Here is a 56,365-nt window from a genome sequence, read left to right as displayed (position 1 = left end):
ACGTGCGTTCCTTCCTGTATCGCGATGGGTCTCTCGACCCGGATAGCGCCCGTCGGCTCACCGCCGAGGCGCTGACCGGCTGCGAAGATGGCGAGCTTTACTTGCAATATGTCGCGACCGAGAGCTTCGGCTTCGATGATGGGCGGCTGAAGACAGCGGATTATTCCACCGATGCCGGATTTGGCCTGCGCGGCGTCTCCGGCGAGATGACCGGCTTCGCGCACGCCAATGACATCAGCGAGCGGGCGATCCGCAAGGCAGCGCAGACGCTCCAGCTGCTCGACCCGGCGCGTGAGCCGATGACAACGCCGCCTCAGCGCACCAACCGGCATCTTTATACCGACGCCAACCCGCTCGATCTCGTCCCCTTCGCGCAGAAAGTGGACCTGATGGCCAAGATTGACGCCGCGGCGCGGGCCCGCGATCCGCGCGTGGTGCAGGTCTCTGCGGTGCTGGCCGGTAGTTGGTCGGTCGTTGAGATCGTGCGGCCGGACGGCTTCGTGGCGACCGACGTGCGTCCCCTCGTCCGCCTCAGCGTCTCGATCATCATGGAAGAGAATGGGCGGCGCGAAACCGGCTATTTTGGCATTGGCGGGCGCTATCTCTACGATTCCCTGTTCGAGGAGGCGACCTGGCAGCGCGCGATCGACGAGGCGCTTAAACAGGCGCAGGTCAACCTCCGCTCAATGCCCGCGCCGGTGGGCGAGATGACCGTGCTGCTTGGTCCTGGCTGGCCGGGCGTGATGCTGCATGAGGCCGTCGGCCATGGCCTGGAGGGCGATTTCAACCGCAAGGGCACCAGCGCCTTCTCGGGCAAGATCGGCGAGCGCGTGGCGGCGCCGGGCGTGACGGTGGTCGACAATGGCGCGATGGACGCGCGACGCGGGTCGCTCAGCATCGATGATGAGGGCACCCCGACGCAGGAGAATGTGCTGATCGAAGACGGCATTCTGCGCGGCTACATGCAGGACCGGCTCAATGCGCGGCTGATGGGCGTGGCACCCACGGGCAACGGCAGGCGCGAAAGCTACGCCCATGCGCCGATGCCGCGCATGACCAACACTTATGCGCGCGCGGGCAACGACGATCCCGCCGAGCTGCTCAGCCGCGTGAAGACCGGCATCTTCGCGCGCAGCTTTGGCGGTGGGCAGGTGGACATCGTCTCGGGCAAGTTTGTCTTCTCCTGCACCGAGGCGTACAAGGTGGAGAATGGCAGGATCGGCGACCCCATCAAGGGTGCAACGCTGATCGGCGATGGCCCCGCCGCGCTGCACCGCATCGTCGGCATCGGCAACGACCTCGCACTTGATGAAGGCATCGGCATGTGCGGCAAGGCGGGTCAGGGCGTGCCCGCGGGCGTGGGCCAGCCGACGCTGCTGCTCGAAGGGCTGACGGTCGGCGGCACCGGGGGCTGAGGCGCCAGTCGGAACGACCAGACGGCGCCCTCACACCCCGGTCAACAGCATGTCGAGCGCGTTCTTGATCCGGTATTCCTACTGCGCGAGGGAGCCGGCGCGCTGTTGAAGGTCGGGAAGCGGCACGGCCGTCAGAAGATGTGTGGCAAGGACATAAGCCGTGCTGTCAAATTCCACGACGGGATGAAGCCGCGATGCCGGCGAGGGCGCGTCTGTGCTGCGCACGAGCGGAACAACGACCCGCGTGGCGAAGTGCGATAGTGAGTCGGTTTGACAGTCGACGACGAGCGCGCCGCCCGCGACGCGATAGACATCGAACTGCGCCATCAGAATTGGCGATATTTCGCCAGCGGCAGGCCGTGCTCCGCCACCCAGGCGTTCCACTCCTCAATGGCGCCGCGATTCTCCTCCTGCCAGCGCCGCTCGCGCTCTGCCTTCGCCGCCGCGCGCAGGGCTGCTTCGCAAGTCTGGGAGAGATTGATCCCGGCCTCCCGCGCGGCTTCCACCACGCCAGCATCGAGCGAGAGATTGACTGGCTTGCGCTTGCCGGAGGCGATAGGATCAAGCTTCATATGCGCAAGCTATGCGCATGATCCATGCGCGTCAATGTGCGCATCCGACCAGCAAGACCTGAGGCCCCATGTCTGAATTCTTCACTGCCATTTCCGACAAGCAACGCAGCTTCATCGAGAAACAGCCGGTCTTCTTTGTCGCCACCGCTGCAGACGGCGCGCGGATCAACCTCAGTCCCAAGGGCATGGACAGCTTCCGCGTGCTGGGGCCCAACCTGGTCGGCTATCTGGATGTCGGCGGATCGGGCAACGAGACGCAGGCCCATCTCGCATCGGACGGGCGCATCACCATCATGTTCTGTGCGTTCGACCAGCCCCCGCTGATCCTGCGACTCTATGGGCGCGGCAAGGCAGTGCTGCCTCAGGATGATGAATGGGATTTCGCCTCCCGCCCCTTCACAATTCTTCCCGGCACAAGGCAGATTTTCATGATCGCGGTGGAGAGCGTGCAGGAAAGCTGCGGCTGGGGCGTGCCCTTCATGCGGCACGAGAAGGATCGCGACACCCTCTCTCGCTATCATGAGCAGAACGAAACGCCGGAACGGCTGGCGCGCATCTCAACCCGGACGCAAAGTATCGATGGCCTGCCGGTGCGCGTGCAGGACCATTTCCCGGAGCGCAGACCAGTGCAGGTGCATGTCGACCCCGATTGGGTGCCCGCCGTGCTCAACCATTGGCTCAATGAGATCGGCCCGGATGGCTGGTTCGATTCAAGCGAGGAAGAGGATGTTCGACTGACGCATCTCTTCCGTTCGCTCTGGGAAGCGCAGCGCGACAAGCCTGCCGATATGTTCATGGCCGATGCCGACACGGCGCTGGCGGCGCTCATTCTGTTCGACCAGTTTCCGCGCAACATGTTCCGGGGCGAGGCTCGCGCCTTCGCGACCGATCCGCTCGCCCGCGAGATCGCCCGGACGGCATTGGAGCGTGGCTTCGACAAAGCATTCGTCGAGGGCGCCCGCGCCTTCTTCTACATGCCGTTCATGCACAGCGAGGATCTGGCCGATCAGGACTTGTGCGTCGCGTTGTTCAGCGAGCCGGGCTTCGAGCACAATCTGAAATTCGCCAAGGCCCACCGCGAGATCATCGCCCGCTTCGGCCGCTTCCCGCATCGCAATTCGGCGCTCGGACGGGAAACCCGGCCCGAGGAGCAAGAGGCGGTGGCGGAGGGCAGCGACTGGTAACCCACCGCCGCTCGCAGCGGATCGGCATCAATCCGGCAGGCGCCAGTTCAGGCGGACATCTGTATCGCCATTGGGCGCGATCAGCAGGCGCTGGTCCGGAATTTGTTGGGCGCGCAGGATCTCGCGCACCATCTCGGCGCGTGTGGCCTGCCCCGTAATGGTGATGCCCAATGGCACCCGCCGCGCCGCCCACACGGCCAGATCGAGATCGGCGGCGCCCTGCTGGGTCAATGCCTCGCCCGAAAAGCCGATGACCGGCAGCGGGGCGGGCGGTGGCGTCAGCACCAGCGTCCAGCCATCGAGGCCGGCGGATGCGCGCCGTTCCAGCTGGCGGTAGAGATCGAGCGACGCGCCGGTGAACGGCTCGGCTGCGACCGTGGCCTGGCGCCGGCCCCGGTCCACCAGCACCGCATCGCTGGACACGCCCGCGACGAGGGCCAGTCGGTCCACCGCCGTCGTCGCAAAGCGCTCAAGGCTCTGCGTGCGCTCGCGAGATTGGGCGGCGGCCACCTGAGCCGCCTCGCTATTGCCCGCCCCCACCTGGATCTGGTCGATGGTGACATCCAGATCCCGCTGCAGCGCGTCGCGCAGGCTGGTCGCGGTGTTCCGCTCGGCGTCTTTCGTATAAGTGGGCGTGAGCACGGTGGCGACGACACGCATGGGCTGGCGGTTGAAATCCGTTTCCAGATCGCTGATGCGTGCTGTCTGAGGGAACTGGCGCTGGATCACGTCCCGCACCTGGCGGGCGGCCAACGTCTCCCAGGCGATATGTCGCAAGGTGAGCGCCAGCGGCACCGAGAGCGCCGTCATGCAGACGACCATGACGATGCTTTGCAGCCGGGTATGGGCCGGCGTGAGGTGGGAGCCAAAGCCGTAGAGCCGGGCCATGAATGCGGCCGTGAGCGTGATCGTGACCGTGTTGGTCATGAATAGCAGGAAAGCACCACCCGCGATGGTCCAGTTCCATGTGGCGATGCCGAAGCCGACGGCGGCCAGCGGCGGCATGAGGGCGATGGCGATGGCGACGCCGACGACCGTCTCGCCCCGCCCGCGAATAAGCGCATAGCCGCCCGCGAGTGCCGAGAAGAACGCGACAAGAAGGTCGAAGAGATTGGGCCGCGTGCGGGCCGCGATTTCCGTCGTCACGGTCTGCACCGGTGAAACCAGGACGAACAGCGCGGTGAACGCGATCGCAATCACCGCGCCGACCGCCAGCGCGAAGCCGGACGCGCGCATTTCTGCAAAATCCAGCGTTGCAAGCGCAAAGCCCAGGCCGATGATCGGCATCATCAACGGAGACAGCAACATGGCGCCGATGAGGACCGCACTGGACGGCAGCAGCAGCCCGAGAATGGCGATGCCGGCGGATATGACCGTCATGAAGACATAACGCGGCGACCAGCCGGATTCCTCGACGATCCTCCGCAGGATCGCGTCGTGATCCACCGTCGCAATCGAGCGTTCCCGCCAGCTGACCCAGAGGGGGTTGCGCGAAACCGCGTAGGTCTTGTTGGTCAAGCGATCGGCTCCTCTGCCACGTGCGTCATTCCATTGACGCCCTAGCAGGGAAAATCGCTGTGTTTCCAGTCCGCTGCCCATGCGGGCGAGCCGGGACCTTACAATCGCCGAAGCTCGGTGCCGTCCAGAATCGCTTCGCAACCCAGCGCCAGCGGGTCGTCGGCCTCGTCCAGCGCGGCGATGGTCACCCAGCCTTCCGCCCGGAGCGCCGCAGCCCGGGCACCATCATGGCCGATCGGCAAGAACGCCCGCTGCGCGGCGGTGGTGCCGAACCCGGCATCGATGAGCGGATCAGGATAGAGCGAGAAGCCCATGGCCGGCTCAGCCTTGCCGTCCGCGCCCGCCACCGCATAGCTGCCGCCCCGGCCGATCTCGCCGATGAAGCCCTCGGCAAAGACAGAAAAGCCGAACCAGCTCTGATATTCAAAACCGTGGCGCTCGGTCGGATCCAGCGTCAGCGTGATGTCCCAGCCGATCGGCTTGGCAATCGCCCGCAGCGCCGCAATGAGGTTATCCAGCCTGCCTTTGGCTGGCCCCGCGTTGAAGGCCTGCAGCCGGTCCATGGCGGGGTGGAATGGCCCGGTCGCTTCAATGAGCGCCAGATAGGGCCGCGCCGCTTCGCCCAGCGCCGCCAGCGAACCTGCATCCTTCGCGTCGAGACTGTCGCGGACCGCCTCGACGTCGCCCTGGGGAAGCGGCATCGGGCCATCGGCAAGCATCGTCACGAGGTCGGGCAAGGTGAAGTCAATGGTGATGCCGCTGACACCCGCGCGCTGCAGCGCTTCGATGGCGACATTGACGATCTCGACTGCCGCCGCGACGCTGTCTGTGCCGATGATCTCGGCGCCGACCTGCATCCGCTCGCGCTCGGGCCGCAGCTGGTCGGCTCGCAGCTTCATCACCGGCCCGCCATAGCACAAGCGCAGCGGACGCGGGGTCGCAGCCATGCGGGTGGCGGCGATACGGCCGATCTGGGCGGTCATGTCCGGCCGGATCGCCAGGCTGCGCTGGGAGAGCGGATCGACGGCGCGGAGCAGATCTTCGGCGCGGGCCGACTGCAGGCGCGCGACCAGCGTTTCCTCAAACTCGGCCAGGGCCGGCATCACGCGCCGATAGCCATGCGATGCAACGGTATCGAGCACTTCGCGCACAAGGCGGGCGGAGGCCTCCGCCTTGGGCGGCAGACGATCGGCAAGCCCTTCGGGCAGCAATCCGGGAGCGATGGCTTCAGTCATGGCGCGGCATTTAGCCGATTCCGCTCGCCAAGCGAGGATAAATTACAAGCGTGACCGGCCCGACGTGATGACACGCCGGGCCGGGCCGTGATTTAGAACTTGAGCGGGCAGACCCGGTGCACGTTCGGCAGGGCGCAGATCTTGTCGACCAGCGTCTGCGGCACGGTCTCGTCGACCGAGAGCAGCAGGATCGCCTCGCCACCGGCCTCGCGACGGCCGAGGTGGAAGGTGCCGATGTTGATCTTGGCCTCGCCAAGAATGCCACCCACGCCACCGATGAAGCCCGGCGCATCGACATTGGCGATGTAGAGCATGGTGCCATCGAGATCGGCCTCGACCTTGATGCCGAACAGCTCGACCAGACGCGGCGCGCCGTTGCCGAACAGCGTGCCGGCCACCGACCGCTCGCCCTGCGAGGTCTTCACCGAGACGCGGATCAGGGTGCTGTAGTCGCCCTCGCGCTCGGTCTTGATCTCGCGCACCTCGATGCCGCGCTCGCGGGCGAGGAAGGGCGCGTTGACCATGTTCACCGTGTCCGTCTGCGTGCGCAGGAAACCGGCGAGAACGGCCGAGACGATCGGCTTCTGATTGAGCTCGGCCGCCGCACCCTCGCTGTGGATCGAGATCCGGGGGATGACGTCGCGCGAAAGCTGGCCGACCAGGCTGCCCAGCTTCTCGGCCAGCGCCATATAGGGCTTGAGCTTGGGCGCTTCCTCAGCCGACAGGCTCGGCATGTTGAGCGCGTTGGTGACGCCGCCGCTCAGCAGATAGTCGCTGAGCTGCTCGGCGACCTGCAGCGCCACGTTCACCTGCGCTTCGCTGGTGGACGCGCCGAGGTGCGGGGTCGAGATGAAGTTGGGCGTGCCGAACAGCGGGCTGTCCGTCGCCGGCTCGGTCTGGAACACGTCCAGCGCCGCGCCGCCGATGTGGCCGCTGTCGAGCCCCGCCTTCAGCGCCGCTTCGTCGATCAGGCCGCCGCGCGCACAGTTGATGATGCGGACGCCCTTCTTGGTCTTGGCCAGATTCTCAGCCGAGAGGATGTTGCGGGTCTGGTCGGTCAGCGGCGTGTGCAGCGTGATGAAATCCGCCTTGGCCAGCAGCGTGTCCAGATCTGCCTTTTCCACACCCATTTCGATGGCGCGCTCAGGAGTCAGGAACGGATCGAAGGCGACGACCTTCATCTTGAGGCCCAGCGCGCGGCTGGCGACGATGGAGCCGATATTGCCGGCACCGATCAGGCCAAGCGTCTTGCCCGTGACCTCGACACCCATGAAGCGGTTCTTCTCCCACTTGCCGGCCTGCGTGGAGGCATCGGCCTCCGGCAGCTGGCGCGCGAGGGCGAACATGAGGGCGATGGCGTGTTCGGCGGTGGTGATCGAGTTGCCGAAGGGCGTGTTCATCACCACGATGCCCTTGGCCGAGGCATAGGGAATATCGACATTGTCAACGCCGATGCCGGCGCGGCCAATGACCTTGAGATTGGTCGCGGCGTCGATGATCTCCTTGGTCACCTTGGTGGCCGAGCGGATCGCCAGACCATCATATTTGCCAATGATTTCCTTGAGCTCGTCGGGCTTCAGTCCGGTGATCTCGTCCACCTCGCACCCGCGCTCGCGGAAAATCTGCGCGGCCTGCGGGTCCATCTTGTCGGAAATGAGAACTTTGGGCTTGGTCATTTTACTGTCCTTCAAAGAGAGACAGTGCCCCTGCGAAAGCAGGGGCCCAGGGCGGGATGGCAGTGCTGCTGAGCCCTGGGCTCCTGTTTTCACAGGAGCACCGGAAAGTGGGGTCAGGCGGCAGTCGCGCTCAGCGCGGCCTTGGTCTCGGCATAGGCCCAGTCGAGCCAGGGGCCGAGCGCCTCGATGTCCGCGGTGTCGACCGTGGCACCGCACCAGATGCGCAGGCCAGCCGGGGCGTCGCGATAACCTGCGACGTCATAAGCGGCATCCGCCTTCTCGAGCAGCGAGGCCATCTTCTTGATGAAGTCGGCATCGGCGCCCTCGACGGTGAGGCATACGCTGGTGATCGAGCGGGTCGCCGGATCGGCGGCAAGGTGCCCGAGCCAGTCGCGCGATTCCACAATGGCATTGAGCGCATCGGCATTGGCCTGCGCGCGGGCGATGAGGCCCTTGGCGCCACCGATGGTCTTGGACCATTCGAGCGCGAAGATCGCATCTTCGACCGCCAGCATGGACGGCGTGTTGATCGTCTCGCCCTTGAACACGCCCTCGGCCAGCTTGCCCTTGGACATCAGGCGGAACACCTTAGGCAGCGGCCAGCTCGGCGTGTACTGCTCAAGCCGTTCGACGGCACGCGGGCCGAGGATCAGCACGCCATGGCCGCCCTCACCGCCCAGCACCTTCTGCCAGGAGAAGGTCGCCACGTCGATCTTGTCCCACGGCAGGTCGTAGGCGAACACTGCGCTGGTGGCGTCTGCGAAGGAGAGGCCCTCGCGGTCGTCGGCGATCCAGTCGCCATTGGGAACGCGCACGCCCGAGGTGGTGCCATTCCAGGTGAAGAGCACGTCATTCGACCAGTCGACCGCATTCAGATCGGGGATCTGGCCATAATCGGCGCGCAGCACCGTCGGATCGAGCTTGAGCTGCTTGGCGGCATCGGTGACCCAACCTTCACCGAAGCTCTCCCAAGCGAGCGTTGTAACGGGGCGAGCGCCCAGCATCGTCCACATTGCCATCTCGAAGGCGCCGGTATCGGAGCCGGGCACGATGCCGATGCGGTGCGTGTCGGGCAGGTTCAGCAGCTCGCGCATCAGGGCGATGCAATAAGCGAGGCGATCCTTGCCGAGCTTTGAGCGGTGGGAGCGTCCGAGCACTTCGGTGGCCAGCTTCGCCGGATCATAGCCGGGCGGCTTGGCGCAGGGGCCGGACGAGAAATGGGGGCGGGCCGGCGTGGTCGCCGGCTTCGTAACGTCAGTCATGGTATGCGTCTCCTTGCAGAGAGCACGCGCGGCGTTGGGACCGCGTGGCCCGCCGGCGGCCATAGAGATTTGCAGACAGGTGTCAATGTAAGATCGGGACCGGCGTGCCGTGCCCGGGGTGAACGGAGCCTCGGCGGACAGGCGCCAGACCGCGCGCGGCGGTCGAGGCATCCCCTTGCACTGTCTAGGTTTTGTTCAGCTGCGATGCGTGATAAACGGCGCTATGGTCCATTGGGCGTCATCGGTCGGATTGAGGGCGGGGATGCGCAGGCTGGTCGGCCTGCTGCTGGTCACCAGTCTTGCCGCCTGCGCCGACCGCCCCAGCCCGCGCCCGGGTATAAGGGCGCCGGTGGCCGCAGCGCCCGCACAACGCACAATGCCGAACAGCGAGAGCTATCGCATGTGCGCCGCGCGCCTCTCGACCGCGAAGGTCCGCTTCGAGCCGCTGCCCAATCAGGATCGCGGCGGCGGCTGCACGACAATCGATACCATCCGCCTGCTGGAAATCGGCACGCCGGTGGCCAATCTGGGGCCGATGACCTGCCCCCTTGCCGCCAATTTCGCGGCCTGGGTGCAATATGCGGTGCGCCCCGCCGCGCGACTCTATCTGCGCAGCGAAGTGGTGCGCGTCGAGACCTTCGGCACTTATGCCTGCCGCGATGTCCGTGGCACTGGCGGGACTATCGCCGGCAAGCGCAGCGAACATGCGCACGCCAATGCCGTGGACATTTCCGCCTTCGTGCTGGCCGACGGGCGCCGAATCAGCCTAGTGAACGATTGGCAGGGCGAGAGCGCCCACGCCCAGTTCCTGCGGGTCCTCCACCAGAGCGCATGCAAGCGATTCCGCACCGTGCTCGGCCCGGACTATAACAGCGCCCACCGCGACCATTTCCATTTCGACATGGGCGGGCGGGGCAGTTTTTGCCGCTGAACCCGCCGGTTTTCTTCTCCGCCGAAATCGTCTAGCGCCACTGGATGACAGACCAGCCTACAGTGCGCGAAAGCAAGTTTCGCCGTGCCCGCGAAGAAGCCGTCGATGCCAAGCGGATCATCCCCACCCCGCAGACGGAAAGCAAATCCTACAAGCTGGCCTTCCAGGACAACGAGTTTCTGCTGCGGGAAGACCTGCGGCCGGTCCGCTTCCAGCTTGAATTGATGAAGCCGGAGCTGCTGCTCGATGAAGCAAAGATCGCCTCGACCTTCGTCTTCTATGGCTCGGCACGCATTCCCGAGCCGGAGGCCGCGCAGGCGCTGATCGATGCCGCGCCCGACGAGCGCGCCCGGAAAGTCGCCGAGCGTCTCGCCGAAAAGGCGCGTTATTATGAGGAAGCCCGCAAGCTGGCGCGAATCGCGGCGCAATGTCCGCCGAACGAAGCTGGCTGCCATCACTTCGTCGTATGTTCGGGCGGCGGCCCCTCTATCATGGAGGCGGCCAATCGGGGCGCGGCGGACGTCCGCGCGCAAACCATCGGGCTCAACATCGTGCTGCCCCACGAGCAGGCGCCCAACCGCTATGTGACGCCGGATCTATCCTTCCAGTTCCACTATTTCGCGCTGCGGAAGATGCACTTCACCCTGCGCGCCCGCGCGCTGGCAGTGTTTCCCGGCGGTTTCGGCACGTTCGACGAATTTTTCGAGCTGCTCACCCTCGTGCAGACCGGCAAGATGAAGCGCATCCCCATCCTGCTGTTCGGCAAGGACTTCTGGACGCGCGTCGTGAATTTCGAGGCGTTGGCCGAGGAAGGCGTGATCAGCCCGCGCGATCTCGATCTGATCAGCTGGGTCGAAACCGCAGAAGAAGGCTGGGCCGTGGTCGAGAGCTTTTATGCGGATAGCCAGCCGGGCTGCTGAGGCGCGCGTCCGTTCGGCCCCCCTGATAATAGCGGGCCAGATAACAGCGGGCCGGATAACAAAAGCAGGCGCGGGTTGCCCCGCGCCTGCTTGAATATTTGACCCGAACCCAAGCCGGGCTCTGGCTAACGGGATTATTCGTGCGGCGTCGCAGCGTTGGCGGCAGCGCCCTCAGCGCCCGCTTCCGCCGCATTGCCTGCATTGTCGGCACCGCCCTCTGCCGCAGGAGCCTCGGCAGGTGCATCGGCAGCCGGGAGAGGCAGGTTCGAGCCCTGCGTGTTGAGATAGGCGATCAGATTGGCCCGATCTTCAGGCTTGCTGAGACCGGCGAAACTCATCTTTGTGCCGTTGGCGAACGAACGCGGCGAGGTCAGCCAGTGATCCAGCTGCTCGAAGGTCCAGTTGCCGCCCACCTTCTTGAGCGCATCCGAGAAAGCGAAGCCGCCACGGCCATGGCCGATCGGGTCGCCAACGATGGCCCAGAGGTTGGGGCCGATGCCATTGGCGCCCCCCTGATTGACCGTGTGGCAGGCCACGCACTTGGCGAAGACCTTCTCACCAGCCGCCACGTCCGCCGAGGCGAGCAGCGTGTTCAGCGAAGGACCGGACGCACCGCCCTCGCCTTCCGCCTCAACGCCCTCGATCGCGTAGCCCATCGGCTCGGGACGCTCGGCGTGAAACAGCTTGCTGCTCACAATGCCGCTGCCAAGCGCAATGATGCCGCCAAACAGTGCCCAGCCTGCAATGGTATTGAAACGATCGCTCATGCGCCCTCAATCTCCAGAAATCTACCCGACGCGCGACCTCCTCAATCGCGGCGCTGCCGGTGCCCGTCGGCGCTCCCCTTAATGACTGCATTGCGCGGGTGCAAGCCTGTCGGAAGGCCTGTGTCGCGACACATGCGCCGGTGCCTTGCGCGGCAGGGCCCAAAGCCCTAAGCGCAGCGGCCATCATGGACACCTATCCGCTCCCCGCGCAGCGCCTTGTCGCCGAGATGACGGACGCCGCCGCGCGCGCGCCTGAGCGTGCGATCAGCTTTCAGGGCGCGCCGGGCGCCAATTCGCATCTGGCTGTGATGGATTTTGCGCTGGACGGCCTGCCCCTGCCCTGCTTCAGCTTCGAAGACGCGCTGGATGCCGTGCGCGATGGCCGCGCCGACCGCGCGATGATTCCCATCGAGAATTCGCTGCACGGGAGGGTTGCGGACATGCACTTCCTGCTGCCCGAGTCCGGCCTGTCGATCATCGACGAATATTTCCTCCCCATCCACCACAGCCTGATGAGCGCCGACGATACGCCGCCGGTCAGCGCGCTCAGCCATGTGCAGGCGCTGGGGCAGTGCCGGAAATATCTGCGCAGCCGTGGCATCCGCCCGATCGTCTATGCCGACACCGCCGGCGCGGCCGCGCTGGTCGCCGAGGTCCGCGAGCCCGGCGCAGCGGCAATTGCGCCCTCGCTCGCCGCGCGACTCTATGGCCTCACGATCCATGATGAGAAGATTGAGGACAGCAGCGACAACATGACGCGCTTCGTCGTGCTGGGCCGCGATGCGATCATGCCTTCGCGTGACGGGCCGGTGATGACGAGCTTCCTCTTCGAGGTGAAAAACATCCCCGCCGCGCTCTACAAGGCAATGGGCGGGTTTGCGACCAACGGGGTCAATATGACCAAGCTGGAGAGCTATCAGCGCGGCGCCAGCTTCTCGGCGACGGAATTCTACGCCGATATCGAGGGGATGCCGGGCGACCCCGCCGTCGATCGCGCGCTGGAAGAACTGGCGTTCCACAGCAAATGGGTCCGTCTGCTGGGCAGTTATCCGCAGGGCCGCTCCCGCTCGATCTGACGTCGCGGGGCGTCGGGGCCCTATCTAGCTTTTAATCGCGAACGCTCTGTGCGTACTTTTTAAGCAGTGGCCACGCATGCCGCCTCAATTTGAGGCAATCGCCTCAACGAGGCCCGACTGCCGACCGCTTTAACGCCTCGTTTATGATTTGGCACAGATCTTGCTTAGCATTCCCCTGCAACCAATGGGGGCGCAAGAGATGAAACTCATTATGGCAATCATCAAGCCGTTCAAGCTGGACGAGGTGCGTGAAGCTCTCTCTGCGCTGGGCGTGGCTGGCATGACAGTAAGTGAAGTGAAGGGTTTTGGCCGCCAGAAGGGCCAGACCGAAATCTACCGCGGTGCGGAATATTCCACCAACATGGTCCCGAAGATCAAGGTCGAGGTCGTCTGTGACGATGCCCTCGCGCCGCGTGTTGTGGAAGCCGTGCAGCAGGCCGCCAACAGCGGCGCCATCGGCGATGGCAAGATCTTCGTCCTCGACGTGGGGCAAGCCATCCGCATCCGCACCGGCGAAACCGGCGAAACCGCGCTGTAAGTTAAAGGGGGTAACGCATGACACCTTTCAAGACATTCTGCGGCGCGGCGGGGGCTCTGGGCCTTTCGCTCTTCGCCGCCTTGCCCGCATGGGCGCAGGAGGCCGCAGCGGAAGCCGCGCCTGCCGTTCCCAATCCGGGTAACAACGCATGGATGATGACGTCCACCGTCCTCGTTCTCCTCATGATCCTGCCCGGCCTCGCCCTGTTCTACGGCGGCCTGACGCGTTCCAAGAACATGATCGCCACCATGACGCAGATCGGGGCCGTAGCGGCGCTCGCGATGCTCATCTGGGTGATGTACGGCTACGGCCTCGCCTTCGGTCCTGAAGGCAATCAGTTCATCAGCTGGGGCAAGTTCTTCCTTGCTGGCATCACGCCGGATTCGACCGCCGCGACCTTCACGTCTGAAGTGATCTCGGAATATGTGTTCGTCAGCTTCCAGATGACCTTCGCCGCGATCACCATCGCCCTCGTGCTTGGCGGCATCGTCGAGCGCATGAAGTTCTCGGCCATCATGGTCTTTGCCATCGTCTGGCTGACCATCGTCTACTTCCCGGTCGCCCACATGGTCTGGGAAGCGCGCGGCGTGTTCTTCGCCATGGGTGCTCTGGACTTCGCCGGCGGTACGGTGGTGCACATCAATGCGGGCGTTTCCGCACTGGTCGCCGCCCTCATCCTCGGCAAGCGTAAGGGCTTCCCCAGCGAGCCGATGCCCCCGCACAGCCTGACGCTGACCATGGTCGGCACCGGCCTGCTGTGGGTCGGCTGGTTCGGCTTCAACGCCGGTTCCGCGCTTGAGGCCAATGGCTCTGCGGCTCTCGCCATGATCAACACCTTCGTCGCCACCGCCTCGGCCGGTCTCTTCTGGATGCTCACCGAGCGCGTGATGGGCCACAAGGGTTCGGCTCTCGGCTTCTGCTCGGGCATCATCGCCGGCCTCGTCGCCGTGACACCCGCTGCGGGCAACTCCGGTCCGTTCGGTGCCATCGTTCTCGGCGCCGTTGCCTCCATCGTCTGCTACTTCTTCGTCGCGAAGGTGAAGCCGGCGCTGGGTTATGACGACTCGCTCGACGCCTTCGGCATCCACGGCGTGGGCGGCATCATCGGCGCCATCGGCACCGCAGTGGTCTATTCGCCCTCCCTCGGCGGCCCTGGTGGCGCCGACTATGCGATGGGCGGCCAGCTGGTCACGCAGATCACGGCCGTGCTTGCCACGATCGTCATCGCCACCGTGGGCACCGTCATCGCCATGTTCATCGCCAAGGCCCTCACCGGCCTGCGGGTGAGCACCGAAGTCGAGCAGGAAGGCCTCGACCTCGGCGAGCACGGCGAGCGCGCTTACAACTGATCCGAATTCGGCGGGGGCGAAAGGTCCCCGCCGTCCGTTGTTCCTCCTGCGAACATCCCTGGGCCGGCGTGAAAGCGCCGGCCTTTTTTTTTCGGGCTCCCGCAAGCTGACGATTGCCTTCCCGGACACGGCAATTTCATTTCGCGCCTGACCGTCCTATTCCTCGTCCGGCGAAAGACGCCCGATGAGGAGACTGAACGATGCCGATTGAACTGATCATTCTGGCCTGGGGCTGCCTGCTGGCCCTCGTTCACATCTTCGCCGCCGTGCGGGCCAAGACCGCGCAATATGGCACCGCCTGGAATGTCGGCGCGCGCGATCAGTCGCTGCCCGAGCCCAAGCCCCTCGTCGGGCGGCTGGCGCGAGCGCAGGCAAATTATTTCGAGACCTTTCCGATCGTCGCCATCGCCATCCTCATCGATGCGCAGCTCGACCTGTTCGATCGGTGGACGGCCATTGGCGCCGCGCTCTGGCTCGGCGCGCGCATCGTGTATCTGCCGCTTTATGCTGCAGGGGTTCCCGTGGTGCGGACGATGGTATTCGGCATCAGCATGATCGGCGTGCTGATGCTGCTCTGGCCGGCGCTACGCCTCGCGTTCTGAACAGGAGTGCTGGCGGGGGCCGTCAGCCCCTCTGGTTGGCCAGTGCGTGCATCATCTCGCGAATAGGCGAGAGATCATAGCCCGCCGCGGCCGCCTGCTCGGCCAGGACATCGGGCGAATCGCCCGCCCGCGCCCGCGCCAAGGCCCAAAGCAGCGTGCTGCGGGTGCCGGAGCGGCAATAACAGAGCGCCTTGCCCTCGCCATTCTTCGCGAGTGCCTCATCCAGCGCATCGAGCTGCCAGGGCGCAAAGCCGCTATGCGAGACGGGAATGGCGACATAATCGAGCCCCGCCGCCCGCGCCGCCGCCTCGATCGTGTCGCCGGAGGTTTGGTCTGCGGACTCACCCTCGGGTCGGTTGTTCACGATGAGCGAGATGCCCATCGCCGCAGCCTGCGCCACGACATCCGCATCGATCTGCGGGGCGACGAATAGGGATGGGGTCAGTTGCCGCAACATGGCGTGTCTCCGATAAGGGCCTTGCCCGTCCCTAGGCCCGGCAGTCCCCTGCGCGCAAGAGAGGGGTTGCCGGTACGGATTTGCGAAGCGGTCAAAGCGCCTTCTGGTAGATCACATAGCTGCGGTTAATGCGGCTCTCGATCGCCTCGGCAATGGCTTTCATGCCCTGATTATCATCGAGGATCCAGCCGATCTCCCCACGCGTCGCGCCATAATGGGTGATGGCATCGCGGCGGATATATTCGATCATCATGAAGGCCAGCTGGCTCGCCATGCGCGAGGATTGGAGCCGCTGGACCACGCCCATCAGCGGCACGCGCATGGTGCGGACCTTGGGCTTGCGCAGCCACCAGAGCAGCTTTGCCCAGCCGAAGGGGAAGAGCGTGCCGTTAAGGCGGGCGAGCGCTTCGTTCATGTCCGGCAGCGTCATCATGAAGGCCACCGGCTCGCCATCCAGCTCAGCGATGCGAATCAGATCCTCGAACACCAGCGGCTTGAGCGCCTTGCCGAAATGCGCAACCTCATGGTCGGTAATCGGCACAAAGCCCCAGTTGCGGCCCCAGGCATCGTTGAGAATGTGCAGGATGATTGCCGCATCCCGGTCGAACTCGCTCTTGTCGACATGGCGAATGCGAATGCGCTCGTTACGCTCGCCGGATTGGACGATCCGCTGGATCAGCGGCGGAAATTCCTGCGTGATGTCGAGCTCATAAGTATCGAGCTGCTTGGCATGGGCATAGCCAGCCGATTCGATCCAGGCGCGATATTCCGGCCTGTTGTGGCCCATCATCACCGTCGGGGAATGGTCGAAGCCCTTCACGAGAAGGCCTGGCTCCTCCCAGATGGAGAGCGAGATCGGGCCGAGCACCCGGGTCATCCCCCGCTCGCGCAGCCAGCCTTCCGCCGTCGCGATCAGCGCGTGCGCGGTTGCTTCATCCATGGCTTCGAACATGCCGAAATTGCCTGTCCCCGGCCCCATGCCCTGCTCGGCAGGCATGGAAATGGCGAGATGATCGATATGCGCGCTGATGCGCCCGACGACCTTGCCACCGCGCCGCGCGAGGAAATATTGATGCTCGGCATGTTCGTGAAACGGGTTCTTGCCCGGTGTCAGCAGGCCGCGCACTTCGCTCTTCAGCGGCGGCACCCAATGGGGATCATCGGCATAGATGGTCCATGCCAAATCGATGAACGCCGCCATGTCGGCCTTGCCGGAGACGGGAGTGATCACTAAATCGGCTGACGTCACGGCGATACCCCTGTCCCGCGCTTCGACGATGAAGCGCTGCTGAGAGGGCACAGCACTGCGGAACTGGCGGCGGATTTGTCAAGCCGCGCGCCGTGGCGGCAGAACAAAATCACATTGCTGCCATGATCTGTGCTCATTCGACCGATAGGACCCCTTTGCATGACCGCAATCGACCAGAGACTGGACGCCGCGCCGTCCGCGCCAGCCGGCAAGGCCCCCGCCGCAGCGGGCCCTGCGTTGGCAACCACGCCCGATGATATGGCGATGCTCCGCGCCGCCGTGGATTTGACGCGCGATCTGGCAACCGCGCGGCCCGGCATCTACTGGCCCGATTTCCTGGCCTCCGCGCTGATCGGCTACGCGGCTATGGCGCTCGCCATGCTGGCCTCGCAAGGTTGGGTGGTGGCCCTCGCTGGCTTGATTTCCGCTCTCGCACTGTATCGGGCGACGAGTTTCATCCACGAACTGACGCACATCCGGGCGGGTGCGCTGCCGGGCTTTCGTTTCACGTGGAACCTGCTGATCGGCATTCCCTTGCTGTTCCCCTCCTTTCTCTATGAGGGCGTGCACACCCAGCATCATGCCAAGACGCGCTATGGCACCATCGATGACCCGGAATATCTGCCGCTTGCGCTGATGAAGCCGTGGAGCCTGCCGCTGTTCATCCTCGTGGCTGCTCTGGCCCCGGTGGCGTTCATCGTGCGCTTCGGCGTGCTGGCACCGCTCAGCCTCGTCATTCCCCCGCTGCGCCGGTTCATCGTGGAGCGCTACTCGGCCTTGTCCATCAATCCAGATTATCGGCGCCGGGCACCGGAGGGTGACTTTGCGCGGATGTGGGCCTGGCAGGAAGCCGGGACCAGCCTGTGGTCGATGGCGCTCATCGCCAGCGTGCCGCTGCTCGGCTGGCGTCCGCTGCTCACCTACATCGCGATTCTCTCGGTTGCGATGGTCGCCAATCAGCTCCGCACGCTGGTCGCCCATCTCTGGGAGAATGAAGGCGAGACGATGACGGTGACCGGCCAGTTCCTCGATTCCGTCAATGTGCCGCCACCCGCGCCACTGGCCGCGCTCTGGGCACCGGTCGGTCTGCGCTATCACGCGCTTCACCATTTGCTGCCGAGCATGCCCTATCATGCGCTGGGCGAGGCCCATCGCCGGATCGCGCAGCATCTGGGCGCGGGGTCGACCTATGATCGGGCCAACTATCCCGGCATGGTCCCACTGGTCGTTCGGATCGCGCGGAGCACGATGGTCGCGCGATAGTCACCACCGGGGAAAATCACGCTCCCGAGCGGCGTATTTTCCCCATCGCCTTCCCACGGCGAACCTGCCATTTGGGCTTCATGCCCACGATCGCGCTGCTGCTCGCCTCCAACATCCTGATGACCACGGCCTGGTACTGGCATCTCAAGGGCGGCATGAGCAAACCGCTCGCCTTGGTCATCCTGATCAGCTGGGGCATCGCCTTTTTTGAATATTGCTTTGCGGTGCCGGCCAATCGCATCGGCTATGCCAGCGGCTGGAGCGCCGGCCAGCTCAAGATCACGCAGGAAGTCATCGCGCTGACCGTTTTCGGCGTCTTCATGGTCACCTTTCTGGGTGAACCGCTCCACTGGCGCCATTTCGGTGCGCTGGCCTGCCTCATCGGCGCGGTGGCGTTCCTCTTCTGGGGCAAGGCCTGACGCTGGCAGCAGCGAGGCGCGCGTCAGAAATCGTAGACCAGCGTCGCGCGCGTAATCGTATCCGTCATCTCCGAGCCTGCGGGCGGCGACGTCTCATGGCGCACCGCATAGGAGAGCCGCGCGGAGAGCGAACCGTTGAGCTTGCCGGTGAGGCCAGTGGTGTTCGCATAGCTGCTATTGCCGGAGCTCCACACCGCCTGGGCATTGTTCTTGAGCTCGAAGGCGCGTGAAATCTGCCAGCGCAGATCGGCGGCGGCGAGCGTGTTCAGTTCAGTCGTATCGGGCTCGTCGATCCCGACGGTGTGCCGCCAAGCCGGTCCGCCCTTGATGTCCAGACTGAAATCGGCCTGCCGCACCAGCCGCACACCGACGCCGCCCGAGGCCGTGGTGCGGTCCGAAAAACCCTGGAACCGGTCTTTCTCGTATGTCGCGAGCCCATAAGCGTAGATCGCGTCGTTCAGGGTGAAGTTGGGCTCATAACTTGCCAGCCACTGGTTGCGCGTCGTGACGCCATCGCTGCGCTGATAGTCGACATTGGCGCGGAACTTGTGCAACCAGTCGATCCCACGCCGTTCAAGCGAGAGACCTGCGCTGATGCCGGAGCTTTCGGTATTGCCGGTGGTGATAAAGCCACCCAGTTCGCCACTGCCTGACCAGGCGTGAAAGAAGCTCGCCTGCCTCAGCCGGGCTTCCCGCTCGGCATCAATGGCGGCCTTGTGCGCCTGAATCTTCTCGTCGATCTCCGCGGCATTGTCGGGATGCGTCTGCTTGGCAAAGCGCGCGACGGTGGCGAGCGCCCCGGCATCCCCGCTTGCGATGGCGGCATCCAGCATGGCCTTGACCGATGGCGGCAGTTCGGCCGCTGCGGGTCCAGCCGCGATGCTGCTTGCGATGATTGCCAGCACACCAACCCTTCGGGCCGACCTCATGCCCAACTCCTTCTACAACGATGGCACGCCCGTCCCGCACGGGGACGGCTTCCAGACCTCACTCGCCCCGTTCGAGCCGCCGACTGGCGCGAAGATGCGCGTGGGTGATGGCGACGGCAAGTGCATCTGCTGCATCAGGACCGACCACACTCGTTCCCGGCAGCAACCGCATCACCATGGCGTGGATCTGATCCTTGCTCGCATTGCCCACGCCCACAATGGCTTTTTTGACGAGCCGGGCCGCATATTCGCCGACCGGTATGCCGGTGCGCGCGGCGCCGAGCAAAATAACACCCCGCGCCTGCCCCAGCTTGAGGGTCGATTGCGGGTTGGTGTTGATGAACACCTCTTCGACCGCCGCTTCCGCCGGCCGATGTTCCGCGATGAGGGCCGCCAGCGCCGCATCGAGCGCGACCAGCCGGGCGGGCAAGGCATCGCTCGCTGCGGTGCGGATCTGGCCATTGGCAATATGAGACAGGCGATTGCCCTGCGCACGGATCAGGCCCCAGCCCGTGGTGCCAAGGCCGGGGTCGAGACCCAGAATGATCATGACCGCAAGATGCGGGCGATCACCCCAGCTTTTCCATCACGTCGTCGGGAACTTCGTAATTGCCCCAGACGGTCTGAACGTCATCGTCATCATCCAGCGCGTCGACGAGCTTGAGCAGCGTGCCGGCATTGCTCTCGTCCAGTTCCACAGTGGTCTGCGGCTTCCACGCGAGGTTGGCGCTCGCTGCGGCGCCGAGCTTGTCCTCCAGCGCCTTGGCGACCTCGTGCAGGGCATCCATGGCCGTCCAGATCTCGTGTTCATCGTCGTTCGACGATACATCGTCCGCGCCCGCTTCAAGCGCAGCTTCGAAGATGGCGTCCGGATCGCCGACGGAGGCCGGATAGGTGATCAGGCCCATGCGATCGAACCCATGGCTCACCGCGCCGGACGCACCCAGATTGCCGCCATTCTTGGAGAAGGCCGTGCGGACGTTCGTCGCAGTACGATTGCGGTTGTCGGTCAGCGCCTCGACGATGATCGCCACGCCACCCGGGCCGTAACCCTCATAGCGCACTTCCTCGTAATTCTCCGCGTCACCCTTGCTCGCCTTGTCGATCGCGCGCTGGATGTTGTCCTTGGGCATGGACTGCGCCTTGGCCGCGTTGATGGCCAGACGCAGACGCGGATTCATGTCCGGGTCCGGCGCGCCCATCTTGGCCGCGACGGTGATCTCGCGCGAGAGCTTGGAGAACATAGCCGAGCGCTTCTTGTCCTGCGCGCCCTTGCGGTGCATGATGTTCTTGAATTTGCTATGGCCTGCCACGGCCGGCTCCTTCGATTATGTGATCCGGATTTTTCTTGGGGGCCTCCTATCGCGGCAAGTCCAATCAGGCAACGGGCGCGAGGGCAGGAGGCAAAATGAGCGCCATCGTCCTGTCACGAAGATGCGCCAGCACGACGCATAGGCTCGTGCCCGTCCTGACTCTCGCGATGGAGGTGGAATGTTGACCCGAAGGGATGCCATCGGTCTGGGCGTCGCGGCCTTGGCGACCCCTGCTCTCGGCGGAGAGACGGGGCGCGCTCAGACGCTCGACGGCAACCAGCCTCTCGTATTCGCTCACCGCGGCGCGAGCGCCCTGCGGCCCGAGCATACGCTGGAATCTTATGGCCGGGCCATTGCGGACGGCGCGGATCTCATCGAGCCGGACCTGGTGATGACGCGCGACGGCGTGCTCGTTGCGCGACATGAAAACGAGATCGGCGGCACCACCGATGTGGCAAAGCGCCCAGAATTTGCAGACCGCCGGACCACAAAGCAGATCGATGGCGAGGCGGTCACCGGCTGGTTCACCGAGGATTTTTCGCTCGCGGAACTCAAGACCCTGCGTGCCGTGGAGCGATTGGGTGCCATCCGCCCGGAAAGCCAAAGCTACGACGGCCAGTTCCCCATCCCGACGCTGGACGAGATCATCGCCTTCGTCGCGGCGCAGGCGGGCACGCAAGGCAGGACGATCGGCCTGATTCCGGAAATCAAGCACTCCACATACTTGGCCAGCATCGGCCTGCCGCCTGAAGACGTCCTGCTCAGGGCGCTGGCCGGCCACGATTATACGCGCCGCTGCCCGATCGTGATTCAGTCGTTCGAAACCACCAATCTGCGCGCCATTCGGCAGAAAATCGGTCGGCCGACGAACATCCAGCTGCTCCAGTTGTTCGAGACATTCGATCGCCAGCCCGCCGATGCCGCCCTCGCCGGGCTGAAGACAACTTATGGCGATATGGCATCGCCAGCCGGGCTCGCCGCCATTGCCGGCTATGCCGATGCCGTCGGCCCCTCCTCGCGCTCGGTCATGCCGCTGGACGCCGAAGGCCGCCTCGCCCAGCCGACCCGCCTTGTGGCCGATGCCCATGCCGCCGGGCTGCGCGTCTATCTGTACACCTTCCGGCCCGAGAACCGCTTCTTGCCCAGCGATCTGCGCGGTCCCGGTGGCGAGAATGCCCGACATGAGGGCGGCTCGGTGGCAGAGATCCGGCGCTACCTGTCGCTTGGGGTGGATGGCTTCTTCACCGATGACCCGGCTCTGGGGCGCCTCGCCGTGGATGGAGCCTGATCGGCGCTGGCCTCCCGCCCGTGGCCGCGCTATCCCGCTCCGCATGGCTTCCCGCAATCATCTCTATCTCGTCGATGGCTCGAGTTACATCTTTCGCGCCTATCACCAGCTTCCACCGCTCACCAACCGCCATGGCACACCCGCCGGCGCGGTATATGGTTATACGGCGATGCTATGGAAGCTCGCCGACGCGCTGGACAAGGAGGAGGGGCCGACCCATCTCGCAGTGATTTTGGACAAGGGCTCGCACACCTTCCGCAACGATCTTTACGATCAGTACAAGGCCCACCGGCCGCCGCCGCCGGAAGACCTGATCCCGCAGTTTCCGCTGATCCGCGAGGCGACCCGCGCCTTTTCGCTGCCCTGCATCGAGGAAGCCGGATTCGAAGCCGACGATATCATCGCCACCTACACCTGCCAGGCGGTGGCGCAGGGCTGGGACGTGACGATCGTCTCCTCCGACAAGGATCTGGCCCAGCTCATCCAGCCCGGCGTGGACATGCTCGACACCATGAAGAACGAGCGGCGCGGCCCCGATTATGTGCAGGATAAGTTCGGCGTCGCACCCGAGCAGCTGCGCGATGTGCTGGCCCTGATGGGCGACAGCGTCGACAATGTCCCCGGCGTGCCCGGCGTCGGCGCGAAGACCGCTGCGAAGCTCATCGGGGAATATGGCGACCTGGATGCGGTGCTCGCCGCAGCGCCGGACATGAAGCCATCCAAGCTCAAGGAGCGGCTGATCGAGCATGCCGAGCTCGCCCGCCTCTCGCGCGAACTGGTTACGCTCCACTGCGAAGTGCCGCTGCCGCACGCGCTCGATGATCTCAAGCTGGATGGCATCCCCGCCGAGCCGCTGCGCGCCTTTCTTGAGGATCAGGGCTTCAAGGCGCTGCTGGCCCGCATGGCCAGCCATGCGCCGGGCCGGCAGACGGCGGATCCCGTCGCCGAGGCGGTCGTGGACGCCGCGCTCGACCCGACGACGCCGGATTTCATCCCCCTGCCCCCGATCAACTGCGAGAGCTACGAGACGGTGACGACGCTGGAGCGGCTGGATGCTTGGATCGCGCAGTCCTACGCCAGCGGCATCATCGCCATCGATACGGAGACGGATTCCCTCGACAGCATGGCTGCCAATCTGGTCGGCATCTGCCTCGCCACGGCCCCCGGCACGGCCTGCTATATCCCACTCGGCCACCGCAGCGGCGACGACATGTTCGCCGAAGCGCCGCCGCAGATTCCCATGGCGGACGCCATCGCCCGCCTTCGCCCGTTGTTTGCCGATGCGAGCGTGCTGAAGATCGGCCACAACATCAAATATGATCTCAACGTGCTGGCCCGGCATGGGCTGTCCGTCGCGCCCTTTGACGACACGCTGGTGATGAGCTTCGATCTCGATGCCGGGCAGTCCCTTGCCGGCCACGGCATGGATGAGGTTGCGCACGCGGTGCTTGAGCATACGTGCATCAGCTTCAAGGACGTCACCGGCACCGGCAAGAAGGCGATCAGCTTTGCGCAGGTGCCGCTCGATGCCGCCACACGCTATGGCGGCGAGGATGCGGACGTGACCTGGCGGCTGTGGACGCGGTTCAAGCCCCGCCTCGCCCAGGAAGGCGCGACCCGGGTCTATGAGCTGGTGGACCGCCCACTCATTCCGGTGGTCGCCGGCATGGAGCGCAGCGGCATCAAGGTGGACCGGGATCATCTCTCCCGGCTCTCCGGCCGGTTCGCGCAGGAAATGGCGCGGCTGGAAGAAGAGATTCACGCTGAGGCCGGCCAGCCCTTTGCCATCGGATCGACCCAACAGCTGGGCGCGATTCTGTTCGAGAAAATGGGTCTTAAGGGCGGCAAGAAGGGCAAGTCCGGCGCTTATTCCACGGACGTGACCGTACTCGAGCGGATGAAGGCGGATGGCGTCAAGATCGCCGGCCTGGTGCTGGACTGGCGCCAGCTTTCGAAGCTCAAATCGACGTATACCGACGCCCTGCAGGCCCAGATCAACCGCGATACCGGTCGCGTCCACACCAGCTACTCGCTGACCGGCGCGCAGACCGGCCGCCTCTCCTCGACCGACCCGAACCTGCAGAACATCCCGATCCGCACCGAAACCGGTCGCCAGATTCGCGATGCCTTCATTGCCGAACAGGGCAATGTGATCCTGGCTGCGGACTACAGCCAGATCGAACTCCGCCTCGCGGCCCACATGGCCGATGTGCCGCAGTTGCGGGACGCCTTCCTGCGCGGCGAGGATATTCACGCGGCGACTGCCCAGGAGCTGTTCGGCGAGATGAACCGCGAGACGCGTGCGCGGGCCAAGACCATCAACTTCGCCATTCTCTATGGCATCTCTCGCTGGGGGCTGGCGGCCCGTCTGGAGATCGACGCGGACGAAGCACAGGCCATGATCAGCCGCTATTTCGACCGCTTCCCCGGCATCTCGGCCTATATCAATGAGACGTTGGAGAAGGTGCGTTCTACGGGGCACACGACCACGCTGTTCGGCCGCAAGACCTGGTTCAACCAGATCAAATCGCCGGTGCAGCACGTCCGCCAGGGTGCGGAGCGCGCCGCGATCAACGCCCCTATTCAGGGGACCAGCGCAGACATCATCAAGCGCGCGATGGTGCGCATGGGTCCGGCTCTTCGCGATGCCGGACTGGACCGGGTGAAGATGCTGCTGCAGGTCCATGACGAGCTGGTGTTTGAGCTGCCGGAGGACGATGTGGCGGCCGCCACACCGATCATCCGGTCTGTCATGGCCAGCGCCGCAGAGCCACTCGTTAAGCTCACCGTGCCGCTTGGCGTGGAAATCGGGACCGGATCGAGCTGGGGCGCTGCCCATTAGGCGCAGCCATATGCGGATATCGACCTGATGCCCCACATGCTGATCTTTGGACTGGGTTACACCGCTACACGGCTCGCCGAGGCGCTCCGATCGCGCGGTTGGACGGTCGAGGCGACCGGGCGTGCCGGCACGATCGCATTCGATGACGACTCGGCGGTCACGAACGCCATGCGCCGGGCGACCCACATCCTGTCCTCTGTTCCTCCAACGGACGAAGGCGATCCCGTGCTGCAGCGCTACGGTGCCTTGCTGGAAGAAGCACCTGCCGGTTGGATCGGCTATCTGTCCTCGACCGGGGTCTACGGGGATACCGGCGGCGCATGGGTGGATGAAAGCGCACCCGTCGGCCAAGGCCGGCGCAATGCACGCGCCGCTGCTGATCTGGCGTGGCAGGAGCTTGGCGCGCGCATTCGGGTGTTTCGGTTACCCGGGATTTACGGCCCGGGGCGCAGTGCCTTGGATCGGATTCGCGAAGGCCGGGCCCGCAGAATAGACCTCCCGGATCAGATATTCAGCCGAGTCCACGTGGAAGATATTGTCTTTGGCGTACTGGCAGGCATGGCTGGGCCTTCCGGCATCTATAATCTCGCCGACGACATGCCCTGTTCTCAGAATGACGTCATCGCGTTCGGCTGTGCCCTCCTCGGCCTTCCTGTCCCGCCCATGCAATCTTTGGAAGATGCGGGCCTGTCTCCGGCCGCACGGGCTTTCTATAGCGAGAACCGGCGTGTCGCGAATGGCAAGGCGAAACGCCTGCTCGGCTGGGAGCCGCGGTTTCCAGATTATCGCAGGGGTCTCGCCGCCTGTCTGGGAGCAGAAGGGATAAACGGCCAGCCTCCCCTGTGATGCGTGGGCGCTGCGCAGGCTTTGCGGGATCGCGCAGTCCAGCTATGCGGAATGCATGACACAGACAGCACCGGGCAGCATCACCATAGGGCAGATGCGCATCGCAAATGACCGCCCTCTCGCCTTGATCGCCGGGCCATGCGCGATGGAATCGCGGGCGCATGCGCTGGAGACGGCGCAGGCCCTTCTCGAGATGACCAGCGCGCTTGGAATGCCGCTCATCTACAAGAGCAGCTTCGACAAGGCGAACCGCACCTCCGTGGATGCGCCGCGCGGCATCGGCCTAGCCCAAGCGCTGGATGTGTTTGCAGAGGTGAAAGCGCAGTTCGGCTGCCCGGTGATCACTGATGTGCATGATGCGGCGCAATGCGCGCCAGTCGCTGAGGTGGTGGATGTCCTCCAGATTCCGGCCTTCCTCTGCCGGCAGACCGATCTCTTGCTGGCTGCTGCCGCGACAGGCCGCGTCGTAAACGTCAAGAAGGGCCAATTTCTGGCTCCTTGGGACATGGCGAATGTCGTGCGCAAGCTGCGCAAGGCCGGAAACGATCAGGTCATGGTGACCGAACGGGGCGCAAGCTTTGGCTACAACACATTGGTCAGCGACATGCGGGCGCTCCCGATTCTGGCAGAGACGGGTTGCCCGGTCGTGTTCGATGCCACCCACAGTGTCCAGCAGCCGGGCGGACGCGGAGAAAGCTCAGGCGGTGAACGGCGGTTTGTGCCCGTGCTGGCGCGCGCTGCGGTTGCGATCGGCGTCGCGGCCATATTCATCGAAACGCATGAAGACCCTGACTGCGCGCCGAGCGACGGACCGAACATGGTGCCGTTGCGCGACCTGCCAACGCTTCTCCGCGACCTTCAGGCTTTTGACGCGCTGGCCAAGCGACGCTGACGCCCGAAGGAGGCGATTAGAAGCCGCCGCCGGTCAGCTTCTGGCAGATCATGTCCAGCTGTTCGAGGCTGGAATATTGCAGGGTCAAAGTCCCCTTACCGCCCTCATGATTAATGCCGACGCGCAGGCCGAGCAGATCAGACAGATGCTGTTCCATGGCGATCAGATCGGGATCACGGCCCAATGCGGGCCGCCCCTCAGCACGTGGCGCAGTTTTTCCTTCACGTGCCAAGCGAACCAAGCGCTCGGTTTCGCGAACAGACAGGCCCTTGGAGGCGACATCTTTTGCTAGTTCCGCGCAATCGGCGGAGCCGATAAGGGCGCGCCCGTGACCCATGGACAGGGCCCCAGTCATCACGAGCTCCTGAACAGGCTCCGGGAGATCCAGCAACCTGATCAGGTTCGCAATATGACTGCGTGATTTGCCGACGATCCGGGCCAGCGCGTCCTGCGTGTGGTGAAACTGATTGATCAGGCGCTGATAGGCTTGCGCCTCCTCGATCGGGTTCAGCTCCTCTCGCTGGATGTTCTCAACCAGCGCAATCTCGAGCGTTTCTGCCTCGGTGAAATCGCGGATGATTGCCGGAATCTGGTGAAGCTGCGCCTTCTGCGCAGCGCGCCAGCGACGCTCACCCGCGACGATCTGATAGCGATCATTCCCAAGCGGTCGCACAACGATGGGCTGGATGATTCCTCGCTCGCGGATGCTGTCTGCGAGTTCAGAGAGGGCACCTTCGTCGAAATGTCGCCGCGGCTGATCGGGATGCGGCGACACACGCACGATTTCAAGAAAGCGGACGGCCTTGGGCCGGTCCGCATCGCCTGCCCCGCTATCCGCCCCGGCCCGGCCCTCTTCGGACACCGATACGTCGCGTTCGACTTCACCGAGCAAGGCGGAAAGACCCCGCCCCAAACGGCGCGGCTTGCCGGATACATCTGCGTCGCTCATGCCGCTACGGTCTCCTTGGGAAGCTTCTCGATCAGTTCGCGCGCGAGCGCCATATAGGCTTCCGATCCAGCGCAGCGCATGTCGTAGATAAGGGCAGGCAGCCCGTGGCTGGGGGCCTCCGAGAGGCGGACGTTGCGCGGGATGACCGTCTTGAACACGAGGTCGCCGAGACAGGCCCGCACATCGTCCGCGACCTGATCGGTCAGCCGATTCCGGCGATCGTACATCGTCAGCGCGACGCCGAGGATCGAGAGGTCCGGATTGAACCGTGCACGAATGCGCTCGAAAGTCTGGAGCAGCTGCGACAGGCCCTCAAGGGCAAAGAACTCGCATTGCAGCGGCACAAGGATCGATTGCACCGCGACCATGGCATTGACCGTTAGCAACCCGAGCGACGGCGGGCAGTCGATCAGGCAGACTTCCCAACGACCGGCTTCCGCATTGTTCAGAGCGTTGGCGAGACGGTGAGTTCGTTGCTCGACATCGATTAGTTCGATCTCCGCCCCTGAGAGATCCTGCGTGGCGGGAATGAGATCCAGGCCCGGCACCACTGTGCGAATAACAGCGTCATCGAGATCACAATCGCCCATCAGCAAATCGTAGCTCGACCGCGCGCGATCCTTCGTCGTGACCCCCATCCCCGTGGAAGCATTGCCCTGCGGATCGAGATCGATCAGCAGGGTGCGGTGACCAGTGGCAGCCAAGCCAGTAGCGAGATTGATCGCCGTGGTGGTTTTGCCAACGCCGCCTTTCTGGTTCGCGATTGCAATGCTGATCATGACTGTCCTTTCGGCCCCGCAGACGTCGCCGCTTTGCGCCTATTGCCATTCCGTCTCGAACTGCTCGGCTTTTTATCGGTCGCTCTGATCGTGACACGTTTTTTCAGCTGGCGGACTGTTAGAATGGCGCTTTCGGCGTCCGTGACGCTTTGTTCCACGTGAAACACAGCTTGCCAGTGCGGCCGGACAATTTCCAGTTCCTTCTCACTGCTCCGGCCCTTGGGGAGCAGCCAGATGGTGTTTTCGTCCGCCAAATGATGCGCTGTGGTGAGCAGTCGATCCAAAGGCGCATAAGCACGGGCAGTAATCACGGCGGCGGGCCGATCAAATCCGGCCGATTCCACCTTCGATTGAACCACATCCACGTGATCAAGACCGAGAGATTCCGTACAGCGTTTAAGGAAAGCGACTCGCAAGGGACGAACCTCTACCAAGCGAATTGGCGCGTCGCGCAAACACCCGACGACCAGCCCCGGAAACCCTGCACCGGTCCCGAGGTCTAGCCATATTCCATCTGTGGGCGCTTCCGTCGACGCCGCCTGGCTCAACAATTGCGCAGAGTCCACGATATGCCGCGCCCAAATGGATGCCCTAGTCGCAGCGGAGATGAGGTTCTGCCGGTCGGCTTCTTCCAGCACGAGGCCCACGAACGTCCGCAGCCGGTCTCCCGCTATACCATCCCACCAGCCACGATCAGCGAGCCAGGCTTGCGCCTCTTCCTCTGTCATGCAGCCCGACCAGTCCGCGCAGCGACGAGGAGCGCCGCCAAAGCTGCCGGCGTAATTCCCCTGACCCGGGCGGCACCACCAAGCGTCTCGGGGCGCGCGAGGGTCAACCGTTCGACCATCTCTGTGCTCAAACCGCCAACCGTAGAAAAATCGAGGTCGGCGGGCAGCGCAATGGCGTCATTGGCGCGGAGGGCCCTCACTTCCGCGTCCTGCCTTTCGACGTAAGGCGCATAGATCGCGTCCTGCAAAAGCTCTTCGACAAGGCCGTCTTCTCCCATTTCCAGGGCCGGCGCATATTTGGCAAGATGCCCGCGCGCCACTGCCGGGAAACGAGCCCACTCGGCAAGGGATCTGCGGACACCATCGTCGCGAACATCTGCCCCTGCTGTGCGTAAATCAGTGCCGGACACTTGCTTCTCCAACACGCCAGCGAGCGCCGCGCGTGCTTCTTCCCGCTCGTGCCACCAGGTCGTTCGGGCTGCGCTTGCCAAGCCAAGCCGAACAGCCGTCGGCGTCAGTCGCGTTGCAGCGTTGTCCGCACGCAGTCGCAGCCGGAATTCGGCGCGCGCGGTCAGCATTCGATAGGGTTCGGTGATCCCCTGCAGGCAGAGATCGTCGATAAGAACGCCAATATAGCTTTCTGCCCGGTCAAGCAGCAAAGGATCAAGACCCAAGGCATGAGCGGCCGCGTTCGCGCCCGCCACAAGCCCCTGTGCCGCAGCCTCCTCATAGCCGGTGGTGCCATTGATCTGACCGGCCAGAAAGAGCGAAGGCATGGCGCGGAGCGAAAGGGTCCGATCCAGAGCGCGCGGGTCGATATGGTCATACTCGACCGCGTAACCGGGAACGGCGACCTCGACTTGTTCCATCCCTTCCATGGATCGGAGGAATGCAATCTGCACGTCCGTCGGCAGGGACGAACTTAGGCCATTGGGATAGACAAGATGATCATCCAGACCCTCGGGCTCAAGGAAGACCTGATGGCCCTCCCGGTCTCGAAAGCGGACAATCTTGTCCTCGATTGAGGGACAATAGCGTGGTCCGCGCCCCTCGATATCACCCGAAAACAGGGGTGAAAGACCGAGGTTATCGCGGATGATGCGATGGGTCTCGGCGTTGGTCCGGGTGATGGCGCAGCGAAGTTGCGGCAGCTGTTCGCTATCACAGAAGCCTAGATAGGACATCGACCAGGCGTCGAGATCTGACGGTTGCTCTTCCAGTCGGGCCCAATCGATCGTGCGTCCATTCAGACGGGCCGGTGTGCCCGTCTTGAGGCGGCCCATTGGGAGATCGAGGTCTCGCAACTGCTGAGCCAAGGCGCTCGCGGCATGCTCACCGATCCGCCCACCGACAACTCGCTCCGCGCCCCTGAACATCAGCCCGCCCAGAAATGTTCCGGTCGTGAGGACAACGGCCTGTCCGCCCAGCTTCTGTCCATCCGCGAGCACAACCCCGCTCAAAGCCCCGGCAGGGCCGACATCCAATGCCGCCACTTCACCGCCAATGATCGAGAGGCCCGGTTGCGCCGCGATCATACTCTGAATGGCTGCGCGGTACTTCCGGCGGTCGGCCTGAACACGCGGGCCGCGAACAGCGGCGCCCTTGCTGGCATTGAGCATTCGGCGATGGATCGCTGCGCTGTCTGCGGCGCGCGCCATTAACCCATCCAGGGCATCCACTTCGCGTACGAGGTGGCCCTTGCCCAACCCCCCGATTGAAGGATTGCACGACATTTCCCCGATGCGGCGCGGATCGGCCGTTACCAAAGCGACACGCGCGCCGCGGCGCGCGGCAGCGGCCGCAGCTTCCGTGCCGGCATGGCCACCGCCGACAACGATGACATCGAACATGGCTTGCGCATGCTTGCTCATGTCCCAGCCCCTAGCGGCCACATCAAAGAGCGTCAAAGCATTGCGGACAGGCCGACGTTCCACGTGGAACAACTATTTGCCGATGCAGAAGCCGCGAAACACCTCGTCCAGCACAAGCTCAGTCGTGGTGCGCCCGGTCAATTCATCCAGAGCGGCCAGCCCCTGCCGAAGATTCTCTGCAACTAGGATTTCGTCTGACTCACCAGTGCAGGCATTCAAAGCGTCAACTGCTCGTTTTATGACTGCTCGTTGGCGCTGTGACAGCGCGTAGTCGCCGGGGAGCGGCAGCATGCTGCCGGCCAATGTACACAGTTTTTCAATGAGAGAATCAATCCCTTCACCTGTCACATTCGATACGTGGAGGCGCGACGCCGCGCGATCTGCTAGAGCAAGATCGGCTTTCGCAGCGACCTGCACCAATGCCCCCCGACCTAATGGCGCCTCTTCAGGCCGCCCTAGCCACAGCACGATGTCAGCCTCGGCCAAAAGGGCTTCCGCGCGGCCGATGCCGATCTGCTCGATCTCGTCACCGGCTTCGCGCAGTCCCGCCGAGTCAGATAATACGAATGCGATGCCATTGAGGGCGACTGACGCCTCGATCACATCGCGGGTCGTTCCCGCATGAGGGGAGACAATCGCAGCATCGCGTCCGACCAGCTGGTTGAACAGGGACGACTTGCCAGCATTGGGCGGACCGCCAATGGCGACGCGAATACCATCTCGTAATCGGTCCGCGGAGGGACGCTGCAGTTCCTTACGCATGTCTGCGCTGATCTCAATCGCTGCGGCTGTGATGCGCGCGAGGTCCGCGCCCGATACGTCCCCTTCATCGGAAAAATCGAGCTGAGCCTCGATCTGTGCGGCGAGCAGTCGAAGGTCTGTCGTCCAGGATTCAATCTTGCGGGAGAACGCTCCACCCATCATCGCCATGGCAGCACGCCGTTGCAGCGCAGTCTCTGCCGCGATCAAATCGCCCAAGCCTTCGATCCCGGCGAGATCCATTTTGCCGCTCAGAAAGGCGCGCCGGGTAAACTCGCCGGCCTCTGCCCGCCGAAAGCCCGGCATGGCAGCCAGAGCCGCTTCCAACGCCCGCACCACCGCATGGGAGCCATGGCATTGGAATTCGGCCATGTCTTCGCCGGTCTCTGTATTGGGCCCGGGAAAGCAAATCAGCAAACCTTCATCGAGCAAGTCGCCATTCGCCGGATCGAAAAATCGCCGCAACGCCGCTTGCCGAGCCGCTGGTGCGTCTCGGCCTGTTATGATCCGAGCAGCCTTAAGCGCGAGAGGTCCAGATACCCGGAGGATCGCAATGGCGGCGGGCAGTTGCCCGCTGGAGAGCGCAAAAATCGTATCCCGATCCGTCATCGACCGTCAAACCACGTGAAAACTCAGCCGTCATTCTTGGATTTTGCAGGAGAGCCAGCGCCCGCCGCGCCCATGCCAATATCCATGAGGCTGGAAAACAATTTCATGCCCGCATCACCCAGCGGCGACATGCTGCGGAACATCCGCTCCATCTGCTCAAGGTTGGTCTGGCCGCTCATCGTATCGAGCACCGCCTGAATATAAAGATCATGGATCGGCTTCAGATCAGGCAGACCGAGAAACGACCGTGCCTCTTCCGGGGTGCACTCAACATCGACCTTGAACTTCATGATGGCAGGGCTCCGCGCGAGATAGGGTGGGTCTGACATGCCGCATCGGAGCTCATTTCGCTAGCAAATTGCCCTCGGCCGGCGATATCTCCCGGCAACGGTCAGCCAGAAACAAGGAAACCGGCAGCGCTCCTTTCCTGAGCGCTGCCGGTTCCTGCTTAGCGATTTGCCTCTCGGCTCAGGCGAAGAGCTGGAGCAGCCCGATATCCTTGTCTGTGATGCCGGTGTAGATCATCGTTGCGGCCACATAGAGAATGACCAGCAAGCCGATCCAGGCAATCCAACGATAGCGCTCAATATACTTCGCGATTATATTCGCAGCGATTCCCATCAGAGCGACTGCAAAGACCAGGCCGATCATCAGAATGCCGGGGTGCTCGCGGGCTGCACCGGCCACCGCCAGCACATTGTCGAGGCTCATGGAGACGTCTGCCACCGCCACAGCCCAAGCCGCGCCGATGAAGCTCTTCGCGGGACGAAGCCCGGAATGCTCGTCACCCTCGACCTCAGGCGAGCCGGCATTGTGCCCCGCCCCCTGCACGATCTCGCGGTACATCTTCCAGGATACCCACAGGAGCAGGATGCCGCCGGCAAAAATCAGCCCGATGATCTGCATGAGCTGCGTGACCACGAGCGCAAAGGCGATGCGCAGCACCAGCGCGGCAATGATACCGATGAAGATGACCATCCGGCGCTGATGCGCCGGCAATCCCGCCGCGAGCGCGCCGATGACGATGGCATTGTCCCCGGCCAGGACGACGTCGATCAACAGAACTTTGACGAACGCGGACCAGGCGCTGATATCGCCCGAGAACAGCGTGGAGACGTCCGAGACGATATGGGACCAGATTTCAGCCATGGCAGCGCGTAACCCCTGTTGAAATGCGTTACTGGTTCATCGTGGCGAAGAAATCTTCGTTGGTCTTGGAATCCTTCATCTTGTCGAGCAGGAATTCCATCGCGTCGATCGTGCCCATCTGCATGAGAATACGACGCAGCACCCACATCTTGGAGAGCTTGTCCTTCTCGACCAGCAGTTCTTCTTTGCGAGTGCCGGACTTGCCGACATCCAGCGCCGGGAAGATGCGCTTGTCCGAGACCTTGCGATCCAGGACGATTTCCGAGTTACCGGTACCCTTGAACTCCTCGAAGATCACTTCGTCCATGCGGCTACCCGTATCGATGAGTGCCGTGGCGATGATCGACAACGAGCCACCCTCCTCGATGTTCCGCGCTGCGCCGAAAAAGCGCTTCGGGCGCTGCAGGGCGTTGGCATCGACACCGCCGGTCAGCACCTTGCCGGAGCTGGGAACGACGGTGTTGTAGGCGCGGCCCAAGCGCGTGATGGAATCGAGCAGGATGACGACATCCTTCTTGTGCTCGACAAGGCGCTTGGCCTTCTCGATCACCATTTCGGCGACCTGGACGTGGCGCGTCGCGGGCTCGTCGAAGGTGGAGGAAACCACCTCGCCCTTCACGCTGCGCTGCATGTCCGTGACTTCCTCCGGCCGCTCGTCGATGAGCAGCACCAGCAGGAAGACCTCGGGATGATTGTCGGTGATCGCCTTGGCGATGTTCTGCAGCAGTACGGTCTTGCCGGTCCGCGGCGGCGCCACAATGAGCGCGCGCTGGCCCTTGCCCTGCGGCGCAATAATGTCGATGACGCGGGCCGACTTGTCCTTGATCGTAGGATCAAGCGTGTCGAGCCGCAGCTTCTCGTCGGGATAAAGCGGCGTCAGATTGTCGAAATTGACGCGGTGACGGACCACATCGGGATCGTCGAAATTGACCGAGACGAGCTTGGTCAGCGCGAAATAGCGCTCGCCATCCTTGGGTGCGCGGATCTCGCCTTCGACCGTATCACCGGTGCGCAGGCCGAATTTGCGGACCTGATTGGGCGAGACATAGATGTCGTCCGGGCCGGCCAGATAATTCGCCTCAGGGCTGCGCAGGAAGCCGAAGCCATCGGCCAGCACCTCGATAGTGCCCAGACCCATGATCTGCTCGCCATTTTCCGCCTGCTCCTTGAGGATGGCGAACATAAGGTCCTGCTTGCGCAGCGTCGAGGCACCCTCGACGCCGAGTTCCTCGGCCATGGCGACCAGCTCGGCCGGGGCTTTGCGCTTCAAATCTTTAAGATGCATGGATTGGGTCCGACGGCGGGAGTGAAAATAAAGGGAATATGACTGTGCCGGAATGCCTGGAGAGGGCAATCAGGCGCATAGGTCAGCGCCTGTAAAGGGAACGCCCCGAATTACGCACTGGCCGATTCCAAGTCAAGCGCAGAGCGATGGCGCTCTCACCGCTCGCAACGGGCCGTTCAGAACGGGCGGACGATCACCAGAATGACGATCAGGGTGACGAGCAGCGCCGGCACCTCGTTGATCATGCGCAGGCGCTTTTCCGGCCAGGGGCGCAGGCCGCGCGCGAGCTTCTTGGAATAGCCCACGATCCAGCCGTGAAAGCCCGACAGGATGATCACCAGCAGCAGCTTGGCGTGGAACCAGCCCTCGCTCCAGGCCCCGGTCTGAAAGGCCAGCAGCAGGCCCAGCACCCAGACCAGCACGATCGAGGGGTTCATGATGATGCGCTTCATCCGCGTCTCACGCTCGATCCACGCCTGATCCTCGGCCGAGCCGGGCTCGGTCTGATGATGGTAGATGAAGTAGCGCGGAATCATGAACAGGCTGGCCATCAGGAAGATGACGAAGATCACATGTGCGGCAAGAACCCACGGATAAGCAGCGCCGAGAAAGCCGATGCCGGGCAGGATGGACATGGAGACTGAACCTCTTCGTCGTGCTTCAACAACCGCGCGCGATCGCCAAGCCTTCTAGGCCAGCCGACCAGGAATTGAAACGGGGTGCGAGGCGCTGGCTTGCGTTTTCCAAGAGCCGCCGATCACCCGCGAACGCGCGCCACCAGTTGCTCGACATGGGCAATCGGCGTGTCTGGCAAGATGCCATGACCCAGGTTGAAGATGTGCGGCCGGCCGCACAGAGCCTCGAGAATGGCGTCCACCGCCCGATCCAGCGTCTCCCCGCCCGCGATCAGCGCCAGCGGATCGAGATTGCCTTGCAGCGGCAGATGGGCGGGCAATTCACGCGCCGCCCAGGCCGGATCGAGCGTCTCATCGAGACCCAGCGCATCGACGCCGGTTTCCTGGGCATAGGCGACGAGTTTGGCCCCTGCCCCCTTTGGAAAGCCGATGATCGGCGTATCGGGATGGCGCAGCTTCAAGGCTTTGACGATGCGCGCGTTGGGCGCGATCACCCATTGGCGGAACTGTGCCGGGCTAAGCGAACCGGCCCAGCTATCGAAAAGCTGCACGGCATCCACGCCGGCCGCGATCTGGGCCGAGAGATAATCGACCGTCGTTTCGATAATGGCATCGATGATCGCGCCGAACTTCGCCGGCTGCTGATAGGCCATGCGACGGGCGGCCGCGTGATCCTTGCTGCCCTGCCCGGCGACCATATAGGTCGCCACCGTCCAGGGACTGCCGGCAAAGCCCAGAAACGTCGTTTGCGGGGCCAGCGCGGCCCTCACGCGCCGGACCGTGTCGATCACCGGCGCCAGCCGCTGTGGCGCTGGCACGAGGCTTGTCAGCTCGCCCTCGACCAGCGGCGGGGCAAGGCGCGGTCCTTCGCCGGCCTCAAACCAGAGATCCTGACCCAGAGCATGGGGGACCACCAGAATATCGGAAAACAGGATCGCGCCATCGAACCCGAAGCGCCGAATGGGCTGCAAGGTGACTTCGGCCGCGGACTCACTGTCATAGCAAAGATCGAGGAAACCGCCCTTCTCGGCACGCAAAGCCCGATATTCCGGCAGATATCGCCCGGCCTGACGCATCAGCCACAGGGGCGGACGCGCCGGAACAGCGCCGCGCAGGACGCTCAGCAGCGGTGCCGTCACACCGGTATCGATCACGGACGAGTCATGCACAGACCAATATCCTATTTATATAAAAGAGAAGGTTGTTGGATTCTGTTGGGGAGTGGACAACGGGCATTATTCGCTCATCACCCTTTTGCCAACAGCTTGACCTGAAGGGATCCATGAAGGTGCGACGAGTCACCAGGCTCATCCCCATGATTCACAGCCTGTGGGCAAGCCGGTGGGCCTGTGGATAGATGATCGGGTTCCGACAGGGTGAGTGCGCATGAAATGAGGAGGGGCGGTTATCCACAGTTCTGTCCCTTGTGTTATCCCGCAATGTTCCACATGAACGGTGGATATGGACCGCCTGAACCTGCATCTGCTTTCGGATTCCACCGGCGAAACGCTCGAGCATATCGGCAAGGCGGCACTCGCCCAGTTCGAGAATGTCGAGACGATCCGCCATTTCTGGCCGATGGTGCGCTCCGAGCAGCATCTTGAGCGCATCTTGGAAGAAGTGGCGCGCAATCCGGGCATGGTGCTGTTCACCCTGGCCAACCCCACCTTGCGTCGCCGACTGGAAAATGGCTGCCGGGCCATCGGCATTCCCTATGTCGCGCCGCTCGATCCGGTGACCGATGCCATGTCCAATCTGCTGGGCCAAGAAATGCGCAATCGTCCCGGTCGCAAGCATGTGCTGGACGAAGCCTATTTCGCGCGAATTGACGCCATCCAGTTCACCATCGCCCATGATGATGGGGTCGGCTGGGAGAATTGGGAAGAGGCGGATATCGTCCTTGCCGGCGTCTCCCGCACGTCGAAGACGCCGACCAGCATTTATCTCGCCAATCGCGGCTACAAGACGGCCAATATCCCGCTGGTGCTGGAATCCCCGCCTCCCCCAAGCCTGTTCAAATTGCGGCATCCGATGGTCGTCGGCCTGACCGCCGGCGCCGAGCGGTTGGTGCAGGTGCGGCGCAATCGGCTGCTCTCGCTCAATCAGGCGCCGGAAACCGCCTATGTGGATCTCGAACGCGTGAATGGCGAGGTGGCGCACGCCCGCCGCATGTTTGCCGATCAGGGTTGGCCGGTCATCGATGTCACGCGCCGTTCCATCGAAGAAACCGCCGCAGCCATCGTCAACCTGTATCAGGAACGGCTGAAAAGCAGCAGCGGCCTGCCGGGGCTTGGGCCGGTATGACCACGCCCCCGCTCCTGCTCGCCTCGCAAAGCGAGAGTCGCCGGCGGCTGCTCGCCGACGCTGCCGTGCCATTTGAGACGGTTCCAGCCGGTGTCGACGAGGATGCGATCAAGGCCAGTCTGGTCGGCGAAGGCCTGAACGCCCGCGATCTGGCAGACGCACTGGCGGAATGGAAATGCCGTCGCCCGTCGATGCGACATCCGGACGCGTTCGTGCTGGGCTGCGACCAGACGCTGGAGCTGGATGATGGCAGCCTGATCGACAAGGTTGAGACACGGGAAGCCGCGGCCGATCTGCTCGCGCGGATGAGCGGCCGGGCGCACAAGCTCCATAGCGCGGCCGTGATCGCGCAGGCCGGCCAGGCGCAATGGCGTCAGATCGAGAGCGTCGCGCTCCAGATGCGCCCGCTCAGCGCGGCGTTCATCGACCATTATCTGGACCTCGACTGGGAGCAGTGCCGCTGGTGCGTCGGCTGCTATCGGATCGAGGGGCCGGGCGCGCAGCTTTTCTCGCGCATTTCCGGCAGCCTCTTTGCCGTGCAGGGCCTGCCCCTGCTTCCTTTGCTCGACTATTTGCGCGTGCGCTCTATCTTGCCGGCATGAGTCAGGGAAAACCATATGCCGAAGTGATCGGCGACCCCATCGCGCACAGCAAGTCGCCGGTCATCCACAATTTCTGGCTGGAAGAGCTGGGCATCGACGCGGAGTATCGCAAGACCCGGGTCGCGCCGGAGGACCTGGCCGGCTATTTCCTCAGGCGCCGGGCCGATCCGGACTGGCTGGGCTGCAACATCACTATTCCGCACAAGATCGCGGCGCTGGATTATGTCGATGATCCCGGCGGGGTGCGTGATCGCATCGGCGCCATCAACACGGTCGCCTGCGAAACCGGCGGGCCGCTGATCGGCACCAACACCGACGCAGGCGGTTTTCTGCAGCCCTTACTGGCACGCGGCTGGAGCGGCACCAGCGCGATTCTCGCCGGCACCGGCGGTGCGGCGCAGGCAATCGGGTTCGCCTTGAGATCCGTGGGTGTGACCGACCTGACGATCGTCGCGCGTGATGCCGCCAAGGGGCAGGCTTTGCTGGACCGGCTGGGTCTGGCCGGCCGGGTGCAGGGCTTCGATGCGGCACTGCCGGCAGCTGATCTGCTGGCCAATTCCACCTCGCTCGGCATGGTCGGGCAGCCGGCATGGACGCCCGATCTGTCACCGTTGCCGGACAAGGCTATGGTCTACGACATCGTCTATGCCCCGTTGGAAACACCGCTGCTGGCGGCGGCGCGCAAGCGCGACCTCATGTGCATTGACGGGCTGGAGATGCTGATCGGCCAGGCCGCGCTCGCCTTTGACATCTTCTTCGATGCCCAGCCGCCGCGCGAGCTGGATGCGCAGTTGCGCGAACGCCTGCTCGTGCCTGCCTGACCGCCGCTTGTCGGGTCTGCGCGTGAGACATCGTCCATTCCGCATCGGACTGACCGGATCGATCGGCATGGGCAAATCGACCGCAGCCGCCATGTTTCGCGCAGCGGGCGTGCCGGTGTTCGATGCCGATGCCGCAGTCCATCATTTGCAGGGGCCCGGCGGCGCCTTGCTCGGCGCGATTGAAGCGCGCTTTCCCGGCACCACCAGCGCTGCCGGCGTCGATCGCCGGATGCTTGGTGCCCGGGTGATCGGCCAGCCAGAGGAAATGCGGGCGTTGGAGCGGATCGTGCATCCCGCCGTTGCCGGGTCGCGCGCAGCGTTTCTGCGTCGTCACCGCAGCCGGCCGATGGTCGTTCTCGATATCCCGCTGCTGTTCGAAACGCGGGGCGAGCGGCACATGGACTTGGTCGTCGTCGTTTCCGCTGCGCCGTCTCTCCAGCGGCGGCGCGTGCTTCGCCGGCCCGGCATGACCGCAAAGCGGTTTGAAGCCATCAAGGCCAGTCAGCTTCCCGATCACCTCAAGGGACGCCATGCCGACCTGGTGCTGGATACGGCACAGCCAAAATGGCGGATGAGAGCGCGGATTTTTCGTCTCGTTGCTTGCCTTCGCACGGCGCTGGTCCGATAATGCCTCCCCAACGAGTGAAATGCCACGATGCGTGAAATCGTCTTCGATACTGAAACCACCGGCTTTGATCCGCTCAGCGGTGACCGTCTTGTCGAAATCGGCTGTGTCGAGCTGATCAATCGCATCCCGACCGGCGAAACCTACCACGCCTATTTCAATCCCCAGCGCGATATGCCCGCCTCGGCCGAGGCGGTTCACGGGCTGTCCGCGCGCTTTCTCTCCGACAAGCCTTTGTTCGGCAGCAAGGCCGCAGAGTTGCTCGAGTTTCTCGGCGATTCAATGCTGGTCGCGCACAATGCGCGGTTCGATTTCGGCTTTCTCAACGCCGAGCTGGAGCGGTGCGGCCATCCCACCGTCGACATGGGGCGGATGATCGACAGCCTGACGATTGCGCGGACCCTTCACCCCGGTGCCAAGCACAGTCTTGATGCCCTGTGCAGTCGCTACGGGATCGACCGCAGCCACCGCATCAAGCATGGCGCGTTGCTGGACGCGGAATTGCTCGCGCAGCTCTATATCGAACTGACCGGCGGGCGTCAGATCGGCCTCACCTTGATGGCGGAAGAACAGATCACCGTCACCGTGACGACCACACAATCCATGGCCATTCCGGCTGCCCGCCCGTTCCGCCCGGCCCGTCTGTTTTCGCCGAGCGCGCAGGAACTGGCGCGTCATGCCGCGTTTCTGGAAAAGATCGATCACCCTTTGTGGCTCGATCGCCCGGCCTGAGGATTATCCTCACTAGGCGGCGCGCCACGTTCATAGACCATCAGGTCCAACAAGAAGGAGAAATCAGATGGAAATCCGCGTATCGGGTCATCAGGTCGACACCGGCGAGGCGCTTCAGGCGCATGTTGCCGAGCGGATGCAGGCGATCGCCGACAAGTATTTCTCGCGCACCATCTCCTCCAGCGTGACGTTCAGCAACGCGCCTCATGGCGCCTTTCGCTGCGACATCGTCTGCCATGTGATGGCAGGGCTGATCCTCAAGGGCGCGGGCGAGGCCCATGATGCCCATGTCTGCTTCGATCAGGCCGCGGAACGCATCGAAAAGCAGCTGCGCCGCTACATGCGGCGGCTGAAAGATCGCCACAGCCAGGCGCTCGCCGCCGAAGCCCAACGCGATGCGCCCGGCATCGACGATGCCAATTATGTCGTCTTCCAGTCCAGCGAAGCGGAAGAGGAAGTGGACGTCGATGCACCGGTGGTGATCGCGGAGATGCGCGTGGATATTCCGCGCGCCAGCGTATCCGATGCGGTGATGATGCTCGATCTGCGCAATACCAATGCGCTCATGTTCCTCAACAGCAGCACGGCCACCTTCAACATGGTCTATCGTCGCACTGACGGAACCATCGGCTGGGTGGAGCCGCCCCGCGCCTGAACGCGCTCGAGGGCTGCGCGCGATGCGCAGCCCTCCCTCCCCTGACCCCGTCCCCGGCAACCGGTTGACCCGAATGGCCTTTGCGCCTATCAGCCGGCCAAGTTTTCTCCAGGCGGCCATGATGGGTGGACTTCACCCCGGCGCAGAAATCCCCAGGTCGGCCGCAGGACACGGGTTGAACATGGATAATTTCAGCGACTTGCTCGCGGCGAACGCTGTTTCGTCTGCGGTGGCCCTTCCTAACAAGAAACAGCTTTTCCTGAAGCTGGGTCAGTTGGCGGCCGATGCCTATGGGCTCGATGCTGCCGAGGTTGTCGAGCGCATCACCGAGCGGGAACGCCTTGGCTCGACGGGCTTTGGTGGCGGAATCGCGATTCCCCACGCCAAGCTGGAAGGGCTTGAGAGCGTCCATGGCGCCGTGGTGCTGCTGGCCGAGCCGATCCCGTTCGATGCGATCGATGATGTGCCGGTGGATGTCGTGTTCATGCTGCTCTCCCCACAGGATAGCGGCGCCGAGCATCTCAAGACCTTGGCCCGTGTCTCGCGCCTGCTGCGCAACGAGCGCCATCTTGCGCGCATTCGGGGCGTCGGCTCGGACGCCGCGCTCTATGCCCTGCTCGCCGGCGGCGAGTCGCGTGACGCAGCCTGACGGCACGCCGCCATCCGGCGAGGCCGCGCATTTCCGGGCGCTTGAACGGCTCTATGCCTCGGCGCCGATCAACGGATTATTCCCCTCAAGGCTGGATATCTCGGCCCCCGGCGAGGCGCGCATCGTCATCGACGTGACGCCGGACTATTTTCATGCCGCAGGCGCCACCCATGGCACGCTGTATTTCAAGATGCTCGACGATGCGGCTTTTTATGCCGCCAACAGCCTCGTCACGGATCGCTTCCTCCTCACCACCGCATTCAACCTGCTGTTCACCCGCCCGCTCAAGGCGGGGCCGATCGTGGCGGAAGGGAAATGGCTGAGCGGCAAGCGGCGCGTTTTTGTCGCCGAGGCACGCCTTGTCGATGCCGAGGGCGAGGAAGTCGGTCGCGGGACCGGCACGTTCATGCGCTCCACCATCCCGCTGGTCGGCCTGCCGGGTTATGTGCGCCCGGAAGTAGGAGACCGGTGACCGCACGCCTGACGAGCCAGATCCTCATCGGGGTTCTGTTGCGCCGTGTCCAGGCGCAGGGGGGGCATGGCACCGTGCTTCACAAGGGGGAGCCGTTGAGCGGAACCATCGTCGTGCAGGCGGTGGATCGCGGCCGGACAATCGGGCTTTTTGAGCGTGTTACGTCCCTTGACGGGACTCTTTCTCTCACGCCCTGCGGACCACGGGATTTAACCCAAGACTCTGAAATATCACAATATATAGACAGAAGAACCCGGGTGGACCCCGACATCTGGTTCGTGGAACTGGATGTCGCAGACGGGGAACGGCTCGCCGCCGAGATACTGTGCACGAGTTGACAGTTCCCGGCTGAGCGGCCAAAGGCCCCACCAACTCGCGCAGGTTGCGTGTGGCCGTCATGGGGACAGGTCATCGCAAACACGCAGACGGGGGGCGGACCGGAGCGCTGAGCGTTGCACGATAGATGCGACCTGCATTCCGATCTCCGACCCACCGCACAGTACTGAGAATGAATGCCCAATCGTGTCGTGGTCGCCATCGTGGCGACCGTTGGACTTCTCTCGTCCACAATCGCTCTGGCTGCTGCTCCTGAGGGAACAGCCCGCCAAGGTTTCTCGACCATGCTCGAGGTTCCCGCCGTCGTCGCTGCAAGCCTGACGACCCCCGCAACGGTTGAACCCGATGCCGAGACGGCTCCGAACGAAGCCGCTTCTGCCGACTCTGTCGATTCGCTGGCCGAATTGGTCCAGCAGGCCAATGTCGAAGAGATTTCCGACGCTGATGCGAAATGTCTCGCCACCACCATTTATTATGAAGCGCGCAGCGAGAGCCTGACCGGCCAGCTCGCCGTTGCCAATGTCGTGCTCGAGCGGGCGCGGTCCGGGCGTTTCCCCACCAGCCTGTGCGGCGTCGTCACGCAGCCGGGTCAGTTCAGTTTCGTCCGTCAGGGCCAGCTGCCCACGCCGACCCATGCCGGTCAGTGGCGCACCGCGCGTGCCATCGCTCAGATCGCGCTGGACGGAAGCTGGGACAACCCGGTCGAAGGCGCCCTGTTCTTCCATTCCGCGCGCGTGTCGCCGAACTGGAAGCATGATCGCCTCACGCGCATTGGCGGTCACATCTTCTACCGCTGAGCCAACCAATCATCACAAGCCGGGCCGGGTCAGCAGAGCGCTGGGCCGGCCCGTCTCGTTTGAGCTTGGCTTGCAGTTGTTCTTATTGTGTTCTAATCCCTCCCCATGGCCTCACATCCTGAACCTGCGCCTGAAACTGCGATCGCCTGCGATCCTGCATTGACCGATGGAACGGCGCTGGCCGTCACGCGCGGAGTGCTGCGTCTCTTTGCGCGCCACGATATTTTCGGGATTTCCGAAGTGCCGCTCCCCAATGGGCGGCGGCTGGACATCATGGCCGTGGATGCCCGCGGCCAGATCATTGCCGTCGAAATCAAATGCAGCCGTGCCGACCTGCTCGGGGACGGCAAATGGCCGGACTATTTCGATTATTGCGATCGCTACTTCTGGGCCGTGCCTGCCGGCTTTGATCTGACCCTGTTCGAGTCCGAGGCGCTGTGGCCAGGGCGCACGGGCCTTATCGTCGCCGACCAATATGATGCCGAAATCCTCCGCCCCGCACCCAGCGAGCCTCTGGCGCCCGCGCGGCGCAAAGTCGAAGTGCAGCGGTTTGCGCGGCGGGCAGCGCGCCGGCTGACCCAGATCACCGATCCGGACGGCCAGTTGCTGTGGAGCAATGACGCCTGAGACTGGGCGCCTGCTTCTTGGATCGGCGTTCCGTGCCATCCGCGATGGACTTGGCATGGCCGGCAAAACGGCTAAGGTTGGCGCATAACAGTCTTTGGAGAAGTGCGTGAGCCAGCCCCTCTACCCTGTGCCTGCGAATTGGCGCGAGCGCGCCTATGTGACCGGTGACGATTATTCACGCCTGTATGCGCAATCGATTGCAGAACCGGAGAGCTTCTGGCGCAAGGAGGCGGCGCGGCTCGACTGGATCAAGGACTTCACCCAGGTCAAGGACGCCAGCTTCCATGAAGCGGACTTCGGCATCAAATGGTTCGCCGACGGCACGCTCAACATCGCGGCCAATTGCCTCGACCGGCATCTGGCGGAGCGCGGCGATGTTCCGGCGATCCTCTGGGCTGGCGACAATCCCGATGAGAGCCGCACGATCAGCTATCGCGAATTGCACGGGGAAGTCTGCCGCTTTGCGAATGTGCTGAAGGCGCAGGGCGTCCGCAAGGGCGACCGGGTCACCATCTACATGCCGATGATCCCGGAAGCGGCGATGGCGATGCTCGCCTGTGCCCGCATCGGCGCCATCCACTCGGTGGTGTTCGGTGGCTTCTCGCCCGACAGTCTCGCGGGGCGCATCACCGATTGCGATTCCTCGGTGGTGATCACGGCCGACGAGGGCGTGCGCGGGGGCAAGACCATCCCGCTCAAGGCCAATGTGGATGAAGCGCTGGACGACTGCACCTGCGTGGAATCGGTGATCGTGGTGCGCCGGACGGGCAATGCCGTTGCGATGACAGACGGCCGCGATCACTGGTATGACGTGCTGCGCGACAGCGTCTCGGACCATTGCCCGGCCGAGGAAATCGGTGCCGAGGATCCGCTGTTCATCCTCTACACCTCAGGCTCCACCGGCAAGCCCAAAGGCGTGCTGCACACCAGCGCAGGCTATCTGCTCTGGGCGGCGATGACGCATCATTATGTGTTCGATTACCGCCCCGGCGATATCTATTGGTGCGCCGCCGATATCGGCTGGGTCACGGGGCACAGCTACATCGTCTACGGTCCGCTCGCCAACGGCGCGACGACGGTGATGTTCGAGGGCGTGCCGCATTATCCCGATTTCAGCCGCTTCTGGCAGGTGGTCGATCAGTTCAACGTGAGCACCTTCTATGCCGCGCCGACCGCGATCCGCGCCTTGATGCGCGAGGGCGATGCCTGGGTGGAAAAGACCAGCCGCAAGAGCCTGCGCATCCTCGGTTCAGTCGGGGAGCCGATCAACCCCGAGGCGTGGGACTGGTATCACCGCGTCGTCGGCGACGGGCGCTGCCCGATCATGGACACCTGGTGGCAAACTGAAACCGGCGGCCACATGATCACCCCCCTCCCCGGCGCGATCGACCTCAAGCCCGGCAGTGCCACCAAGCCCTTCTTCGGCGTGGTGCCGCAGATCGTCGATACAGAGGGCAATGTCCTGGAAGGACGCTGCGAGGGCAATCTGGTGATCGCCGAGAGCTGGCCGGGCCAGATGCGCACAGTGTGGGGCGACCATGAGCGCTTCTTCCAGACCTATTTCAGCACCTATCCCGGCAAATATTTCACCGGCGATGGCTGCCGGCGCGATGAGGATGGCTATTACTGGATCACCGGCCGGGTCGATGACGTCATCAACGTCTCCGGCCACCGCATGGGCACGGCCGAGATCGAATCGGCACTGGTTGCGCATGCCAAGGTGGCCGAGGCGGCCGTGGTAGGCATGCCGCATGACATCAAGGGACAGGGCATCTACGCCTATGTCACACTGAATGTCGGCATTGAGGGCGATGACGACCTGCGCAAGGCGCTGGTGCAATGGGTGCGCCACGAGATCGGCCCGATCGCCACGCCCGATGCGATCCAGTTCGCCCCTGCCCTGCCTAAGACCCGCTCGGGCAAGATCATGCGCCGGATTCTTCGCAAGATTGCCGAGGACGCGGTGGATCAGCTTGGCGACACCTCTACGCTGGCAGACCCGGCCGTGGTGGATCATCTCGTCGCTAACCGGCAGCGCCCGGCGCGCTGAGGCACCGAGCGGCGTGGATTAATGGAATATTAGGCAAGATCCTTCACTCCCGGAGTCGACCTGTTCGGTTCCGGGGGACCTGCCTGAATGTCGAATTCCGCCCATTCCGTTGATGTGGCCATCATTGGTGCTGGCCCAGCCGGGCTGACCGCCGCCTATCTGCTGACCAAGGCGGGGCTGCGCGTGACGGTGATCGAGAAGGATTCCGCGCAGGTCGGGGGCATCAGCCGCACGGTCGAGCATGAGGGGTTCCGCTTTGATATCGGCGGGCACCGCTTCTTCTCGAAGTCGCAGGAGGTGGTCGATCTGTGGAACGAGATCCTGCCCCATGATTTCATCGAGCGGCCAAGAATGAGCCGCATCTATTATCAGGGCCGCTTCTACAGCTATCCGCTGCGCGCCTTCGAGGCGCTGCGCAATCTCGGCATCATTCGCTCGACCCTTTGCATGCTGAGCTACGCCAAGGCCAAGGTCGCGCCGATCAAGCCGGTGCGCAGCTTCGAGGACTGGGTGGTCAACCAGTTCGGACGCAAGCTCTATTCCATCTTCTTCAAGACCTACACCGAGAAGGTGTGGGGGATGCCGTGCGATACCATGTCCGCCGACTGGGCGGCGCAGCGCATCAAGGGCCTGAGCCTGGGCAAGGCGGTGTTGGATGGCCTCAAGCGCAGCCTTGGCCTCAACAAAAAGCCAAACAACGGCATGGGTGCCAAGACCCTGCTCGAGAATTTCCGCTACCCGCGCCTCGGGCCCGGGATGATGTGGGATGCGGCGCGCGACCGCGTGGTCGAAGGCGGCAATCATGTGCTGATGGGCCATGCCCTCAAGCAGATTCACCGCGATCAGGTGACAGGCCGGTGGCGCGTTACCGCGACGCGGGCGGCCGGCGATACGGTCGCGATCAGTGCTGACCATGTGATCAGCTCCGCGCCGATGCGGGAGCTGGCGAGCCGCATCCATCCGGTGCCCAAGACGCTCGGGCACGCGCTGGCGCTCAACTATCGCGATTTTCTGACGGTCGCGCTGATGATCCGCTCCGAAGACCTGTTTCCAGACAACTGGATCTACATTCACGATCCGCGCGTGAAGGTGGGTCGGGTGCAGAATTTCCGCAGCTGGTCACCCGAAATGGTGCCCGATCCCGATATCGCCTGCGTGGGCCTCGAATATTTCTGCTTCGAAGGCGACGGGCTCTGGTCATCCAGCGATGAGGAGCTGATCGCGCTGGCGACCGAGGAGATGGTACTGATGGGCCTCATCCGCGCGGATCAGGTGGTCGGCGGCGCTGTGGTGCGTCAGGAGAAAGCCTATCCCGTCTATGACGAGGCTTATGCGGCGAATGTCGCGGCCATTCGCGCCGAGCTGGAAGACAAATATCCCACGCTTCACCTGATCGGGCGGAACGGGATGCATCGCTACAACAATCAGGATCACGCGATGATGACGGCCATGCTGACCGTGCGCAACATCATCGCCGGCAAGCGGGTGTTCGATATTTGGGGCGTCAACGAGGATGCCGAATATCATGAAGCGGGCCATGAGGGCGCCCTGAGCGCGGGAGAGCGTGCGGCGCTGGAGAGCCAGCGAGCGGTGCCCGCCGGGCGCCGCATGGTGGCATGATCGGGTGATGGGCGCGTTCCTGGCCGGGCTGCTCGGCCACACCTATCTGCGTTATGGTCTTGCTAGCCTCGTCGCGCTGGCTGGCGACGTCGGGCTATTCATGGCCGGCCTGCACCTGGGCATGGCCCCCGCCACTGCGGCGGCTTTTGGTTATATGACCGGAATCCTCATGCACTGGCTGATCTCCTCGCGTCTGGTCTTCGCGCAAGGCGTCGCTGCGAGCGGCGCGGATCGCGTTCGTCAGAAGGCGCTGTTCGTGGGGTCTGCGCTGATCGGTCTGGCGCTGACGACCGGCATCGTCGCGCTTGGCGCGATGCTCGGGGTGATGCCCCTGCTCGCTAAGGCGCTGGCGGTCGCTGTCAGTTTCCAGGCAACCTATATGCTGCGCAAGGCGATCGTTTTCGTATGACTGCCGGGGATGTTTCGGGCCAGCGCCTCGGGCACACTGAGCCCTTTTACCGCTACGTGCCGCTCATCTGGCTCTTCGCCATGGCCCTTCTCGCCATACCCAATTGGACCGAGACGAGGGCGGGTTCGCTCGGCGATCCGGACAATTACATGCGCATGGTCCAGGTCCGCGACTGGCTGAATGGCCAGGCGTGGAGTGACGTCACGCAATATCGCATGAATCTGCCGACCGGTGGGGACCTGCACTGGTCCCGGCTGGTGGACCTGCCGATCGCTTTGATGATCGTGCTGCTTCGGCCCCTTGTCGGCCAGCCCATGGCCGAAGTCGTCGCATTGGTGGCGGTGCCGGCCCTGCTCTGTCTCGCCCTGATGCTCGTCATGGGCCGGCTGCTCCGGGATATCGCCGGGCGGGAGGTCGCGTTGCTGATGCTCGCCCTGTTGCCCGCCTGCCTCATGGTCGGGCTGCAGTTCGCGCCGATGCGGGTCGATCATCATGGCTGGCAATTGCTGATGGCGGCGTGCGCCCTGCTGGCGTGGACCCGGCCCGGCCGCTGGCCTGCGGTCGGATGCGCGCTGGCTTGTGCGGTCTGGATGCATGTGTCGATCGAGGGCCTGCCTTATGCGGCGCTGTTCGCCGGCCTCTATGCCCTGGCGTTCGTGCGCACCGGCGATCGGCGCATCCAACTCTTCATGGCGACGCTGATTGGCGCGAGCCTGTTGCTGATTCTCGGCACGCGCGGCGCTGGCCTGTTTGTGGAGAGCCATTGCGATGCGATCTCTGCACCCTACATCGCCGCGCTGTTCATTGCGGGCGCAATGCTCTTCCTGGTCGACCGCCTGCTTCGTCCTGCCAATCCAACGATGCGCCTCGCCCCGCTCATTGTCGGTGGGGCCGGGGCTGCCGCTGCGGTCGCGCTGATCGCGCCCGCTTGTCTCGCGGGGCCATTTGCCGGGCTGGACCCTCTGGTGCGCGATTACTGGTATTATAGCGTCCGCGAGGGCCTGCCCTTCTGGCGACAGGGCGGCGCGTTCGCGACCTTGATGATTCTGGCCCCTCTCCCCGGTGTCATCGCCGCTATGTGGCGAGCCTGGGTTTGTCGCAGGTCGTCTGATGCGATGATGTGGCTGGGCTTGGCGTTGGCGGCCGCCTTTGCCTGGCTGCTCGGCATGGCCGTGATGCGGGCGACAGCGGTGGCAGAGCTCTATGCCCTGCCCGGCATGGCCGCCGCCATTATGCTGCTCGCCGGCCAGCGCCATCGTTTTCGGCCGCGAATCGGCTGGAGCCTCACGATGGCGGGCACCCTCCTCCTCTCGACGGCACTCCCGGCCTATGGGCTCGGCCAGATGCTGTTCCCGCCCGATAAGGGCAGCACCGACGCGCGGACGGATGGCGACTGCCCGACCGCCATCGCCAGCCCGATGTTCAAGTCTCTGGGGTCCGGCCAGATCTTCGCGCCGATAGATATGGGGCCGTTGATTCTCTATCGCACCGATCTCTCGATCGTCGCAGCGGGCTATCATCGGAACAGTGCCGCGATGGCGACGGTCATTCGCGCCTTCACAGCTAAGCCCGACAACGCGCGCGCGATCGTTCTGGCGACACCCGCGCAATATCTGCTGCTGTGCCCGACCGCGCCGGAGGCGCGCAATTATCTCAAGGCCGCGCCTCACGGCCTTGCTGCCAGTCTGACGGATGGACAGGTGCCGCCTTGGCTGGTCCCCGATGACCGCCTGCAGCAGCCGGGGTCGCGTTTGTACCGCATTTTGCGCTGACGTCACGCCTTCCGGCGCATCCGTGCCCGGCCTGTCCCTCCCGACTTGCATCGCAGGGCGACCCCTGCTAACCGCCCCCCCGTGTCAAGGGGGGTGCAGCCGTACCTCCCCTTTTCTGGCGCGATTCAATTCGGACAAGAGGCAAGGCGCGCGTGGAGCATTCCAGCGGTATTCAGGCTAGCTTGGCGGGGCGTTATGCGCTCGCGCTTTTTGAGCTGGCGCGGGACAAGGGGGCGCTCGATTCGGTGGCGGCAAGCCTTGAGACTCTCAAGGCCGCGCTGGCCGAATCGAACGATCTCAAAGCATTGACGCAGAGCCCGCTGGTCGGCCGCGACAATGCTGCCAAGGCAATCAAGGCCGTAGCGCAGAGCCTCGGGCTCGATTCGCTGACGGAGCGGACGCTGGGCGTGCTGGCGCAGAATCGCCGCCTCTCGCAGACTCCTGCCGTGATTCGGGCATTCTCCACGCTGCTCTCTGCCCATCGTGGCGAGACGCGTGCAGAAGTGACCTCCGCCTTCCCGCTGACCCAGGACCAGCAGAACGCGCTGGCCAGGCAGCTCAAGGCGCGCACGGGCCGCGACATGGCTCTTGATCTTACCGTCGATCCCGAAATCATGGGTGGCCTCGTCGTCAAGATGGGCAGCCAGATGATCGACAGCTCGCTCCGTACCCGACTGAACAAGCTCGCCCAGGCGATGCGCGGCTAACGCGCCAAAGAATCCGATGAAAGGCTGAACATGGATATCAACGCCGCAGAAATCTCCAAGGTCATCAAGGACCAGATCGCCAACTTCGGCGCCGAAGCGGAAGTCAGCGAAGTCGGCACCGTGCTCAGCGTCGGTGACGGCATCGCGCGCATCCACGGCCTCGACAAGGTTCAGGCCGGTGAGATGGTCGAGTTCTCCAACGGCGTGCAGGGCATGGCCCTCAACCTGGAAGCCGACAATGTCGGCGTCGTGATCTTCGGCTCGGACGCCGAGATCAAGGAAGGTGACGTCGTCAAGCGGACCGGCACCATCGTGGACGTTCCGGTCGGCAAGGGCCTGCTCGGCCGCGTGGTTGACGGCCTCGGCAACCCCATCGACGGCAAGGGCCCGATCCAGTCGGACCTGCGTTCGCGCGTCGAAGTGAAGGCGCCGGGCATCATTCCCCGCAAGTCGGTACATGAGCCGGTGCAGACCGGCCTCAAGGCCATTGACGCGCTGGTGCCGATCGGCCGTGGCCAGCGCGAGCTGATCATCGGTGACCGTCAGACCGGCAAGACAGCCGTCGCGATCGATACCTTCATCAACCAGAAGGGCCCGAACGCCGGCACCGACGAGAGCAAGAAGCTCTACTGCATCTATGTTGCCGTCGGCCAGAAGCGCTCGACCGTTGCGCAGATCGTCCGTCAGCTCGAAGAGAATGGCGCGATGGAATATTCCATCGTCATCGCCGCCACCGCTTCCGAGCCGGCGCCGCTGCAGTTCCTCGCACCCTATACCGGCGCTGCGATGGGCGAGTATTTCCGCGACAATGGCATGCACGCCGTGATCGTGTTTGACGACCTTTCCAAGCAGGCCGTTGCCTACCGTCAGATGTCGCTGCTGCTGCGTCGTCCGCCGGGCCGCGAAGCCTATCCGGGCGACGTGTTCTATCTGCACAGCCGTCTGCTTGAGCGTGCCGCCAAGATGAACGACGCCAATGGCGCCGGTTCGCTCACCGCGCTGCCGATCATCGAGACGCAGGCCGGCGACGTGTCCGCCTACATTCCGACCAACGTGATTTCGATCACCGACGGTCAGATCTTCCTCGAAACGAACCTGTTCTATCAGGGCATCCGTCCCGCCATTAACGTGGGTCTCTCGGTGTCCCGCGTGGGTTCGGCGGCGCAGACCAAGGCGATGAAGAAGGTGTCCGGCTCGATCAAGCTGGAGCTGGCCCAGTATCGCGAAATGGCCGCGTTCGCCCAGTTCGGCTCGGACCTCGACGCCTCGACGCAGAAGCTGCTGAACCGTGGTGCGCGCCTGACGGAGCTGCTCAAGCAGCCGCAGTTCTCGCCCCTGCCCTTCGAGGAGCAGACCGTGTCGATCTTCGCCGGCACCAATGGCTATCTCGATGGCATCGCGACCAGCGACGTCACCCGCTACGAGGCGGCGATGCTGGCCCATATGCGCGCCCACCATGCCGATATCCTGGCCGCGATTCGCGACAGCCGTGACCTCGGCGACGACGTGAAGGCCAAGGTCAAGGACGTGCTGGACGCATTCGGCAAGACGTTCGCCTGAGATGGTTCGCATCCCCATCGGCCTAGCCGGTGGGGACCTGATGCCGGCATGACCGGCACGACGATGAAAAGGTAGGTTGAGCCAGTGGCTTCGCTCAAGGAACTCAAGGGTCGGATCGCCTCGGTCAAGTCGACCCAGAAGATCACCAAGGCCAAGCAGATGGTCGCTGCGGCCAAGCTGCGCAAGGCGCAGGCGGCGGCCGAAGCCGGGCGCCCCTATGCCCAGCGGCTCGAGAAGGTCGTTGCCAGTCTTGCTGGCAAGGTGACCGGCGACAGCGCACCGCGTCTGCTTGCGGGCACGGGCAAGGACGACGTGCATCTGCTCGTTGTGGCCAATGGCGACAAGGGTCTGGCGGGTGCCTTCAACGCCAACATCGTCAAGGCGGCTGTCGCCAAGGCGCGGGTGCTGATCGCACAGGGCAAGACGGTGAAGTTCTACCTCATCGGCCGCAAGGGTCGCGCGGTGATCGCGCGCACCTTCCCCGGCCTCATCGCCGGTCAGTTCGATACGACGGACGTTCGCACGCCCGGTTTCGACGAAGCACAGGCCGTGGCGCAGGACATCTCCGAGCGCTTCTTCGCCGGCGAGTTCGACGTGGCCCATCTCTTCTATGCCGCGTTCCGCTCGCCGCTGGTTCAGACGCCGACCGAGCAGCAGATCATTCCGGTCGCTGTGCCGGCCGACGCACCTGCCTCTTCGGGCGCCGCGGTTGAGTATGAGCCGGACGAGGAAGCGATCCTCGCGGATCTTCTGCCGCGCAACATCACCATCCAGATCTTCAAGGCGTTGCTGGAGAATATGGCCAGCGAGCAGGGCGCATCGATGACCGCGATGGACAATGCGACGCGCAACGCCGGCGATCTCATCAATCGTCTGACGATTGAGTACAACCGCAGCCGTCAGGCCGCGATCACCACCGAGCTGGTGGAAATCATTTCGGGCGCAGAAGCGCTTTAACGGACAAGCAGGCAAGGAAGCAGAGACATGGCAGCCACCAACAATGTCGGCAAGATCAGCCAGGTGATCGGCGCCGTCGTCGACGTGATCTTCGAGGATCGGCTCCCGGCGATTCTCTCGGCGCTCGAGACGGACAATAACGGCCAGCGGCTGGTGCTCGAAGTGGCGCAGCATCTCGGCGAGAACACCGTGCGCACGATTGCCATGGACGCCACCGACGGTCTGACCCGTGGTCAGGACGTGGTCGACACCGGCGCGCAGATCTCGGTGCCGGTCGGCCCGATGACGCTCGGCCGCATTCTCAACGTGATTGGCGAGCCGATCGACGAGCGTGGCCCTGTGAATGCCGCGACCACCGCGCCGATCCACGCCAAGGCTCCGGAGTTCGTCGACCAGTCGACCGAGACCAGCATTCTGGCGACGGGCATCAAGGTCATCGATCTGCTCGCGCCTTATGCCAAGGGCGGCAAGATCGGCCTGTTCGGCGGCGCCGGCGTGGGCAAGACCGTGCTCATCCAGGAGCTGATCAACAACATCGCGAAGGGCCATGGCGGCACCTCGGTGTTCGCTGGCGTTGGCGAGCGCACGCGCGAAGGCAATGATCTCTATCACGAGTTCCTCGATGCCGGGGTTATCGCCAAGGATGCCGACGGCAACCCGACGCCGGAAGGCTCCAAGGTGGCGCTGGTGTTCGGCCAGATGAACGAGCCCCCGGGCGCCCGTGCGCGCGTGGCGCTCTCGGGCCTGACGATCGCCGAATATTTCCGCGACCAAGAAGGGCAGGACGTGCTCTTCTTCGTCGACAACATCTTCCGCTTCACGCAGGCCGGCTCGGAAGTGTCCGCTCTGCTCGGCCGTATTCCTTCGGCCGTGGGCTATCAGCCGACGCTCGCGACCGACATGGGCGCGCTGCAGGAGCGCATCACCTCCACCAACAAGGGTTCGATCACCTCGGTGCAGGCCATTTACGTGCCCGCAGACGACTTGACCGACCCGGCGCCGGCCACCAGCTTCGCGCACCTTGACGCCACGACCGTGCTCAACCGCGCGATTTCGGAGCTCGGCATCTACCCGGCCGTCGACCCGCTCGACTCGACCAGCCGCGTGCTGACCGCCGCCGTCGTGGGCCAGGAGCATTATGACACGGCCCGCCGCGTTCAGGAGACGCTGCAGAAGTACAAGTCGCTGCAGGACATCATCGCGATCCTGGGCATGGACGAGCTGTCCGAAGAGGATAAGCTGACCGTCGCCCGCGCGCGCAAGATCCAGCGCTTCCTTTCGCAGCCCTTCCACGTCGCCGAGGTGTTCACCGGCATTCCGGGCAAGTTCGTCCAGATCGAAGACACGGTGAAGAGCTTCAAGGCTGTGGTCGACGGTGAGTACGACCATCTGCCCGAGGCTGCCTTCTACATGGTCGGCGGCATCGACGAAGCCATCGAGAAGGGCAAGAAGCTGGCAGCGGAAGCAGCCTGATCTGACGGCTTGAAGCGCCTTTCGCCGATGGCAGGAGGCGCCAACGCCCTTTCGCGGGGCGCAATCGAAACAGGGTCGGCGCCGAGCATGTACAGCCGGCGCGACCATTCCACCCTTTACCCCTCCGCTGTGAGGGGGGAGAGAAGACCATGGCACTGCACTTCGAACTCGTGACCCCTGAGAAGCTCGTCCTCTCGCAGGACGTCCACATGGTCGTCGTGCCCGGCACCGAGGGCGAATTCGGCGTGCTGGAAGGCCACGCGCCCTTCATGTCCACCGTCAAGGACGGCGCCCTGAAAGTCTACGACCGCGACGGCGCCGAGCCGCGCGTGATCATGGTCGAAGGCGGCTTTGCTGAGGTGAGCGAGGCTGGGTTGACGGTGCTGGCTGAGAAGGCTGGGTAAGAGTAGCTGACAAAAGTCCCAATACGGTTTTTTAACCGTATTCGCTGCAAGGCCAATGCAGCGGTGTATCGGCCTGTTGCGATAATCCGCCAGGGTTTCGCGATATGCAGCATGTGCGCGTTCAGTCAAAAGCTCCAGCGCAACGATCGCGCTTAGCAACATACGCCAAGAAGATATCGCAGTTCGTCCGACGGCATCAGTCTATACTGATCGGAGCGGCCTTGCTCTTGGCCACCGTCGTGACCCGTGCTCCATGGTTTGGCGACCTCGCTTATCATGAAGACGAGAACTATTATCTCGTTTTCGCAAAGGCGATGCATCAGGGTGCAGTTCCCTATGTGGATGTATGGGACCGCAAGCCATTCGGTCTTTTCATAATCTACTGGCTGATCGCGTTTCTTCCTGGAAATGGCATCGAGGCCACCCAGCTGGTTGCGGGGCTTTTTGCCTTCTGCACCGCCCTCACCATTTCCAGTATCGTCCGCCGCTTCTATCCGGCTATTCCGGCCTGCTTCGCCGGTGTGGCTTACCTCGCTTGCTTGCCGATGTTGATCGGAGCAGGAGGCCAATCGCCGGTCTTCTATAACCTCTTCATTGTCCTTGCCGTTTCATTGTTGCTGCCCTCAGCCGATCGGCAGGCTCAGGATGAAATGCCAATCCGCCGAGCGTATATCGCGATGCTTTTGTGCGGCCTTGCGATCACCGTGAAACCGACGGCGATCGTCGAGGGCGTTTTTATGGGCATTGTGGCAGCCTATCACGCGCTCCACCCGGCCAGCCCCTCGGGCCGAACCCGATGGGTAAGGATCATCCAGTTCGCGCTTCTCGGCGCTGCGCCAACGCTCATGATCTTCTTTGGCTTTGCGGCGATCGGGAAATTCGAAGACTATTGGTTTGCTTCCATCCGCTCAGTGGGCTTGAAAGCCCCTCAGTCTCTCGACGTGACAATCCAGGTTGCCAAATGGCTTAGCCTTATTCTCTGTCCGTTGATTTTGATGAGTGTTGCAGGCGCGCATTACCTCGTCCGTACGCCAGACAAGAAGACCGTTGCTGTCTTTCTGGTCTGTTGGATGTTCGCTGCGCTGGGCGGGTTTCTCATGATTCCCAACTTCTGGGATCATTATGCGTTGCCCCTCTTGCCACCTCTGGTCGTGCTGGCTTCGCCCATATTCGCGCGCAAAGGGACCGGTTTCCTTTGGCTCTTGGTCCTTATCATCTGGGCGGCACTCATAAGCGGGTGGCCAGATCGCTCTCGTGTTTTGGAGCGCAGAGGATACATCGAGCAGCTTGCGAGGGCAATTGACGGTGCCCGCCATGGAGGTTGCTTCTACCTGTTTGAAGGGCCGCCCGTTCTGTACGCACTCACAGATGCCTGTCACGTGACGAGCAGGCTGTTCCCGCAGCATATGAGCTTTTCGCTGGAAAGCCCCGCCATCGGACTCGATCCTTCCGAGGAAATGCGGCGAATTCTCTCACGTCGCCCGGC

57 protein-coding genes (2 of these 57 only partly in view) are annotated in these 56,365 nt (G+C 63.8%); 35 read left to right on the top strand and 22 right to left on the bottom strand.

Features of this window, described 5'->3' with window-relative positions:
* Window positions 1-1,415, top strand: partial view of a metalloprotease TldD gene (tldD, locus tag M2335_RS01410; protein WP_264595334.1) — the 3' portion only. The gene continues 28 nt to the left of window position 1, outside the view; the window shows 1,415 of its 1,443 coding nt (coding positions 29-1,443); its start codon lies beyond the left edge, outside the window; it ends in the stop codon at window positions 1,413-1,415.
* 78 nt (window positions 1,416-1,493) lie between these two features.
* Here the strand turns inward: tldD and M2335_RS01405 are convergent, their stop codons facing one another.
* Complete coding sequence (locus M2335_RS01405; RefSeq protein ID WP_264593546.1) at window positions 1,494-1,742, bottom strand: CcdB family protein; 249 nt, start codon at window positions 1,740-1,742, stop codon at window positions 1,494-1,496.
* Window positions 1,742-1,987, bottom strand: coding sequence for a type II toxin-antitoxin system CcdA family antitoxin (locus M2335_RS01400; protein ID WP_264593545.1), 246 nt, complete (start codon window positions 1,985-1,987; stop codon window positions 1,742-1,744). The genes M2335_RS01405 and M2335_RS01400 overlap by 1 nt, the downstream gene beginning before the upstream one ends.
* 68 nt (window positions 1,988-2,055) lie before the next feature.
* Between M2335_RS01400 and M2335_RS16485 the strand changes: the two genes are divergently transcribed.
* On the top strand, window positions 2,056-3,171 hold the full coding sequence (locus M2335_RS16485) for a DUF924 family protein (RefSeq protein WP_319801181.1): 1,116 nt from the start codon (window positions 2,056-2,058) through the stop codon (window positions 3,169-3,171).
* 27 nt (window positions 3,172-3,198) lie between these two features.
* On the opposite strand, the gene M2335_RS01385 is transcribed toward M2335_RS16485, so the two are convergent.
* The 4 genes from M2335_RS01385 to M2335_RS01370 form a co-directional block, all read right to left on the bottom strand.
* The gene (locus tag M2335_RS01385) at window positions 3,199-4,689 is read right to left on the bottom strand and encodes a DUF389 domain-containing protein (RefSeq protein ID WP_264593544.1); all 1,491 of its coding nucleotides are present in this window, start codon (window positions 4,687-4,689) and stop codon (window positions 3,199-3,201) included.
* 98 nt (window positions 4,690-4,787) lie between these two features.
* Window positions 4,788-5,924 carry an ATP phosphoribosyltransferase regulatory subunit gene (locus M2335_RS01380; protein WP_264573987.1) on the bottom strand — a complete coding sequence of 379 codons (1,137 nt, stop codon included), beginning with the start codon at window positions 5,922-5,924 and terminating at the stop codon, window positions 4,788-4,790.
* Window positions 5,925-6,016: 92 nt separating this feature from the next.
* A complete protein-coding gene (gene serA, locus M2335_RS01375; protein WP_264571656.1) occupies window positions 6,017-7,600 on the bottom strand; it encodes a phosphoglycerate dehydrogenase in 1,584 nt (527 codons plus the stop codon).
* Window positions 7,601-7,713: 113 nt separating this feature from the next.
* Window positions 7,714-8,862, bottom strand: coding sequence for a phosphoserine transaminase (locus M2335_RS01370; RefSeq protein WP_264571655.1), 1,149 nt, complete (start codon window positions 8,860-8,862; stop codon window positions 7,714-7,716).
* 262 nt (window positions 8,863-9,124) lie between these two features.
* On the opposite strand from M2335_RS01370, the gene M2335_RS01365 reads away from it, so the two are divergent.
* Complete coding sequence (locus M2335_RS01365; RefSeq protein ID WP_264593543.1) at window positions 9,125-9,793, top strand: extensin family protein; 669 nt, start codon at window positions 9,125-9,127, stop codon at window positions 9,791-9,793.
* A 44-nt stretch (window positions 9,794-9,837) separates the two neighbouring features.
* The gene (locus M2335_RS01360) at window positions 9,838-10,713 is read left to right on the top strand and encodes an LOG family protein (RefSeq protein WP_264593542.1); all 876 of its coding nucleotides are present in this window, start codon (window positions 9,838-9,840) and stop codon (window positions 10,711-10,713) included.
* 134 nt (window positions 10,714-10,847) lie between these two features.
* Here M2335_RS01360 and M2335_RS01355 read toward each other — a convergent pair whose 3' ends face one another.
* The gene (locus M2335_RS01355) at window positions 10,848-11,480 is read right to left on the bottom strand and encodes a c-type cytochrome (protein ID WP_264593541.1); all 633 of its coding nucleotides are present in this window, start codon (window positions 11,478-11,480) and stop codon (window positions 10,848-10,850) included.
* Between the two features lie 185 nt (window positions 11,481-11,665).
* Between M2335_RS01355 and M2335_RS01350 the strand changes: the two genes are divergently transcribed.
* The 4 genes from M2335_RS01350 (at window position 11,666) to M2335_RS01335 (ending at window position 15,045) form a co-directional block, all read left to right on the top strand.
* Window positions 11,666-12,556, top strand: coding sequence for a prephenate dehydratase (locus M2335_RS01350; protein ID WP_264593540.1), 891 nt, complete (start codon window positions 11,666-11,668; stop codon window positions 12,554-12,556).
* Between the two features lie 199 nt (window positions 12,557-12,755).
* Window positions 12,756-13,094, top strand: coding sequence for a P-II family nitrogen regulator (locus M2335_RS01345; RefSeq protein ID WP_181561093.1), 339 nt, complete (start codon window positions 12,756-12,758; stop codon window positions 13,092-13,094).
* A gap of 17 nt (window positions 13,095-13,111) precedes the next feature.
* A complete protein-coding gene (locus tag M2335_RS01340; protein ID WP_181561092.1) occupies window positions 13,112-14,443 on the top strand; it encodes an ammonium transporter in 1,332 nt (443 codons plus the stop codon).
* Window positions 14,444-14,643: 200 nt separating this feature from the next.
* Window positions 14,644-15,045: an MAPEG family protein gene (locus M2335_RS01335; RefSeq protein ID WP_264593539.1), complete on the top strand. Its 402-nt coding sequence runs from the start codon at window positions 14,644-14,646 to the stop codon at window positions 15,043-15,045.
* Between the two features lie 22 nt (window positions 15,046-15,067).
* On the opposite strand, the gene M2335_RS01330 is transcribed toward M2335_RS01335, so the two are convergent.
* Both M2335_RS01330 and M2335_RS01325 read right to left on the bottom strand, forming a co-directional pair.
* Window positions 15,068-15,502, bottom strand: coding sequence for a TIGR01244 family sulfur transferase (locus M2335_RS01330; RefSeq protein WP_264571649.1), 435 nt, complete (start codon window positions 15,500-15,502; stop codon window positions 15,068-15,070).
* A gap of 91 nt (window positions 15,503-15,593) precedes the next feature.
* On the bottom strand, window positions 15,594-16,751 hold the full coding sequence (locus M2335_RS01325; RefSeq protein ID WP_264593538.1) for a GNAT family N-acetyltransferase: 1,158 nt from the start codon (window positions 16,749-16,751) through the stop codon (window positions 15,594-15,596).
* 159 nt (window positions 16,752-16,910) lie between these two features.
* On the opposite strand from M2335_RS01325, the gene M2335_RS01320 reads away from it, so the two are divergent.
* Window positions 16,911-18,014 carry a fatty acid desaturase family protein gene (locus tag M2335_RS01320; RefSeq protein ID WP_413716091.1) on the top strand — a complete coding sequence of 368 codons (1,104 nt, stop codon included), beginning with the start codon at window positions 16,911-16,913 and terminating at the stop codon, window positions 18,012-18,014.
* An 80-nt stretch (window positions 18,015-18,094) separates the two neighbouring features.
* Window positions 18,095-18,433, top strand: coding sequence for a DMT family protein (locus M2335_RS01315; protein WP_264577726.1), 339 nt, complete (start codon window positions 18,095-18,097; stop codon window positions 18,431-18,433).
* A gap of 23 nt (window positions 18,434-18,456) precedes the next feature.
* Here the strand turns inward: M2335_RS01315 and M2335_RS01310 are convergent, their stop codons facing one another.
* The 3 genes from M2335_RS01310 to M2335_RS01300 are packed head-to-tail and all read right to left on the bottom strand — an operon-like array spanning window position 18,457 to window position 20,675.
* On the bottom strand, window positions 18,457-19,362 hold the full coding sequence (locus tag M2335_RS01310) for a YdiY family protein (RefSeq protein ID WP_264588136.1): 906 nt from the start codon (window positions 19,360-19,362) through the stop codon (window positions 18,457-18,459).
* Between the two features lie 58 nt (window positions 19,363-19,420).
* Window positions 19,421-19,912, bottom strand: coding sequence for a crossover junction endodeoxyribonuclease RuvC (gene ruvC / locus M2335_RS01305; RefSeq protein ID WP_181561085.1), 492 nt, complete (start codon window positions 19,910-19,912; stop codon window positions 19,421-19,423).
* Between the two features lie 19 nt (window positions 19,913-19,931).
* On the bottom strand, window positions 19,932-20,675 hold the full coding sequence (locus M2335_RS01300) for a YebC/PmpR family DNA-binding transcriptional regulator (protein WP_181561084.1): 744 nt from the start codon (window positions 20,673-20,675) through the stop codon (window positions 19,932-19,934).
* A 178-nt stretch (window positions 20,676-20,853) separates the two neighbouring features.
* Between M2335_RS01300 and M2335_RS01295 the strand changes: the two genes are divergently transcribed.
* The 4 genes from M2335_RS01295 to kdsA are packed head-to-tail and all read left to right on the top strand — an operon-like array spanning window position 20,854 to window position 26,543.
* Window positions 20,854-21,963 carry a glycerophosphodiester phosphodiesterase gene (locus M2335_RS01295; protein ID WP_264593537.1) on the top strand — a complete coding sequence of 370 codons (1,110 nt, stop codon included), beginning with the start codon at window positions 20,854-20,856 and terminating at the stop codon, window positions 21,961-21,963.
* A gap of 43 nt (window positions 21,964-22,006) precedes the next feature.
* Window positions 22,007-24,805 (top strand): DNA polymerase I, encoded by a 2,799-nt coding sequence (gene polA, locus M2335_RS01290; protein ID WP_264593536.1) that lies wholly within the window; start codon window positions 22,007-22,009, stop codon window positions 24,803-24,805.
* A 27-nt stretch (window positions 24,806-24,832) separates the two neighbouring features.
* Window positions 24,833-25,651, top strand: coding sequence for an SDR family NAD(P)-dependent oxidoreductase (locus tag M2335_RS01285; RefSeq protein ID WP_264593535.1), 819 nt, complete (start codon window positions 24,833-24,835; stop codon window positions 25,649-25,651).
* Window positions 25,652-25,706: 55 nt separating this feature from the next.
* The gene (kdsA, locus tag M2335_RS01280) at window positions 25,707-26,543 is read left to right on the top strand and encodes a 3-deoxy-8-phosphooctulonate synthase (protein WP_264593534.1); all 837 of its coding nucleotides are present in this window, start codon (window positions 25,707-25,709) and stop codon (window positions 26,541-26,543) included.
* 16 nt (window positions 26,544-26,559) lie between these two features.
* Here the strand turns inward: kdsA and M2335_RS01275 are convergent, their stop codons facing one another.
* From M2335_RS01275 to hemE, 10 genes are all read right to left on the bottom strand, one after another.
* Window positions 26,560-27,492 (bottom strand): ParB/RepB/Spo0J family partition protein, encoded by a 933-nt coding sequence (locus M2335_RS01275; RefSeq protein ID WP_264593533.1) that lies wholly within the window; start codon window positions 27,490-27,492, stop codon window positions 26,560-26,562.
* The gene (locus M2335_RS01270; protein ID WP_264571641.1) at window positions 27,489-28,271 is read right to left on the bottom strand and encodes a ParA family protein; all 783 of its coding nucleotides are present in this window, start codon (window positions 28,269-28,271) and stop codon (window positions 27,489-27,491) included. Before M2335_RS01270 ends, M2335_RS01275 begins: the two co-directional genes overlap by 4 nt.
* Window positions 28,268-28,999: a 16S rRNA (guanine(527)-N(7))-methyltransferase RsmG gene (rsmG, locus tag M2335_RS01265; RefSeq protein ID WP_264593532.1), complete on the bottom strand. Its 732-nt coding sequence runs from the start codon at window positions 28,997-28,999 to the stop codon at window positions 28,268-28,270. Before rsmG ends, M2335_RS01270 begins: the two co-directional genes overlap by 4 nt.
* Complete coding sequence (gene mnmG, locus M2335_RS01260) at window positions 28,996-30,870, bottom strand: tRNA uridine-5-carboxymethylaminomethyl(34) synthesis enzyme MnmG (protein ID WP_264593531.1); 1,875 nt, start codon at window positions 30,868-30,870, stop codon at window positions 28,996-28,998. The genes rsmG and mnmG overlap by 4 nt, the downstream gene beginning before the upstream one ends.
* 72 nt (window positions 30,871-30,942) lie before the next feature.
* Window positions 30,943-32,238 (bottom strand): tRNA uridine-5-carboxymethylaminomethyl(34) synthesis GTPase MnmE, encoded by a 1,296-nt coding sequence (gene mnmE / locus M2335_RS01255; protein WP_264593530.1) that lies wholly within the window; start codon window positions 32,236-32,238, stop codon window positions 30,943-30,945.
* Window positions 32,239-32,261: 23 nt separating this feature from the next.
* The gene (locus M2335_RS01250) at window positions 32,262-32,528 is read right to left on the bottom strand and encodes a DUF6489 family protein (RefSeq protein ID WP_264571637.1); all 267 of its coding nucleotides are present in this window, start codon (window positions 32,526-32,528) and stop codon (window positions 32,262-32,264) included.
* 178 nt (window positions 32,529-32,706) lie between these two features.
* On the bottom strand, window positions 32,707-33,387 hold the full coding sequence (locus M2335_RS01245) for a YjbE family putative metal transport protein (protein ID WP_181561075.1): 681 nt from the start codon (window positions 33,385-33,387) through the stop codon (window positions 32,707-32,709).
* 28 nt (window positions 33,388-33,415) lie between these two features.
* Entirely contained in the window at window positions 33,416-34,672 is a 1,257-nt protein-coding gene (rho, locus tag M2335_RS01240) for a transcription termination factor Rho (protein WP_181561074.1), read from the bottom strand.
* Window positions 34,673-34,848: 176 nt separating this feature from the next.
* Window positions 34,849-35,289: a CopD family protein gene (locus M2335_RS01235; RefSeq protein ID WP_264574951.1), complete on the bottom strand. Its 441-nt coding sequence runs from the start codon at window positions 35,287-35,289 to the stop codon at window positions 34,849-34,851.
* 140 nt (window positions 35,290-35,429) lie between these two features.
* The gene (gene hemE, locus M2335_RS01230) at window positions 35,430-36,476 is read right to left on the bottom strand and encodes a uroporphyrinogen decarboxylase (RefSeq protein ID WP_413716090.1); all 1,047 of its coding nucleotides are present in this window, start codon (window positions 36,474-36,476) and stop codon (window positions 35,430-35,432) included.
* Window positions 36,477-36,768: 292 nt separating this feature from the next.
* Here hemE and M2335_RS01225 point away from each other — a divergent pair, with 292 nt between their 5' ends.
* From M2335_RS01225 to M2335_RS01125, 21 genes are all read left to right on the top strand, one after another.
* A complete protein-coding gene (locus M2335_RS01225; protein WP_181561073.1) occupies window positions 36,769-37,611 on the top strand; it encodes a pyruvate, water dikinase regulatory protein in 843 nt (280 codons plus the stop codon).
* Window positions 37,608-38,213 (top strand): Maf family protein, encoded by a 606-nt coding sequence (locus M2335_RS01220; protein ID WP_264593529.1) that lies wholly within the window; start codon window positions 37,608-37,610, stop codon window positions 38,211-38,213. The genes M2335_RS01225 and M2335_RS01220 overlap by 4 nt, the downstream gene beginning before the upstream one ends.
* Window positions 38,210-39,034: a shikimate dehydrogenase family protein gene (locus M2335_RS01215; protein WP_264583886.1), complete on the top strand. Its 825-nt coding sequence runs from the start codon at window positions 38,210-38,212 to the stop codon at window positions 39,032-39,034. Before M2335_RS01220 ends, M2335_RS01215 begins: the two co-directional genes overlap by 4 nt.
* A 22-nt stretch (window positions 39,035-39,056) precedes the next feature.
* A complete protein-coding gene (coaE, locus tag M2335_RS01210; RefSeq protein ID WP_264593528.1) occupies window positions 39,057-39,662 on the top strand; it encodes a dephospho-CoA kinase in 606 nt (201 codons plus the stop codon).
* A gap of 27 nt (window positions 39,663-39,689) precedes the next feature.
* Window positions 39,690-40,391: a DNA polymerase III subunit epsilon gene (gene dnaQ / locus M2335_RS01205; protein ID WP_264571633.1), complete on the top strand. Its 702-nt coding sequence runs from the start codon at window positions 39,690-39,692 to the stop codon at window positions 40,389-40,391.
* 67 nt (window positions 40,392-40,458) lie between these two features.
* Window positions 40,459-41,046: a ribosome hibernation-promoting factor, HPF/YfiA family gene (hpf, locus tag M2335_RS01200; RefSeq protein ID WP_181561069.1), complete on the top strand. Its 588-nt coding sequence runs from the start codon at window positions 40,459-40,461 to the stop codon at window positions 41,044-41,046.
* Between the two features lie 181 nt (window positions 41,047-41,227).
* Window positions 41,228-41,695 carry a PTS sugar transporter subunit IIA gene (locus M2335_RS01195; protein ID WP_181561068.1) on the top strand — a complete coding sequence of 156 codons (468 nt, stop codon included), beginning with the start codon at window positions 41,228-41,230 and terminating at the stop codon, window positions 41,693-41,695.
* Complete coding sequence (locus M2335_RS01190; protein ID WP_264577028.1) at window positions 41,655-42,167, top strand: PaaI family thioesterase; 513 nt, start codon at window positions 41,655-41,657, stop codon at window positions 42,165-42,167. Before M2335_RS01195 ends, M2335_RS01190 begins: the two co-directional genes overlap by 41 nt.
* Complete coding sequence (locus M2335_RS01185; RefSeq protein ID WP_264577027.1) at window positions 42,164-42,505, top strand: DUF1491 family protein; 342 nt, start codon at window positions 42,164-42,166, stop codon at window positions 42,503-42,505. Before M2335_RS01190 ends, M2335_RS01185 begins: the two co-directional genes overlap by 4 nt.
* Window positions 42,506-42,679: 174 nt before the next feature.
* Window positions 42,680-43,300, top strand: coding sequence for a cell wall hydrolase (locus tag M2335_RS01180; protein WP_181561065.1), 621 nt, complete (start codon window positions 42,680-42,682; stop codon window positions 43,298-43,300).
* A gap of 105 nt (window positions 43,301-43,405) precedes the next feature.
* The gene (locus M2335_RS01175) at window positions 43,406-43,927 is read left to right on the top strand and encodes an MmcB family DNA repair protein (protein ID WP_264593527.1); all 522 of its coding nucleotides are present in this window, start codon (window positions 43,406-43,408) and stop codon (window positions 43,925-43,927) included.
* Window positions 43,928-44,033: 106 nt separating this feature from the next.
* Complete coding sequence (acs, locus tag M2335_RS01170) at window positions 44,034-45,977, top strand: acetate--CoA ligase (RefSeq protein ID WP_264593526.1); 1,944 nt, start codon at window positions 44,034-44,036, stop codon at window positions 45,975-45,977.
* An 87-nt stretch (window positions 45,978-46,064) separates the two neighbouring features.
* On the top strand, window positions 46,065-47,597 hold the full coding sequence (locus tag M2335_RS01165; RefSeq protein WP_264593525.1) for an NAD(P)/FAD-dependent oxidoreductase: 1,533 nt from the start codon (window positions 46,065-46,067) through the stop codon (window positions 47,595-47,597).
* Between the two features lie 7 nt (window positions 47,598-47,604).
* The gene (locus M2335_RS01160) at window positions 47,605-48,006 is read left to right on the top strand and encodes a GtrA family protein (protein ID WP_264593524.1); all 402 of its coding nucleotides are present in this window, start codon (window positions 47,605-47,607) and stop codon (window positions 48,004-48,006) included.
* A complete protein-coding gene (locus M2335_RS01155; protein WP_264593523.1) occupies window positions 48,003-49,778 on the top strand; it encodes a hypothetical protein in 1,776 nt (591 codons plus the stop codon). The genes M2335_RS01160 and M2335_RS01155 overlap by 4 nt, the downstream gene beginning before the upstream one ends.
* Window positions 49,779-49,930: 152 nt before the next feature.
* On the top strand, window positions 49,931-50,485 hold the full coding sequence (locus M2335_RS01150; protein ID WP_264593522.1) for a F0F1 ATP synthase subunit delta: 555 nt from the start codon (window positions 49,931-49,933) through the stop codon (window positions 50,483-50,485).
* A gap of 30 nt (window positions 50,486-50,515) precedes the next feature.
* Entirely contained in the window at window positions 50,516-52,045 is a 1,530-nt protein-coding gene (atpA, locus tag M2335_RS01145; protein WP_181561058.1) for a F0F1 ATP synthase subunit alpha, read from the top strand.
* Window positions 52,046-52,129: 84 nt separating this feature from the next.
* A complete protein-coding gene (locus M2335_RS01140; RefSeq protein ID WP_181561057.1) occupies window positions 52,130-53,002 on the top strand; it encodes a F0F1 ATP synthase subunit gamma in 873 nt (290 codons plus the stop codon).
* A gap of 27 nt (window positions 53,003-53,029) precedes the next feature.
* Window positions 53,030-54,475, top strand: a complete 1,446-nt coding sequence (atpD, locus tag M2335_RS01135) for a F0F1 ATP synthase subunit beta (protein ID WP_181561056.1) — start codon at window positions 53,030-53,032, stop codon at window positions 54,473-54,475.
* Between the two features lie 149 nt (window positions 54,476-54,624).
* Window positions 54,625-54,879, top strand: coding sequence for an ATP synthase F1 subunit epsilon (locus tag M2335_RS01130; protein WP_181561055.1), 255 nt, complete (start codon window positions 54,625-54,627; stop codon window positions 54,877-54,879).
* A gap of 227 nt (window positions 54,880-55,106) precedes the next feature.
* On the top strand, window positions 55,107-56,365 hold the 5' portion of the coding sequence (locus M2335_RS01125) for an ArnT family glycosyltransferase (RefSeq protein ID WP_264588154.1). 238 nt of this gene lie beyond the right edge of the window; only the first 1,259 of its 1,497 coding nucleotides appear in the window; its start codon is at window positions 55,107-55,109; the stop codon falls past the right edge of the window.

It is taken from the genome of Sphingobium sp. B12D2B (genome assembly GCF_025961775.1).
In the GTDB taxonomy this organism is placed as follows: Bacteria; Pseudomonadota; Alphaproteobacteria; order Sphingomonadales; family Sphingomonadaceae; genus Sphingobium.
This window is presented reverse-complemented; position numbering and strand designations above follow the sequence as displayed.

Excerpts from the sequence above, each read along its gene's own strand:
- M2335_RS01405 (WP_264593546.1), bottom strand. The coding sequence starts at position 1,742 with ATGGCGCAGTTCGATGTCTATCGCGTCGCGGGCGGCGCGCTCGTCGTC.
- M2335_RS01400 (WP_264593545.1), bottom strand. The coding sequence starts at position 1,987 with ATGAAGCTTGATCCTATCGCCTCCGGCAAGCGCAAGCCAGTCAATCTC.
- M2335_RS16485 (WP_319801181.1), top strand. The coding sequence starts at position 2,056 with ATGTCTGAATTCTTCACTGCCATTTCCGACAAGCAACGCAGCTTCATC.
- M2335_RS01380 (WP_264573987.1), bottom strand. The coding sequence starts at position 5,924 with ATGACTGAAGCCATCGCTCCCGGATTGCTGCCCGAAGGGCTTGCCGAT.
- serA (WP_264571656.1), bottom strand. The coding sequence starts at position 7,600 with ATGACCAAGCCCAAAGTTCTCATTTCCGACAAGATGGACCCGCAGGCC.
- M2335_RS01370 (WP_264571655.1), bottom strand. The coding sequence starts at position 8,862 with ATGACTGACGTTACGAAGCCGGCGACCACGCCGGCCCGCCCCCATTTC.
- M2335_RS01365 (WP_264593543.1), top strand. The coding sequence starts at position 9,125 with ATGCGCAGGCTGGTCGGCCTGCTGCTGGTCACCAGTCTTGCCGCCTGC.
- M2335_RS01360 (WP_264593542.1), top strand. The coding sequence starts at position 9,838 with ATGACAGACCAGCCTACAGTGCGCGAAAGCAAGTTTCGCCGTGCCCGC.
- M2335_RS01355 (WP_264593541.1), bottom strand. The coding sequence starts at position 11,480 with ATGAGCGATCGTTTCAATACCATTGCAGGCTGGGCACTGTTTGGCGGC.
- M2335_RS01350 (WP_264593540.1), top strand. The coding sequence starts at position 11,666 with ATGGACACCTATCCGCTCCCCGCGCAGCGCCTTGTCGCCGAGATGACG.
- M2335_RS01345 (WP_181561093.1), top strand. The coding sequence starts at position 12,756 with ATGAAACTCATTATGGCAATCATCAAGCCGTTCAAGCTGGACGAGGTG.
- M2335_RS01340 (WP_181561092.1), top strand. The coding sequence starts at position 13,112 with ATGACACCTTTCAAGACATTCTGCGGCGCGGCGGGGGCTCTGGGCCTT.
- M2335_RS01335 (WP_264593539.1), top strand. The coding sequence starts at position 14,644 with ATGCCGATTGAACTGATCATTCTGGCCTGGGGCTGCCTGCTGGCCCTC.
- M2335_RS01330 (WP_264571649.1), bottom strand. The coding sequence starts at position 15,502 with ATGTTGCGGCAACTGACCCCATCCCTATTCGTCGCCCCGCAGATCGAT.
- M2335_RS01320 (WP_413716091.1), top strand. The coding sequence starts at position 16,911 with ATGACCGCAATCGACCAGAGACTGGACGCCGCGCCGTCCGCGCCAGCC.
- M2335_RS01315 (WP_264577726.1), top strand. The coding sequence starts at position 18,095 with ATGCCCACGATCGCGCTGCTGCTCGCCTCCAACATCCTGATGACCACG.
- M2335_RS01310 (WP_264588136.1), bottom strand. The coding sequence starts at position 19,362 with ATGAGGTCGGCCCGAAGGGTTGGTGTGCTGGCAATCATCGCAAGCAGC.
- ruvC (WP_181561085.1), bottom strand. The coding sequence starts at position 19,912 with ATGATCATTCTGGGTCTCGACCCCGGCCTTGGCACCACGGGCTGGGGC.
- M2335_RS01295 (WP_264593537.1), top strand. The coding sequence starts at position 20,854 with ATGTTGACCCGAAGGGATGCCATCGGTCTGGGCGTCGCGGCCTTGGCG.
- polA (WP_264593536.1), top strand. The coding sequence starts at position 22,007 with ATGGCTTCCCGCAATCATCTCTATCTCGTCGATGGCTCGAGTTACATC.
- M2335_RS01285 (WP_264593535.1), top strand. The coding sequence starts at position 24,833 with ATGCCCCACATGCTGATCTTTGGACTGGGTTACACCGCTACACGGCTC.
- kdsA (WP_264593534.1), top strand. The coding sequence starts at position 25,707 with ATGACACAGACAGCACCGGGCAGCATCACCATAGGGCAGATGCGCATC.
- M2335_RS01275 (WP_264593533.1), bottom strand. The coding sequence starts at position 27,492 with ATGAGCGACGCAGATGTATCCGGCAAGCCGCGCCGTTTGGGGCGGGGT.
- M2335_RS01270 (WP_264571641.1), bottom strand. The coding sequence starts at position 28,271 with ATGATCAGCATTGCAATCGCGAACCAGAAAGGCGGCGTTGGCAAAACC.
- rsmG (WP_264593532.1), bottom strand. The coding sequence starts at position 28,999 with ATGACAGAGGAAGAGGCGCAAGCCTGGCTCGCTGATCGTGGCTGGTGG.
- mnmG (WP_264593531.1), bottom strand. The coding sequence starts at position 30,870 with ATGAGCAAGCATGCGCAAGCCATGTTCGATGTCATCGTTGTCGGCGGT.
- mnmE (WP_264593530.1), bottom strand. The coding sequence starts at position 32,238 with ATGACGGATCGGGATACGATTTTTGCGCTCTCCAGCGGGCAACTGCCC.
- M2335_RS01250 (WP_264571637.1), bottom strand. The coding sequence starts at position 32,528 with ATGAAGTTCAAGGTCGATGTTGAGTGCACCCCGGAAGAGGCACGGTCG.
- M2335_RS01245 (WP_181561075.1), bottom strand. The coding sequence starts at position 33,387 with ATGGCTGAAATCTGGTCCCATATCGTCTCGGACGTCTCCACGCTGTTC.
- rho (WP_181561074.1), bottom strand. The coding sequence starts at position 34,672 with ATGCATCTTAAAGATTTGAAGCGCAAAGCCCCGGCCGAGCTGGTCGCC.
- M2335_RS01225 (WP_181561073.1), top strand. The coding sequence starts at position 36,769 with ATGGACCGCCTGAACCTGCATCTGCTTTCGGATTCCACCGGCGAAACG.
- M2335_RS01220 (WP_264593529.1), top strand. The coding sequence starts at position 37,608 with ATGACCACGCCCCCGCTCCTGCTCGCCTCGCAAAGCGAGAGTCGCCGG.
- M2335_RS01215 (WP_264583886.1), top strand. The coding sequence starts at position 38,210 with ATGAGTCAGGGAAAACCATATGCCGAAGTGATCGGCGACCCCATCGCG.
- dnaQ (WP_264571633.1), top strand. The coding sequence starts at position 39,690 with ATGCGTGAAATCGTCTTCGATACTGAAACCACCGGCTTTGATCCGCTC.
- hpf (WP_181561069.1), top strand. The coding sequence starts at position 40,459 with ATGGAAATCCGCGTATCGGGTCATCAGGTCGACACCGGCGAGGCGCTT.
- M2335_RS01195 (WP_181561068.1), top strand. The coding sequence starts at position 41,228 with ATGGATAATTTCAGCGACTTGCTCGCGGCGAACGCTGTTTCGTCTGCG.
- M2335_RS01190 (WP_264577028.1), top strand. The coding sequence starts at position 41,655 with ATGCCCTGCTCGCCGGCGGCGAGTCGCGTGACGCAGCCTGACGGCACG.
- M2335_RS01180 (WP_181561065.1), top strand. The coding sequence starts at position 42,680 with ATGCCCAATCGTGTCGTGGTCGCCATCGTGGCGACCGTTGGACTTCTC.
- M2335_RS01175 (WP_264593527.1), top strand. The coding sequence starts at position 43,406 with ATGGCCTCACATCCTGAACCTGCGCCTGAAACTGCGATCGCCTGCGAT.
- M2335_RS01165 (WP_264593525.1), top strand. The coding sequence starts at position 46,065 with ATGTCGAATTCCGCCCATTCCGTTGATGTGGCCATCATTGGTGCTGGC.
- M2335_RS01160 (WP_264593524.1), top strand. The coding sequence starts at position 47,605 with ATGGGCGCGTTCCTGGCCGGGCTGCTCGGCCACACCTATCTGCGTTAT.
- M2335_RS01155 (WP_264593523.1), top strand. The coding sequence starts at position 48,003 with ATGACTGCCGGGGATGTTTCGGGCCAGCGCCTCGGGCACACTGAGCCC.
- atpA (WP_181561058.1), top strand. The coding sequence starts at position 50,516 with ATGGATATCAACGCCGCAGAAATCTCCAAGGTCATCAAGGACCAGATC.
- atpD (WP_181561056.1), top strand. The coding sequence starts at position 53,030 with ATGGCAGCCACCAACAATGTCGGCAAGATCAGCCAGGTGATCGGCGCC.
- M2335_RS01130 (WP_181561055.1), top strand. The coding sequence starts at position 54,625 with ATGGCACTGCACTTCGAACTCGTGACCCCTGAGAAGCTCGTCCTCTCG.